The organism is Amycolatopsis sp. NPDC043889 (assembly GCF_056435645.1).
Genome location: NZ_JBWKEC010000041.1, coordinates 1 through 56769, shown reverse-complemented (window position 1 = coordinate 56769; position 56769 = coordinate 1). Strand labels below are relative to the sequence as shown.

The 56769-nt window shown below is 68.8% G+C and carries 53 protein-coding genes, 1 tRNA gene and 2 pseudogenes (1 of these 56 only partly in view); 31 read left to right on the top strand and 25 right to left on the bottom strand.

Going from position 1 to position 56769, the window contains the following annotated elements:
• Together aspA and AC0685_RS39790 are read left to right on the top strand one after the other, a co-directional pair.
• Positions 1–752 carry the 3' portion of an aspartate ammonia-lyase gene (aspA, locus tag AC0685_RS39795; protein ID WP_478230225.1) on the top strand. The gene continues 637 nt to the left of window position 1, outside the view, so only the last 752 of its 1389 coding nucleotides appear in the window; its start codon lies beyond the left edge, outside the window; it ends in the stop codon at positions 750–752.
• Between the two features lie 145 nt (positions 753–897).
• Positions 898–2522: pseudogene (locus tag AC0685_RS39790) on the top strand (CocE/NonD family hydrolase).
• 78 nt (positions 2523–2600) lie between these two features.
• On the opposite strand, the gene AC0685_RS39785 reads toward AC0685_RS39790, so the two are convergent.
• Together AC0685_RS39785 and AC0685_RS39780 are read right to left on the bottom strand one after the other, a co-directional pair.
• Positions 2601–3362 carry a metallophosphoesterase gene (locus AC0685_RS39785; RefSeq protein WP_478230224.1) on the bottom strand — a complete coding sequence of 254 codons (762 nt, stop codon included), beginning with the start codon at positions 3360–3362 and terminating at the stop codon, positions 2601–2603.
• 4 nt (positions 3363–3366) lie between these two features.
• The gene (locus tag AC0685_RS39780; RefSeq protein ID WP_478230223.1) at positions 3367–3996 is read right to left on the bottom strand and encodes a GntR family transcriptional regulator; all 630 of its coding nucleotides are present in this window, start codon (positions 3994–3996) and stop codon (positions 3367–3369) included.
• Between the two features lie 46 nt (positions 3997–4042).
• Between AC0685_RS39780 and AC0685_RS39775 the strand changes: the two genes are divergently transcribed.
• Positions 4043–5221: an aminotransferase class V-fold PLP-dependent enzyme gene (locus AC0685_RS39775; protein ID WP_478230222.1), complete on the top strand. Its 1179-nt coding sequence runs from the start codon at positions 4043–4045 to the stop codon at positions 5219–5221.
• Here AC0685_RS39775 and AC0685_RS39770 read toward each other — a convergent pair.
• Positions 5218–5709 (bottom strand): DUF1453 domain-containing protein, encoded by a 492-nt coding sequence (locus AC0685_RS39770; RefSeq protein ID WP_478230221.1) that lies wholly within the window; start codon positions 5707–5709, stop codon positions 5218–5220. The two genes, AC0685_RS39775 and AC0685_RS39770, sit on opposite strands and share 4 nt — an antisense overlap.
• Before the next feature lie 63 nt (positions 5710–5772).
• Between AC0685_RS39770 and AC0685_RS39765 the strand changes: the two genes are divergently transcribed.
• Genes AC0685_RS39765 through AC0685_RS39755 form a run of 3 tightly spaced genes read left to right on the top strand, consistent with a single transcriptional unit; the run spans position 5773 to position 8347 of the window.
• The gene (locus AC0685_RS39765) at positions 5773–6393 is read left to right on the top strand and encodes a TetR/AcrR family transcriptional regulator (protein WP_478230220.1); all 621 of its coding nucleotides are present in this window, start codon (positions 5773–5775) and stop codon (positions 6391–6393) included.
• Positions 6390–7886, top strand: coding sequence for an AMP-binding protein (locus tag AC0685_RS39760; RefSeq protein ID WP_478230219.1), 1497 nt, complete (start codon positions 6390–6392; stop codon positions 7884–7886). The genes AC0685_RS39765 and AC0685_RS39760 overlap by 4 nt, the downstream gene beginning before the upstream one ends.
• 41 nt (positions 7887–7927) lie before the next feature.
• Complete coding sequence (locus tag AC0685_RS39755; protein WP_478230218.1) at positions 7928–8347, top strand: cupin domain-containing protein; 420 nt, start codon at positions 7928–7930, stop codon at positions 8345–8347.
• Here AC0685_RS39755 and AC0685_RS39750 read toward each other — a convergent pair.
• Positions 8344–8862 carry a MarR family winged helix-turn-helix transcriptional regulator gene (locus tag AC0685_RS39750; protein WP_478230217.1) on the bottom strand — a complete coding sequence of 173 codons (519 nt, stop codon included), beginning with the start codon at positions 8860–8862 and terminating at the stop codon, positions 8344–8346. The two genes, AC0685_RS39755 and AC0685_RS39750, sit on opposite strands and share 4 nt — an antisense overlap.
• A gap of 15 nt (positions 8863–8877) precedes the next feature.
• On the opposite strand from AC0685_RS39750, the gene AC0685_RS39745 reads away from it, so the two are divergent.
• Positions 8878–9381, top strand: coding sequence for a carboxymuconolactone decarboxylase family protein (locus AC0685_RS39745; RefSeq protein WP_478230216.1), 504 nt, complete (start codon positions 8878–8880; stop codon positions 9379–9381).
• Between the two features lie 669 nt (positions 9382–10050).
• Here AC0685_RS39745 and AC0685_RS39740 read toward each other — a convergent pair.
• Complete coding sequence (locus AC0685_RS39740) at positions 10051–10569, bottom strand: GNAT family N-acetyltransferase (protein WP_478230215.1); 519 nt, start codon at positions 10567–10569, stop codon at positions 10051–10053.
• 252 nt (positions 10570–10821) lie between these two features.
• Between AC0685_RS39740 and AC0685_RS39735 the strand changes: the two genes are divergently transcribed.
• The gene (locus AC0685_RS39735; RefSeq protein WP_478230214.1) at positions 10822–10950 is read left to right on the top strand and encodes a hypothetical protein; all 129 of its coding nucleotides are present in this window, start codon (positions 10822–10824) and stop codon (positions 10948–10950) included.
• A gap of 46 nt (positions 10951–10996) precedes the next feature.
• Here the strand turns inward: AC0685_RS39735 and AC0685_RS39730 are convergent.
• The 3 genes from AC0685_RS39730 to AC0685_RS39720 form a co-directional block, all read right to left on the bottom strand.
• Positions 10997–11068, bottom strand: a tRNA-Val gene (locus AC0685_RS39730).
• Between the two features lie 39 nt (positions 11069–11107).
• On the bottom strand, positions 11108–11569 hold the full coding sequence (locus AC0685_RS39725) for a peroxiredoxin (protein WP_016336116.1): 462 nt from the start codon (positions 11567–11569) through the stop codon (positions 11108–11110).
• 76 nt (positions 11570–11645) lie between these two features.
• Positions 11646–12077: a DUF3052 domain-containing protein gene (locus tag AC0685_RS39720; RefSeq protein ID WP_034311133.1), complete on the bottom strand. Its 432-nt coding sequence runs from the start codon at positions 12075–12077 to the stop codon at positions 11646–11648.
• Positions 12078–12479: 402 nt separating this feature from the next.
• Here AC0685_RS39720 and aceE point away from each other — a divergent pair, with 402 nt between their 5' ends.
• Complete coding sequence (gene aceE / locus AC0685_RS39715; protein ID WP_478230213.1) at positions 12480–15275, top strand: pyruvate dehydrogenase (acetyl-transferring), homodimeric type; 2796 nt, start codon at positions 12480–12482, stop codon at positions 15273–15275.
• 123 nt (positions 15276–15398) lie between these two features.
• On the top strand, positions 15399–16610 hold the full coding sequence (locus AC0685_RS39710) for an alpha-hydroxy acid oxidase (RefSeq protein ID WP_478230212.1): 1212 nt from the start codon (positions 15399–15401) through the stop codon (positions 16608–16610).
• Positions 16611–16683: 73 nt separating this feature from the next.
• On the opposite strand, the gene AC0685_RS39705 is transcribed toward AC0685_RS39710, so the two are convergent.
• From AC0685_RS39705 to AC0685_RS39695, 3 genes and pseudogenes are all read right to left on the bottom strand, one after another.
• Positions 16684–17325 carry a nicotinamide mononucleotide transporter family protein gene (locus tag AC0685_RS39705; RefSeq protein WP_478230211.1) on the bottom strand — a complete coding sequence of 214 codons (642 nt, stop codon included), beginning with the start codon at positions 17323–17325 and terminating at the stop codon, positions 16684–16686.
• Between the two features lie 216 nt (positions 17326–17541).
• A complete protein-coding gene (locus AC0685_RS39700; protein WP_478230210.1) occupies positions 17542–18279 on the bottom strand; it encodes a mechanosensitive ion channel family protein in 738 nt (245 codons plus the stop codon).
• A gap of 337 nt (positions 18280–18616) precedes the next feature.
• Positions 18617–19494, bottom strand: a pseudogene (locus AC0685_RS39695) (IS5 family transposase).
• A 146-nt stretch (positions 19495–19640) separates the two neighbouring features.
• On the opposite strand from AC0685_RS39695, the gene AC0685_RS39690 reads away from it, so the two are divergent.
• The 5 genes from AC0685_RS39690 to AC0685_RS39670 all read left to right on the top strand — a co-directional run bounded on the left by AC0685_RS39690 (position 19641) and on the right by AC0685_RS39670 (position 24883).
• A complete protein-coding gene (locus tag AC0685_RS39690; RefSeq protein ID WP_005164946.1) occupies positions 19641–20855 on the top strand; it encodes a PucR family transcriptional regulator in 1215 nt (404 codons plus the stop codon).
• Positions 20856–21371: 516 nt separating this feature from the next.
• Complete coding sequence (locus AC0685_RS39685) at positions 21372–22298, top strand: ACP S-malonyltransferase (RefSeq protein ID WP_478230209.1); 927 nt, start codon at positions 21372–21374, stop codon at positions 22296–22298.
• Complete coding sequence (locus AC0685_RS39680; protein WP_125673101.1) at positions 22295–23278, top strand: beta-ketoacyl-ACP synthase III; 984 nt, start codon at positions 22295–22297, stop codon at positions 23276–23278. The genes AC0685_RS39685 and AC0685_RS39680 overlap by 4 nt, the downstream gene beginning before the upstream one ends.
• A 68-nt stretch (positions 23279–23346) precedes the next feature.
• Positions 23347–23592 (top strand): acyl carrier protein, encoded by a 246-nt coding sequence (locus AC0685_RS39675; RefSeq protein ID WP_004559006.1) that lies wholly within the window; start codon positions 23347–23349, stop codon positions 23590–23592.
• Positions 23593–23632: 40 nt separating this feature from the next.
• A complete protein-coding gene (locus AC0685_RS39670) occupies positions 23633–24883 on the top strand; it encodes a beta-ketoacyl-[acyl-carrier-protein] synthase family protein (RefSeq protein ID WP_478230208.1) in 1251 nt (416 codons plus the stop codon).
• 164 nt (positions 24884–25047) lie between these two features.
• Here AC0685_RS39670 and AC0685_RS39665 read toward each other — a convergent pair whose 3' ends face one another.
• The 4 genes from AC0685_RS39665 to AC0685_RS39650 form a co-directional block, all read right to left on the bottom strand.
• Positions 25048–27408, bottom strand: a complete 2361-nt coding sequence (locus AC0685_RS39665) for a cation-translocating P-type ATPase (protein WP_478230207.1) — start codon at positions 27406–27408, stop codon at positions 25048–25050.
• Between the two features lie 65 nt (positions 27409–27473).
• Positions 27474–28067, bottom strand: a complete 594-nt coding sequence (locus AC0685_RS39660; RefSeq protein WP_340687459.1) for a hypothetical protein — start codon at positions 28065–28067, stop codon at positions 27474–27476.
• A 42-nt stretch (positions 28068–28109) separates the two neighbouring features.
• A complete protein-coding gene (locus AC0685_RS39655; RefSeq protein WP_091599164.1) occupies positions 28110–28613 on the bottom strand; it encodes a DUF3145 domain-containing protein in 504 nt (167 codons plus the stop codon).
• A gap of 826 nt (positions 28614–29439) precedes the next feature.
• A complete protein-coding gene (locus tag AC0685_RS39650; RefSeq protein WP_478230206.1) occupies positions 29440–30912 on the bottom strand; it encodes a S8 family serine peptidase in 1473 nt (490 codons plus the stop codon).
• A 246-nt stretch (positions 30913–31158) separates the two neighbouring features.
• Here AC0685_RS39650 and AC0685_RS39645 point away from each other — a divergent pair, with 246 nt between their 5' ends.
• Positions 31159–32592 carry a hypothetical protein gene (locus AC0685_RS39645; RefSeq protein WP_478230204.1) on the top strand — a complete coding sequence of 478 codons (1434 nt, stop codon included), beginning with the start codon at positions 31159–31161 and terminating at the stop codon, positions 32590–32592.
• Here the strand turns inward: AC0685_RS39645 and AC0685_RS39640 are convergent.
• On the bottom strand, positions 32589–33962 hold the full coding sequence (locus tag AC0685_RS39640) for a dihydrolipoyl dehydrogenase family protein (protein ID WP_478230203.1): 1374 nt from the start codon (positions 33960–33962) through the stop codon (positions 32589–32591). The genes AC0685_RS39645 and AC0685_RS39640 overlap by 4 nt on opposite strands.
• Before the next feature lie 155 nt (positions 33963–34117).
• On the opposite strand from AC0685_RS39640, the gene AC0685_RS39635 reads away from it, so the two are divergent.
• Entirely contained in the window at positions 34118–34846 is a 729-nt protein-coding gene (locus AC0685_RS39635) for an Lsr2 dimerization domain-containing protein (protein WP_478230202.1), read from the top strand.
• A 101-nt stretch (positions 34847–34947) separates the two neighbouring features.
• On the opposite strand, the gene AC0685_RS39630 is transcribed toward AC0685_RS39635, so the two are convergent.
• The 5 genes from AC0685_RS39630 to AC0685_RS39610 form a co-directional block, all read right to left on the bottom strand.
• A complete protein-coding gene (locus tag AC0685_RS39630; RefSeq protein ID WP_478230201.1) occupies positions 34948–35682 on the bottom strand; it encodes a lipoate--protein ligase family protein in 735 nt (244 codons plus the stop codon).
• On the bottom strand, positions 35679–37064 hold the full coding sequence (locus tag AC0685_RS39625) for an NAD(P)(+) transhydrogenase (Re/Si-specific) subunit beta (protein ID WP_340687420.1): 1386 nt from the start codon (positions 37062–37064) through the stop codon (positions 35679–35681). The genes AC0685_RS39630 and AC0685_RS39625 overlap by 4 nt, the downstream gene beginning before the upstream one ends.
• On the bottom strand, positions 37061–37360 hold the full coding sequence (locus AC0685_RS39620) for an NAD(P) transhydrogenase subunit alpha part 2 (protein ID WP_007032801.1): 300 nt from the start codon (positions 37358–37360) through the stop codon (positions 37061–37063). Before AC0685_RS39620 ends, AC0685_RS39625 begins: the two co-directional genes overlap by 4 nt.
• Positions 37360–38466 (bottom strand): Re/Si-specific NAD(P)(+) transhydrogenase subunit alpha, encoded by a 1107-nt coding sequence (locus tag AC0685_RS39615; RefSeq protein WP_478230200.1) that lies wholly within the window; start codon positions 38464–38466, stop codon positions 37360–37362. The genes AC0685_RS39620 and AC0685_RS39615 overlap by 1 nt, the downstream gene beginning before the upstream one ends.
• Before the next feature lie 180 nt (positions 38467–38646).
• Positions 38647–39303: a TetR family transcriptional regulator gene (locus AC0685_RS39610; protein WP_478230199.1), complete on the bottom strand. Its 657-nt coding sequence runs from the start codon at positions 39301–39303 to the stop codon at positions 38647–38649.
• A gap of 89 nt (positions 39304–39392) precedes the next feature.
• On the opposite strand from AC0685_RS39610, the gene AC0685_RS39605 reads away from it, so the two are divergent.
• The 5 genes from AC0685_RS39605 (at position 39393) to AC0685_RS39585 (ending at position 43925) form a co-directional block, all read left to right on the top strand.
• On the top strand, positions 39393–40484 hold the full coding sequence (locus tag AC0685_RS39605) for a ferredoxin reductase (RefSeq protein ID WP_478230198.1): 1092 nt from the start codon (positions 39393–39395) through the stop codon (positions 40482–40484).
• Between the two features lie 13 nt (positions 40485–40497).
• Positions 40498–41613 (top strand): fatty acid desaturase family protein, encoded by a 1116-nt coding sequence (locus tag AC0685_RS39600; RefSeq protein ID WP_478230197.1) that lies wholly within the window; start codon positions 40498–40500, stop codon positions 41611–41613.
• Positions 41614–41623: 10 nt separating this feature from the next.
• The gene (locus AC0685_RS39595) at positions 41624–41824 is read left to right on the top strand and encodes a hypothetical protein (protein ID WP_340687415.1); all 201 of its coding nucleotides are present in this window, start codon (positions 41624–41626) and stop codon (positions 41822–41824) included.
• Between the two features lie 185 nt (positions 41825–42009).
• Entirely contained in the window at positions 42010–43272 is a 1263-nt protein-coding gene (locus AC0685_RS39590; RefSeq protein ID WP_478230196.1) for a sensor histidine kinase, read from the top strand.
• An 8-nt stretch (positions 43273–43280) separates the two neighbouring features.
• A complete protein-coding gene (locus AC0685_RS39585; RefSeq protein WP_125673115.1) occupies positions 43281–43925 on the top strand; it encodes a response regulator transcription factor in 645 nt (214 codons plus the stop codon).
• A 319-nt stretch (positions 43926–44244) separates the two neighbouring features.
• On the opposite strand, the gene AC0685_RS39580 is transcribed toward AC0685_RS39585, so the two are convergent.
• Positions 44245–44775, bottom strand: a complete 531-nt coding sequence (locus AC0685_RS39580; RefSeq protein ID WP_478230234.1) for an N-acetyltransferase family protein — start codon at positions 44773–44775, stop codon at positions 44245–44247.
• Between the two features lie 31 nt (positions 44776–44806).
• Here AC0685_RS39580 and AC0685_RS39575 point away from each other — a divergent pair, with 31 nt between their 5' ends.
• The 3 genes from AC0685_RS39575 to AC0685_RS39565 are packed head-to-tail and all read left to right on the top strand — an operon-like array spanning position 44807 to position 46486.
• A complete protein-coding gene (locus AC0685_RS39575; protein WP_478230195.1) occupies positions 44807–45370 on the top strand; it encodes a helix-turn-helix domain-containing protein in 564 nt (187 codons plus the stop codon).
• A 10-nt stretch (positions 45371–45380) separates the two neighbouring features.
• Positions 45381–46070, top strand: coding sequence for a DUF3626 domain-containing protein (locus AC0685_RS39570; RefSeq protein WP_478230194.1), 690 nt, complete (start codon positions 45381–45383; stop codon positions 46068–46070).
• Between the two features lie 5 nt (positions 46071–46075).
• Positions 46076–46486 carry a secondary thiamine-phosphate synthase enzyme YjbQ gene (locus tag AC0685_RS39565; protein WP_478230193.1) on the top strand — a complete coding sequence of 137 codons (411 nt, stop codon included), beginning with the start codon at positions 46076–46078 and terminating at the stop codon, positions 46484–46486.
• Here AC0685_RS39565 and AC0685_RS39560 read toward each other — a convergent pair.
• Positions 46424–47422 carry a YhgE/Pip domain-containing protein gene (locus AC0685_RS39560; RefSeq protein WP_478230192.1) on the bottom strand — a complete coding sequence of 333 codons (999 nt, stop codon included), beginning with the start codon at positions 47420–47422 and terminating at the stop codon, positions 46424–46426. The genes AC0685_RS39565 and AC0685_RS39560 overlap by 63 nt on opposite strands.
• Positions 47423–47549: 127 nt before the next feature.
• Here AC0685_RS39560 and AC0685_RS39555 point away from each other — a divergent pair, with 127 nt between their 5' ends.
• The 4 genes from AC0685_RS39555 to AC0685_RS39540 all read left to right on the top strand — a co-directional run bounded on the left by AC0685_RS39555 (position 47550) and on the right by AC0685_RS39540 (position 52290).
• On the top strand, positions 47550–48236 hold the full coding sequence (locus AC0685_RS39555; RefSeq protein ID WP_478230233.1) for an HAD hydrolase-like protein: 687 nt from the start codon (positions 47550–47552) through the stop codon (positions 48234–48236).
• A 9-nt stretch (positions 48237–48245) separates the two neighbouring features.
• Positions 48246–49157, top strand: a complete 912-nt coding sequence (locus AC0685_RS39550) for a DUF8017 domain-containing protein (protein ID WP_478230191.1) — start codon at positions 48246–48248, stop codon at positions 49155–49157.
• Complete coding sequence (locus AC0685_RS39545; RefSeq protein ID WP_478230190.1) at positions 49154–50005, top strand: DUF8017 domain-containing protein; 852 nt, start codon at positions 49154–49156, stop codon at positions 50003–50005. The genes AC0685_RS39550 and AC0685_RS39545 overlap by 4 nt, the downstream gene beginning before the upstream one ends.
• A gap of 71 nt (positions 50006–50076) precedes the next feature.
• Entirely contained in the window at positions 50077–52290 is a 2214-nt protein-coding gene (locus AC0685_RS39540; protein ID WP_478230189.1) for a bifunctional lysylphosphatidylglycerol flippase/synthetase MprF, read from the top strand.
• Between the two features lie 32 nt (positions 52291–52322).
• On the opposite strand, the gene AC0685_RS39535 is transcribed toward AC0685_RS39540, so the two are convergent.
• A complete protein-coding gene (locus tag AC0685_RS39535) occupies positions 52323–53249 on the bottom strand; it encodes a DUF8017 domain-containing protein (protein ID WP_478230188.1) in 927 nt (308 codons plus the stop codon).
• A complete protein-coding gene (locus tag AC0685_RS39530) occupies positions 53249–54997 on the bottom strand; it encodes a proline--tRNA ligase (RefSeq protein WP_478230187.1) in 1749 nt (582 codons plus the stop codon). The genes AC0685_RS39535 and AC0685_RS39530 overlap by 1 nt, the downstream gene beginning before the upstream one ends.
• A gap of 126 nt (positions 54998–55123) precedes the next feature.
• Here AC0685_RS39530 and AC0685_RS39525 point away from each other — a divergent pair, with 126 nt between their 5' ends.
• Positions 55124–55480: a VOC family protein gene (locus AC0685_RS39525; protein ID WP_478230186.1), complete on the top strand. Its 357-nt coding sequence runs from the start codon at positions 55124–55126 to the stop codon at positions 55478–55480.
• A 28-nt stretch (positions 55481–55508) separates the two neighbouring features.
• The gene (locus AC0685_RS39520; protein WP_478230185.1) at positions 55509–56414 is read left to right on the top strand and encodes a 2-hydroxyacid dehydrogenase; all 906 of its coding nucleotides are present in this window, start codon (positions 55509–55511) and stop codon (positions 56412–56414) included.
• Positions 56415–56769: the final 355 nt, after the last annotated feature.

Sequence of the window (56769 nt, the reverse complement as noted above, 5' to 3'; positions counted from 1 at the left end):
GGCTCACCGAAGCGGTGACGCTGCTGCACGAGATCAACCTCGGCGCGACCGCGATCGGCACCGGGCTCAACGCCGCGCCCGGATACGCCGAGGCCGCCGTCGCGCATCTGCGCGAGATCACCGGCCTGCCCGTCGTGTCCGCGGCGGACCTCGTCGAGGCGACACAGGACTGCGGCGCGTTCGTGCACCTTTCCGGCGTGCTCAAGCGGATCGCGGTGAAACTTTCCAAAAGCTGCAACGATCTGCGGTTGCTCTCGTCCGGGCCGCGGGCGGGGCTCAACGAGATCAACCTGCCGCCGGTGCAGGCCGGGTCGTCGATCATGCCCGGCAAGATCAACCCGGTGATCCCCGAGGTGGTCAACCAGGTCGCGTTCGAGGTCATCGGCAACGACGTCGCCGTCACGATGGCGGCCGAGGCCGGGCAGCTGCAGCTCAACGCTTTCGAGCCGCTGATCCTGCATTCGCTTTCGGAGAGCATCACGCATCTGCGGTCGGCGTGCCTAGTGCTGGCGGAACGATGCGTCTCCGGGATCACCGCGAACGCGGACGTGTTGCGGGGCTACGTCGAGAATTCGATCGGGCTGGTGACCGCGCTGAACCCGAAGATCGGGTACGCGGCGGCGACCGAGATCGCCAAAGAGGCGCTCCAGACCGGGCGCGGGGTGGCGGAACTCGTCGTCGAGAAGGGGCTTCTGCCCGCCGAAGAGCTGGCGAAGCTGCTGAAGCCGGAGACGCTCGCCCGGCTTTCCTGAGACCCGCGGGGCGGTACCGGGCGGTCCGCCCCGCGCCAGTGTCAGGAAAGTGGCTTTCAGGACATTTTCGTCCTGAAAGCCACATTCCTGACATGCGGGTACGGTCGTAAGCGGAAGGTGATCCTCCGCGCGAAAGGCGGCCAGTGTGCTCGACCGACTCCTCGACCGGTACCTCGGCCTCCCACCCGCCGAAGGCCCCGCCCCTCGGTGACCAAGGCGATCCCCGTCCCGATGCCCGACGGTGTCCGGCTGCTGGCGGATCGCTACGCCGTCCCAGGCGACGAGCCGCGACCGGTGGTGCTGATCCGCACGCCGTACGGCCGCAAGGGCCTGATGGGCAAGATCTTCGGCGAGACGTTCGCGCGGCACGGGTTGCAGACGGTCCTCCAGAGCACTCGCGGGACCTTCGGCTCAGGCGGCGAATTCCGGCCCTTCCACCTGGAGAAGGAGGACGGCCTCGCCACCGTCGCGTGGCTGCGCGAGCAGCCATGGTGTGACGGCCGGGTCGCGATGGCCGGCGCGAGCTACCTCGGCCACACGCAGTGGGCCGTCGCGCCGTATCTCGGCGAGCCGCTCGAAGCGCTGTGTCTCGGCGTCACCGCTTCGGAGTTCGTGTCGACCTTTTATCCAGGCGGAATCCTCGCTGTCGACAACATGGTCTCGTGGTCGGCGCTGATCGGCCGCCAGGAAGGCCGGTTCGCCGGCCTGCCGAATCCCTGGCAGACGAAGAAGACCCGCCGCGCCATGGCATATCTGCCGGTTTCCGGCGCCGACGTCGCGGCCATCGGCAAGCAGGTGCGGTTCCTGCAGGACGTCTCCGCGCACGCCGAACCCGGCGACGACTTCTGGGCGCCGTCGGATCACAGCGCCGAGGTCGCCGCGCTGACGACCCCGGTGTCCATGGTGACCGGCTGGTACGACCTGTTCATCTCCGCCCAGCTGCGCGACTTCAAGGAACTCGCCGCGGCCGGACGCGCACCGCGGATCACCATCGGCCCGTGGGCGCACGGCGAGCCCGCGAGCCTGAAAACCCTGATCACCGACCAGATCGGCTTCCTCTCCGCCCACCTCCTGGGTGATCGCGCACCGCTCAGGCAGTCACCCGTGCGCCTGTATCTCCAGGGTTCTGGGCGGTGGCTCGACTTCGCAAGCTGGCCACCGGAGTCCGACACCACCTCGTACTTCCTGCGTCCCGGCAGGCTTTCCCTCGATGCGCCGGTGGAGTCGAAACCGGGCAAGTTCACCTTCGATCCGGCCGACCCGACGCCGACGGTCGGCGGCCCGCTTCTGTCGGGCGTGCAGAAACAGCAGGACAACAAGGAAATCGAGGCCCGGCCGGACGTACTGCTGTTCACCGGTGACGTGCTGGAGCGCGATCTCGACGTCATCGGCGAGATCTCCGCGCTGGTGCACGTCCGGACCGACGTCGGGCACGGCGACGTGTTCGTCCGGCTGTGCGATGTGGACCGTCGCGGTGTCTCCCGCAACGTCACCGACGGGATCCTCCGCCTGCGACCCGGCGACCCGGAGTCCGGTGTGGACGGTGTGGTCGCCGCCGAGATCCTGCTCGATCCGACGGCGTACCGGTTCCGGCGCGGGCACCGCCTGCGGGTGCAGGTCGCGGGCGGCGCGTTCCCGCGCTTCGCCCGCAACCACGGCACCGGCGAGCCGGTTTTCAGCGCGGTGGACGGGAAACCCGCGCGGTTCGAGATCTTCCACGACCCCGCGCACCCGTCGCGGATCACGCTGCCGGTGTTCGGCGGCCAGTGAGGGTGGAGAGCACAGGAGCGTGTCGCGAGAGTGGCTTTCGCGACACCTCGCGACGGCGCCGCCTCGCCTGACTCCTCGTCAGGCCGGGACGACCCGCTGGTGCGTGGTCAGCCTGCCGTCGTCGTGCAGCACGTGGAACAGCAGCGACGGCGGCAGGTCGTAGTCGATCGGTCCGCCTTCACTCCAGGACCGCAGTCCGTTCCGTTCCCACGGGAACAGGATGCTCGACCCGACCGACGGCGCCGACCGCAGCGGCACTCCCGCGAACGTCGTCGACGCCGCGGCGTGGACGTGCCCGCAGAGCAGGGCGACCACGCGCGGGTGACGCGCGAGCACCTCGGCCAGCTTTTCCTCACCGTACTGGCGCATCGCGTCCACCAGCGGCAGCCCGAGCGCGACCGGTGGGTGGTGGAAGGCGATGAAGGCGGGGCCATCGCCGTCGCCGAGTACGTCGTCCAGCCAGGCCATGGTCTCGTCGTCGAACTGCCCGTCGGGTTTGCCGGGGATGGTCGAATCGGCCATGACGAACGTGACGTCGCCGACCGTGTGCGCCGCGTTGACCGGGGCGTCACCCGGCGCCTGGCCGAGCAGCCCTTCGCGGAACGGGCCGCGCTTGTCGTGGTTGCCGGGGCAGACGAACAGCGGGACGCCGGTCTTGAAGAGCTCGGCCGCGCGCCGGTATTCCTCCAGGGTGCCGTGGTCGGTTATGTCTCCGGTCACCAGGATCGCGTCGACCGGTGTCGCCAGGCCTTCCAGGTACCGCATGACCCGTTCGGTGCGTTCGTCGGCGCGCTCCCCGCCGTCGAGATGGTTGTCGCTCAGATGTGCCGTCACGAACATCGTGTCACCCCATGTCTTCCAGATATGCCAACGTTTTCACCCAGTTCCGCACGAGCAGCTCCATCGCCGTCGCGAGGTCGGAGACGCGGATCGCCTCGACGATCCGGTGGTGCTCATCGATACTCTCCCTGGCGCATTCGACGCCACCGAAATAGCGCGCGTCATAGCGTTTCAGCAGCGGCTTCGTCTGCTCGAGCAGGCGCAGCAGATGCGGATTCGTGCACCGCGAGACGAGCAACGCGTGCCAACGGTCGTCCAAACTGGACAGATCGCCCTGCCGGGCGAGTTCCGCGGCCATCTCGGCGGTGATCCGGTCCAGTCCGCCGGTGAGCCCGGCGAGGTCCTGCGGCGAACTCCAGCGCAACGCGAGCGATTCGAGCTCGGCGACGAGCGGGTACAGCTGCCGGGCCTCGTCCGGGTCGAACGGCGGCACGAGGAAACCCCGGTTCGGCGCCGAGACGAGCAGGCCGCGGTCGGCCAGCCCGATCAGCGCCTCGCGCAACGGGGTCCGGCTGACGCCCAGTTCGCGGGCGAGGTGCACCTCGTTGATGCGGCTGTCCGCGGCGATGCGGCCGTCGAGCACGCGGGCGGTGATCTCCTCCGTGAGGTCGCGCCGGAGCAGGTTCCTCGTCATCGGTGCAGTATTGCATGCACTTCGGTCGTACTGTATTCAGTTAGGCATGACGGACTTCGATGTGCACCGCGCCCGCGCCGAGACACCGGGCTGCGCGGAAGTGGTCCACCTCAACAACGCCGGATCGTCCCTGCCACCCGCCCGGGTGACCGACACCGTCGTCGGCTACCTGCGGGAAGAAGCCCTGATCGGCGGGTACGAGCAGGCCGCGGCGACCGTGGAGCGGATGAACGGCGTCTACGCCTCGGCCGCGCGCCTCGTCGGCGCCGGCCCCGAAGACATCGCCCTGACCGACAACGCGACCCGGTCGTGGCAGGCGATCTTCTACGCGCTGCCGTTCGCCGCGGGAGACCGGATCCTGACGGCGAAATCCGAGTACGCGAGCAACGTCATCTCCTTCTTGCAGATCGCGAAGCGCACCGGCGCCGTCGTCGAGGTGGTCGACAACGACGAGTCCGGGCAACTGGACGTCGAGGACCTCAAGCGCCGCGTCGACGGCGACGTCAAACTGATCGCCGTCTCCCACGTACCCACTCAGGGCGGACTGGTGAACCCCGCCAAAGAGATCGGCGCGGTCGCGCGCGAGGCCGGGATCCCGTTCCTGCTGGACGCGTGCCAGAGCGCCGGCCAGATCGACCTCGACGTCGCGCGCCTGAACTGCGATGCCCTCAGCGTCACCGGCCGCAAGTACCTGCGCGGTCCGCGGGGCACCGGATTCCTGTACGCGCACCCGCGGCTGCGCGAGCGCGTCGAGCCCGCGATGCTCGACCTTCACTCGGCAGCGTGGACCGCGCCCGAAACCTACGAAGTCGATCCGACGGCGAAGATGTTCGAGGTCTGGGAACGCGATCACGCCGCCCTGCACGGCCTCGGCGCGGCGATCGACTACGCCCTCGAATGGGGCATGCCCGCCATCGAAGCTCGCGTCGCCGCCCTCGCGGCGAAACTACGCGACGCGCTCCGCGAGATACCCGGTGTCCGCGTCCACGACCAAGGCGCGCGACAGTGCGGGATCGTCACGTTCAGCGTGGCGAAAACACCGTCGCAGGAAGTGAAACAGCGCCTGGCCGCGGCGAAGATCAACGTCAGTGTCACTGAAGCGACGTCCGCCCAGTTCGATTTCGTCGAGCGTGGATTGCCGCCACTGGTCCGGTCTTCGGTGCACTACTTCAATACCGAAGACGACATCGCCCTCCTCGTCGGCGAAGTCGGAAAACTGGCCTAGCGACGGGAAAGCACCGACTCGGACGGCGGGGCGTACGGCAGCCCCGTCGTCTTCGCGCGCATACCGAGCACCAACGCCTCTCCCAGCAGGCTGACACCTATCGACAGCGTCACCGGCCGCGCGTCGGGATGTGCCCCGGCCATCGTGGCCAGGAAGCCGACCCCGAAGTTCACCAGCATCGACAGCACCCAGACGCCGAACGTCCAGCCGGTGTAGCGCAGCCACAGCACGCCGTCGCGCTCGAACAGCTTCGTGGTGGCGGCGCGCACCGCGCCGAGGCCGCATCCGACGACGGAACCCAGCACGAGCCAGGCGCCGTCCGTGAAGGTGAAGCTTTCCAGCTTGGTCAGGCCGTAGCCCGCGATCGCGAGCAGGACCACCGGCGCCCCGAACACCTCGCGGGCGACCAGCGGCTCCCCGCGCAGCCTGCGCACGACGATCACGATCACCACGGCGACGACCAGCGCGATCAGCAACCAGGTCCGCATGGACTCCCCCTTTGTGGCATGTCTGTGCTAAATAAAATAGCAAGGTCGTGCTATAAAGGCAACATGCCCAAGATCGTCGACCCCGATGCCCGGCGCCTTGAGATAGCCGAAGCCGTCTTCCGGGTGATCCAGCGGGACGGCCTCGCGCAGGCGTCGCTCCGAAGCGTGGCCGAGGAGGCCGGCCTCGCGATCGGCTCGGTGCGGCACTACTTCCGCGGCCACGACGAGCTGATCGTGTTCGCCATGCGGTCGCTCGGTGACCGGCTCGAGGCGAGGCTGCTGGGGCATCTCCCCGACCTGCTCGACCCCGCGACACCGCGCTCACGTCGGCAGGAGATCACCGAAGCACTGCTCAGCGAACTGCTCCCGCTCACCGAGGAGACCCGGGCCGAAACCGACGTTTGGCTGGCGTTTTCGGCCGCCGCGAAGAACCGCCCGGACCTCGCCGAGGAGGCCGCCCGCATGTACGACGGGGTCCGCGCCCTCGTCCGGCGCGTGCTCGACGGAGCGAACGAAGCGGGGGGTCTCCTCGAAGACCTCGACCTGACCGTGGAGACCGAACGGCTGGCCGCACTGCTGGACGGGCTCGCGTTGTCGACGGGCCGGACTTCGCCGGAGCTGATGCGCACGGTGCTCCGGCGGCACCTGGAGAGCCTGCGGCGCCCCGAATCGGAGGCGAAATGAGCACCTTCTACGAAGTCGCGGAGCGGGATCCAGGCCGCGTCGCGGTGATAGACGTCGACGGGCGCGAGACCACCTTCGGCGAGCTGTCGGCGCGTGCGAATCAGCTGACCCACGCCTTGCGGGCACTCGGCATCGGCGAGGGCGACGGCATCGTCGCGATCATCCACAATGGACTCGCCTATTACGAGCTCCTGCTGGCGACCTTGCAGGCGGGGATGTACTTCACGCCGGTCAACCATCGGTCCTCACCGGGCGAGATCGCCTACATCGCGGCGAACAGCGGCGCCAAGGTCGCCGTCGCGGACGCGGACATCGCCGTCACGTGCACCACGGAATTGCAGGGCCTGCACCGGTTTTCGCGCGGAGAGACGCCCGGCTGGGCGGACTACGCGGCGTGGGGCGCGGGCCGGCCCACCACCACGCCCGAGCAGCGGACCGCGGGCCAGACGATGCTCTACACCTCCGGGACCACGGGGCGCCCCAAAGGCGTCCGGCGCGCCCTGTCCGGGCGGCCGCCCGCGCTGCACCCGATCCACGCGAACGTCCTCGATCGCCTGGACGTCCGGCCGGGGCACGGCGTGCACCTCGTCGCCTGCCCGCTCTACCACGCGGCGCCGGGCATGTTCTCGACCGCGATCCTGCATCTCGGGCACACGCTCGTGCTGATGGACCGGTTCGACGCCGAGGAAACGCTGCGGCTCACCGAAAGGCACCGCGTGACGAGCACGCATCTGGTGCCGACGATGTTCCACCGCATGCTCCGGCTGCCCGAGGACGTCCGCGCGCGGTACGACCTGTCGAGCCTGACGTCGGTCATCCACGGTGCCGCGCCGTGCCCGAAGGAGGTCAAGGAGCGGATGCTCGCCTGGCTCGGACCGGTGGTCCACGAGTACTACGGCGCGTCCGAGGGCCTGATCGCGGCCGTGCACGCGCGCGATTGGCTCGCCGCGCCGGGCACGGTCGGCACACCGCTGGACGGCGTGCGGGTCGAGGTGCTCGACGACGACGGCCGCGAACTCCCCGCCGTCGAGACCGGGACGCTCTACTTCAGTTCCGCGCACACGAAATTCGACTACCACGACGATCCGGACAAGACGGCCGCCGCGCGTTCCGGGGAGTTCGTCACCGTCGGGGACGTCGGCTATCTCGACACCGCGGGGCGGGTGTTCCTGTGCGACCGGCGGACGGATCTCATCCTTTCCGGTGGCGTGAACATCTACCCGGCCGAGATCGAGGCGCGGCTGCTGAGCCATCCCGACGTCGCCGACGTCGCGGTGATCGGGGAACCGGATCCCGAGTGGGGACAACGGGTCGTCGCGGTCGTCCAACCGGTCGAGGGGACGGCCGGGGACTCCGCGCTGGCGAAGCGGCTTGAAGAGCACTGCCGAGCCGAGCTCGCCGGGTTCAAGACGCCGCGCCGGTTCGACTTCCGCGAGCGGCTGCCGCGGACCGAGAGCGGCAAGATGCCACGGCGGACACTTCGGGCGGACTGAACGGCCCTTTCGGGCAGTGCCGGTCGCGGTACGGTTCGTTCATGCGCCTGCGGTCCGTGACCACACTGCTCGCCACCCTCGTTCTCGCGCTGGCCGTCCCCGCGACGGCCGACGCGACGCCCGGCTCCGGCGTGACCGGGACGATCTTCCACCAGCAGACGGTCGGGAACACCGATTACGTGCTGCGCGAGGTCGTCATCCAGCCCGGCGGCTACACCGGCTGGCACTACCACGACGGCACGCTGCACGCGTACGTCAAGGCAGGCACGCTGACGCACAACTCGGCCGACTGCGGGCTCGACGGCTTGTACCGCAAGGGTGCCGTCTTCACCGAACCGAGCGACACCGTCCACATCGGACGGAATCTCGGGGCGACGCCGGTGGTGCTGGAGGTGCTCTACGTGCTGCCGCACGGAAGCCCGCTGTCGCAGGACGCGCCGAACCCCGGTTGCCCTTTCTAGGCCCCGAACCAGCCCGCCACGTCGAGACGGAAGCCGTCCGCGGGCGCCATCGTGCGAAGGTCCGTTTCGAGCGCGCGGACCCTTTCGACGCCCAGCGTGGCGGCCCACTCCTTGCGCAGCTCCTCGAAGATCGCCGCCGTCCGGCCGAGTGAGTCGAACCCGCGGCCGGTGAGCCGCACGACCTTGCGCCGGGCGTCGGCCGGGTCGTCGACACGCGCGACGTAGCCGAGCTGCTCCAGCTTGTCGACGGTCTTGCCCGCCGCCTGCTTGCTCACGCCGAGCCGCCGCCCGATCTCGCTCGCCGTCGCGCCCTCGCGGCCGATCGCCTGCATGGCGAAGCCGTACGCCGGGCGGACGTCGGGATGCCCCTGCTCGGCCAGCTCGGCGTGCATCCGGTCGATGATCGAGCGGAAGCCCGCGAACAGCAGGAGAGGCAGCTCGAAGCCGGGCGGATCGGAATCGCGCTTGCCTGAATCGACAACTTGGTTTACCTTTTCGTCAACCACGTTGACCATCTTAAAGGGGAAGCCTTGTTCACCGATCACACCGTCGAAACCGCGCCCGAAGCCTCGCGTCGCTCGATGGAAGCGACCATCCGGAAGTTCGGCCACCTCCCCACCGCCGTCGCCCGGCAGGCGTCGTCACCCGAACTGCTCGATGGATTCCTGAAACTCAGCGCGAGCTTCGAGCGGACAACGCTCGAACCCCTCGCGCGGGAGACCGTCGTGATGACCGTGGCGACCCGCAACGGCTGCGCAGTGTGCATCGAGATCCACACCGGCAAGTTGAAGGGTCTCCACGCGGACGACGACCTCATCGCGGCGCTTCGCTCCCAGGAGCCGGTGCCCGACGAGCGGCTGGAAGCCATCCGGCAGTTCACACTCGCGGTACTCGAAACCGCCGGCGGCGTCGACGACGAGACCCTGCGGACCTTCTTCGGGCACGGATACACCGAACGGAACGCCCTCGAAGTCGTCATGGGCATCGGGGCCTACACGATGTCGACCTTGGCGAACCGGCTCATTCGCGCCTAGGTGTGTCCTGCGAGTCTGTTCGATGGGCTTCGTGATCCAGGTGATCCCTGACGGCACGGGCGGATCGGCCCCGTACCGGGTCGTACTCGGCCGAGCCCGCCTGTGCCGTCAGGGAGCACCTGGGCGCGAAGACCTCGAACATGACTTGCAGGACACGGCCTCGTCGCTCTGCGTGATCGCCGCTCGTGGCCCGGATCACTCCAATGGACGCCGATCTTGACGTATCTGGGCAGCCCCGCCCGCCTCTTCTCTTGTGTAGCCGAAAGTTCGCCACCCGCGGCGCGGCGCACACCGGCGGTCTGGCCTGCCGAGGGGGCAGACCAGACCGCCGAAGCCGAAAACGTTCCACAGGTGTTGGGGGTGCGTGAAGGCCCCCTTCCCTCGGCTCAGTCGAGGGAAGGGGGCCTTCACGTGTCTTGAGCGCATTTAGTCGACTAAATGCGGAGGGCGGGTGGCCGAGTCCGGATCGCGGTGGTCCGTGAAGGCCTCCTTGCCTACCCTGAGGGTAGTGAAGGAGGCCTTCACTACCCTCAGGATTGCCACGTGGCCCCCACCTGCAACAGCAACCACAGCGGTCACAGCGGCCGCGCGTGAAGGACCCTTCTCTCGGCTCAGCCTTCATGTACTGCAGTGCCGGTCTGATGCTCACCGAACGCTTCGTGAGTGACGTCAGGCTTCGAGCGCCCAGCGCACGTAGCGCATCGTCGGCACGAAGCCCGCCTTCTCGAAGACCCCGAACGCGCCCGAAGGATCCGCCGAGTCCACGTTCAAACTCGCGCGGTCGTACCCCTGGTCAGCGACGGCCCGCAACGCGTGTCCCATCAGCGCTCCGGCGACACCTCGCCGCCGGTGCTCCCGAAGCGTTCCGATCACCATGAAGTGCGCGTCGCGGACGCCGGTGGCCTCCGTGTCCGCGTCCCAGCACAGGGTCACCAGCATCCCGACCGCACCGCCCGCCTCGCGAAGCAGGAAGCTGACCTCAGGCCGGAAAGTCTGGTTGGTGATCTTGTTCCGCCAGAGCTCGACTGGCATCGGCACCGCGCCCCAGCAGTCGCGGTAGGCCTCGTTCCTGACCGTCCGGAAGTCCTCGTCGTTCCGCTCCGACCACGGCTCGACCCGGAACCCTCGGGGGATCACAGGACCGTTCAAGGCGCCGAGCGAGTGCTCCATCCGCTGGAAGTAGCGCACCGGCACGAACCCCCCGGGAGCGGACGAGTTCGGCCAGGCCCGCGATGCGCTCGGGCCGGTTGACGTCCACCACGAGTTTCGAGTCGGGGTGGTGCAGCGCGGCTCGTTCTACGGCGACTTGGCCCCTTTGGATGCCTTCGATCTCGTGGTGCACATCCCGCGGCTCACTCCCGCCGAGCCGGACGACAGCGCCCTCGGGCACTCTTCCGCCGAAGTCCGGGAAGCATTCGCGCGGTGGCAAAGGACCAGCCGATGACCGCACGAGGACAGGAGGGCGACCGGGCGGGAACTGCCGCGATGATCGGATTCCCGAGGATCGCCGCGGCGCGGGCCTGGCGGGATGTGCCGGTGCGCCGGCACATCATCGAGAGCCTGGCTTGAGATCGACGGGGCCCTCGATGATCTCCGGGGGCCCCAAATCCGTTCGTGGGCGCAGTAGGGATCGAACCTACGACCGCTCGGGTGTAAACCGAGTGCTCTCCCGCTGAGCTATGCGCCCGGGAGGTGGCACCCGAGCACGGGTGCCACCGGTGAAGACTCAGGCCAGCGAGGCCACGGCCTTCTTCCACGCCTGCTGGTCGCGCGCCTCGCCGGGCTGGTTGACCTCGGCGAACCGCACGACGCCGTCCTTGTCGATCAGGAAGGTTCCACGGGTGGCCAGGCCGGCCGCCTCGTTGAAGACGCCGTAGGCCTTCGCGACCTCGCCGTGCGGCCAGAAGTCCGAAAGCAGCGGGAACTGGTAACCCTCCTGCTCGGCCCACGCCTTGAGCGAGAACGGGGTGTCCACGGACACACCGATGACCTGGACGCCCTGGCCGTCGTAGTCCGCGAACTCGTCGCGGAGCTGGCACAGCTCGCCGGTGCAGATGCCACTGAACGCGAACGGGTAGAACACGAGCAGAACCGGCTTGTCACCCTTGAAGGATGACAGCGTCACGGACTGCTTGTTGTAGTCGTTGAGCGTGAAGTCCGGGGCTTGCGATCCGACCTCGACGGCCATACCGGCGGTTTCCTCTCAAGAGCGAACAGGGGCCTGCGACGACAACCCTATCGTGTCGATCGCGCGCCCGGAGAGGTCACCGCTTGGTCTTGGACGACTTCGGCGAAACCAGCCGGGTGCCCGCCCACTTGGGGCCGGCGCTGATGTTGGCCGTCTGCGCCAGCCCGACCTGCGGCACCGCTTCGGCGATCTCACTCGGCTCGACATGCCCGGGCTGGCCCGTCTTCGGGGTCAGCACCCAGATCACGCCGTTCTCGTTCAGGGGAGTCCGGACCTCGATCAGCGTGTCACCGAGATCACCGTCGTCTTCGCGCCACCACAGCAGCACCACGTCGATGACCTCGTCGGCGTCCTCGTCGAGGATGTCGCCGCCGATCTGTTCCTCGATCGCCGCACGAAGGTCGTCGTCGACGTCCTCGTCCCAGCCGATCTCCTGGACCACCATGTCCGGCTTGATCCCGAGCCTTTCGGCGACGCTGCTCTGATCAGCGTCTCCCGCGGCGACCACTGCTGTCACTCCTCCAACTACGACGGAGCATGGTGTCGCGTCGGCCTGATCGGCCGGGCGGGCACCACACTCGGGTACACGATGCCCGTTAGCGAACACTGGTGAAGCGATCCGCGCAACCGTCCACACCGGATCTTGAACAACTCGTGTCGCGGCGTACGGACATTCAGCCCACTCTCACGGGGTCAATTCGGGCGCGCCTGGGCACCTCCGAACGCCCTGCTTTAGGGTGAGAGAGAAAACGCGCGCGCGAGTACAGGCGCGTGCGAGGCGTGTCGCAATCGGGTCCGCGAACGTTACCGATCAGTAGCGGTGACGGGAACGGAACCGGAGGACGACGATGGAAGGCGAACACGCCCGCGTACGAGCACAACCAGCTACCACCTTTCGCAAGGAGACCCCTTGGCCCCGCAGAACGACGGCGCCTCCGGCAAGGAGACCCCGGCACGCGTCCGCGTCATCCGTGACGGATTGGCGGCGCACCTGCCCGACATCGACCCGGAGGAGACCGCCGAATGGCTGGACTCCTTCGACGAGGCGCTGGCCAGGGGTGGTCAGCAGCGCGCCCGGTACCTGATGCTGCGCATCCTCGAGCGGGCCAGGGAACGCCACGTCGGCGTCCCGGCGCTGACGTCGACGGACTACGTCAACACCATCCCCACGGAGAACGAACCCTGGTTCCCCGGTGACGAGGAGATCGAGCGCCGCTACCGCGCCTACATCCGGTGGAACGCCGCGATCATGGTGCACCGCGCGCAGCGTCCCGGCGTCGGCGTCGGCGGACACATCTCGACCTACGGCTCGTCCGCGGCGCTGTACGAAGTGGGCTTCAACCACTTCTTCCGCGGCAAGGACCACTCGGGCGGCGGCGACCAGATCTTCATCCAGGGGCACGCCTCCCCCGGCATCTACGCCCGCGCGTTCCTCGAGGGCAGGCTGACCGAGAACCAGCTGGACGGCTTCCGCCAGGAGTTCTCGCACGCCGGCGAGGGCGGCGGCCTGCCGTCGTACCCGCACCCGCGGCTGATGCCGGAGTTCTGGGAGAACCCGACCGTGTCCATGGGCCTCGGCCCGATGAACGCGATCTACCAGGCGCGGTTCAACCGCTACCTGCGCGATCGCGGCATCAAGGACACCAGCGACCAGCACGTCTGGGCGTTCCTCGGCGACGGCGAGATGGACGAGCCGGAATCGCGCGGCCTCATCCACGTGGCCGCCGGCGAAGGCCTCGACAACCTGACCTTCGTGATCAACTGCAACCTGCAGCGGCTCGACGGTCCGGTGCGCGGCAACGGCAAGATCATCCAGGAGCTGGAGTCGTACTTCCGCGGCGCCGGCTGGAACGTCATCAAGGTCATCTGGGGCCGCGAGTGGGACTCGCTGCTGCACGCGGACCGTGACGGCGCGCTGGTCAACCTGATGAACACCACGCCGGACGGCGACTTCCAGACCTACAAGGCCAACGACGGCGCCTTCGTCCGCGAGCACTTCTTCGGCCGCGACCCGCGGACCAAGGAGCTGGTCAAGGACCTCACCGACGCCGACGTCTGGAACCTCAAGCGCGGCGGGCACGACTACCGCAAGGTCTACGCGGCCTACAAGTCGTCGCTGGAGCACCACGGCCAGCCGACGGTGATCCTGGCCCACACCATCAAGGGTTACGGCCTCGGACCGTCCTTCGAGGGCCGCAACGCCACGCACCAGATGAAGAAGCTCACCCTCGACGACCTCAAGCTGTTCCGGGACGCCCAGCGCATCCCGATCAGCGACGAGGAGCTCGAGCGCGACCCGAAGCTGCCGCCGTACTACCACCCCGGCAAGGAATCGCCGGAGATCGAGTACATGATCGGCCGCCGGAAGGCGCTCGGCGGGTTCTTGCCGGAGCGGCGCCCGAAGGCCTCGAAGGCGCTCGTGCTGCCCGGCGACAAGGTCTATGAAGGCCTCCGTAAGGGCTCGGGCAAGCAGGAGGTCGCCACCACGATGGCGTTCGTCCGGCTCGTCCGCGAGCTGGCGAAGGACTCCGAGATCGGCAAGCGGATCGTCCCGATCATCCCGGACGAGGCGCGCACCTTCGGTCTCGACTCGATGTTCCCGACGGCCAAGATCTACAACCCGCACGGCCAGACGTACACGTCGGTCGACGCGAGCCTGATGCTGGCCTACAAGGAGTCCGAAAAGGGCGCCATCCTGCACGAGGGCATCAACGAAGCGGGTTCGACCTCGTCGTTCACCGCCGTCGGCACCTCGTACGCCACGCACGGCGAGCCGATGATCCCGGTCTACATCTTCTACTCGATGTTCGGGTTCCAGCGGACCGGTGACGGCCTCTACGCGGCGGCCGACCAGATGGCCCGTGGGTTCGTGCTCGGCGCCACCGCCGGCCGCACCACGCTGACCGGTGAGGGCCTGCAGCACGCCGACGGGCACTCGCTGCTGCTGGCGGCGACCAACCCGGCCGTCGTGGCCTACGACGCGGCGTGGTCGTTCGAGATCGCCCACATCGTGCGGGACGGTCTTCGCCGGATGTACGGCGAGACCGGGCCGGACGGCAACGGCGAGAACGTCTTCTACTACATGACGATCTACAACGAGCCCTACCAGCAGCCCGCCGAGCCCGAGAACCTCGACGTCGACGGCCTGCTCAAGGGTCTCTACAAGTACGCCGACGCGCCGTCGGGCGAGGGCCCGGAGGCGCAGATCCTGGTCTCCGGCGTCACCATGCCGGACGCGCTCCGCGCCCAGCAGATGCTGGCCGAGGAGTGGGGCGTCCGCGCGGCCGTGTGGTCGGCCACGTCGTGGACCGAGCTGCGGCGCGAGGCCGTCGAGGCCGACCACGACAACCTGCTCCACCCGGGCGACTCCCCGCGTGTGCCGTACATCACGCAGAAGCTGTCCGGCGCGAACGGGCCGGTCGTCGCGGTTTCGGACTGGATGCGCGCCGTGCCGGACCTCATCCGCCCGTGGGTGCCGAACGACATGCTGACGCTGGGCACCGACGGGTTCGGGTTCTCCGACACCCGCCCGGCCGCCCGGCGGAAGTTCCTGGTCGACGCCCAGTCGATCGTGGTCGGCACGCTGAGCGCGCTCGCCAAGCGCGGCGAATTCGACCGGGCGAAGGTGGCCGAGGCGGCGCGGAAGTACCGCCTCGACGACATCGCCGCCGCGGGTCCGCAGCTGTCGGACTCCGGTAGCGCCTGACGCTGAGATGAAGGGACCTTTCCTTGCGAATTTCGCAAGGAAAGGTCCCTTCATTGCATCCGGCGGCGAAGCAGCTAGGGTGAGACATCGGATGTTTGCGGAAGCAGGGAAGGGTGAGCGAGTGTGACCAAGCGTCGACTGCCGAAGCCGAGTGAGCTCAAGCAGATCCTGCGGCCGAAGCCGATCGTGCTCAACCCGACCGACCGGCGGCTGGCTGGCGCGCACACGATCGCCGACCTGCGGATGCTCGCCCGTAAGCGCACGCCGCGGGCGGCGTTCGACTACACGGACGGCGCCGCGGAGCTGGAGGACAGCCTCCGCCGCGCCCGGCAGGTCTTCCGCAGCATCGAATTCCACCCGAACGTCCTACGCGGAGTGTCCGATGTGGACACCGGCAAGGAGATCCTCGGCAAGCGTTCGGAGCTGCCGTTCGCGTTCGCGCCGACCGGGTTCACCCGTATGATGAACCACGAGGGCGAGTCCGCGGTGGCCCGTGTCGCGCAGCGCAACGGCATCCCGATGGGCCTGTCGACGATGGCGACGACGTCGATCGAAGATCTCGCGGCGGCTGCCCCCGAGGCCCGCAAGTGGTTCCAGCTCTATGTCTGGCGCGACCACAAGGCGGGCGAAGATCTGATGAATCGCGCCTGGGCCGCCGGGTTCGACACGCTCATGCTGACGGTGGACACCCCGGTCGCGGGCGCGCGGCTGCGCGACGTTCGCAACGGGCTGACCATCCCGCCCGCGCTCACCCTCAAGACCTTCGTCGACGGCGCGATGCATCCGGCGTGGTGGTTCAACCTGCTGACCACCGAGCCGCTGACCTTCGCGTCGCTGAGCCAGTTCGACGGCACGGTCGCCGAACTGCTCAACCAGCTCTTCGACCCGACCCTGAACTTCGACGACCTCGACTGGGTCCGCCAGACCTGGCCGGGCAAGCTCGTGGTCAAGGGCATCCAGAACGTCGACGACGCGCGGGACGTGGTCAAACACGGCGCCGACGCGGTGCTGCTGTCCAACCATGGCGGCCGTCAGCTCGACCGCGCGCCGACACCGATCGAACTGCTCCCGGCGGTTCTCGACGAGATCCAGGGCGATGCGGAGGTGTGGGTCGACACCGGCATCCTCTCCGGTGGCGACATCGTGGCCGCGATCGCGCGCGGCGCGGACGCGGTGCTCATCGGGCGCGCGTTCCTCTACGGCCTGATGGCCGGGGGCGAGCGCGGCGTTCAGCGGTGCGTGGACATCCTGCGCGCCGAGATGGTCCGGACGATGCAGCTGCTGGGCGTCCGCACGCTCGCCGACCTCAAGCCGTCGCACGCCACCATGCGCTGACCCGCACGCATTTCGTCCTCTGGATGCGGTAGTTCGTATCGGCAACTACCGCATCCAGAGGACGAAACGCGGGTCAGGCAGAGGCCGTGGTGACACCGGCCGGCGCCGTCCGGACCTGCTTGGCGGTGCGGTTCCAGCTCCACCAGCCGTGCACGACCAGCCCGGCGAACACGATGTAGACCGCCGCGGAGAAGTACAGGCCCGAAGAGAGCTGAAGCGGCACGCCGATCGCGTCGACGACCAGCCACACCAGCCAGAACTCGACGAGACCCGCGCCCTGCGCGGCGAAGGCGACCAGCGTGCCGACGAAGATCGCGGCGTCCGGCCATGGCGCCCACGAGGCGTTCAGCGCGTCGAGGACCAGCGCCATCGCGGTGGTGCCGATCGCGAACGCGCCGATCATCGCCAGGCGCTCGCCGAGCCTGCCCTTGCGGACGACCACGCCGTAGACCGGGTCGCTGCGGCGGGACCAGGCCCACCAGCCGTAGATCGAGATGGCGAGTATCGCGATCTGCCTGGTCGCGAGCCCGCCGAGATGCGCGGAGAGGTAGACCGAGAACAACAGCACGGTGGCGCCGACCTGGACCGGCCACGTCCACAACGTGCGACGTTGCGCCAGGAAGACCACGGCCAGCGCGAAGATCTGGCCCGCCAGCTCGGCGAACGAGATCCATTGTCCGAGCACCGTGACACCGTTGTGCAGCAGGAAGTCCACGTCCGCACCCCTCTCCGTCTACCGCTCCAACATGCTCCGTTCCGGCCCCATTCCCTAGGGAGTGTGAGGTGCGGAACAGGCGGGCGACTCGAGGGACGCTGAGGAGATCTCACAGGGTGCGAAAAAGGGCCCTCCACCGCGTGTTCCGCGGCGATGGGCCCTTTCGACTCCACGCGGGCCCGGTGCCTTCCTCGATCACCGGGCCCGCGCGGATGCTCAGGAATCTACGCGACCGATGCCCACGGGCGAAGTCGGCGGCTCCGAACGGACCTCCTGCTTGCCGTCCCCGGCCTCCAGCTGGCCCTGCAGGTTGGCCAGCCAGCCCTGCCAGCGGTCCTGCGCCGGCTTGATCAGTCCGCCGCCGAAGCCGACGACGATCACGCCGCCGATGGTGGCGAGGACAGTGATCAGGACCGGCCCGGTGATCGCGGTCGCGATGTTCACCTGGCCGAGTGCGGCGATGATGCCGAACGCCATGATCATCCAGTAGGCGATCGTGCCGAGCAGCCGTCCCGCGGGCCGGGTGGACAGCGCTCCGGTCACCAGGTCGCGGACGACCTTCGCGACGGCGGCCGCGACGATCACCAGCACCAGTGCCACCAGGATCCGCGGCAGGAAGGCGATGATGTCGTTGAGCAGCGCGCTGACCGGATTGCTCTCACCGAATACGCCGAACGCGAGCTGCAGCGCGATCAGGAGAATGAAGTAGTACACGAGTTTGACGAGGATCCCGCCCGCGTCGACATTCGCCTGTTTGAGCGTTCCGGTGAGTCCGGTCTTCTCGATGAGCTTGCCGAAACCGATCTTCGACAGAACCAGTCCCAATGCCTTCGACACGGCTTTCGCGATCAGCCAGCCGATCAACAGGATGATCAGGAAACCGATCAATTTCGGCACGAAGGTGGCGACAAGGTTCCATGCTTGTCCCAGACCGTCTTTCAGCTGCTCGCCCACGGCGAACTCCCTCCTCTGCGCATCCGCGACCTACCCGGTGCGGCTTGCGAGGGATCGTTGATCACCAGCCCCGCACCGGCAACTCGGCGCCCCACGATCGAGTGAGTGAGCTAGCGGGAAAAGATCGACAAGTCCCATACTTGTTCCACCGGTGGGGACCGGGGAGACGAGGCCGTCCGGCGCAGCGAAAAACGCTAGCGCCGGGCGGCCTCGAGTTTTTATGCGAACACCTTTCACCATTCATCGCCGATGACCGTCGACTTCGGACACGGACGGCGAAAGGTCGCAGGAAGAAGGCGCCCTTTGCCCGGCGGACTAGGGCGTGTCCTGGGGATCTTCATCGGAGGTGCAGGACGATGCAGGCGAGGATGATCTCGGCGCGGTGGTAGGCGGCTCGTTTGGCGAACCGTGTTGCCAGGCCACGGAATTGTTTGAGCCTGTTGAAGCATCGCTCGACCACGTTGCGGAGCTTGTAGAGGTCGGGGTCGAAGGCCGGTGGTCTGCCACCGGACTTGCCTTTGGCCTTCCGGCGGGCGATCTGGTCCGCGCGTTCGGGAATGGTGGCCTTGATCCTGCGCTCCCGCAGCGCTTTCCGGGTGCTCGGGTGGGTGTAGGCCTTGTCGGCCAGCACTCGCCCGACCCGCACTTTCCGCCCGTCCACCTCGATGTCACGGATCTCGTCCAGCAGGGGCAGCAGTTGCGGGTTGTCCCCGGCCTGCCCTGGCGTGAGGATCACCGCCAACGGCAGACCGGCGGCGTCGACAGCCAAGTGGATCTTGCTTGTCAGTCCGCCTCGGGAACGCCCGAGGCACTCGCCCTCGACGGCGAGCTCTTCGATCCAGTCCGCACAGCCCCCTTTTTCCGGGCACCGGCCGCGTGCTGATGCGCCCGGACACTCGTGGAATCGACACTGATCACAAACTCGATGTTGTCCTCGAGTGTCCCGAGGGAGTCGTCCTTGACGATCACGTGCTCCAGGATCCGGTCCCACGTCCCGTCCGCGGTCCACTTCCGTAATCGCTCATGAGCGGTCTTCCACGGCCCATACCGGTCAGGAAGATCACGCCACGGCGCACCCGTGCGTTCATGCCACAGAATCGCGTTGATCACCTGACGGTGACTACGCCACCGCCCACCCCTGCGACCTGTCTCCACAGGCAGCAGCGGCGCGATCGTTGCCCACGCCTTATCCGTCAACTCCCCACGACCAACCACGATCCATCATCTGCACACGATCATGAAAAAGATCCGCAGGACACGCCCTAGGCGGTGTCCGGTAAGTCTGTTCGATGGGCTTCGTGATCCAGGGACCACCTGGGCGCGAAGACCACTTGCCGGACACGGCCTAGGATCGGCTGACCATGGCTGATGCGACCTCCGGACGGCGTGTGCCCAAGCACCACGGGCTGTCCGCCAAGACCCTCCGGCGGCTCGAACACGCCTCCGGCCGGCTCGCGAGCGCGAGCGTAGCGGTGATGGAAGAGCGGCTGAGCTGGTTCGCCCGGCTTCCCGCCGACCAGCGCGCGAGCGTCCTGCTCATCACCCAAGCGGGTGCCGCCGGCTTCGTCGACTGGCTTCGCGACGCGAAGGAGGCCCTCTCCCTCACCACGGAAGCCTTCCGCGAAGCACCCGCCGAGCTTTCCCGGTGGGTGAGCCTGCGGCAGGCGGTCGGCATGGTCCGGCTGGCGATCGAGGTGTTCGAGGAGCAGCTGCCCGAGTTCGCCGCGAACGAAGCGGAACGCGCCGCGCTGATCGAGGGGATCCTGCGCTACGGCAGGGAGATCGCGTTCGCCGCCGCCAACTCCTACGCGGCCGCGGCCGAGGCGCGAGGCGCCTGGGACGCGCGACTGGAAGCGCTGGTCGTCGACGGCATCGTCCGCGGCGACGCCGAGGAAGCGGTGCTCTCCCGCGCCGCCGCGCTCGGCTGGGATCCGGCCGCTCCCGCCACCGCGCTGGTCGGCACCCCGACGTCGGACGACCCGCCCGCCGTCGTGTTCGAAGTGCGCAGCCGCGCCGCGCGGGTCGGGCGCCCGGTCTTGCTCTCGGTGCAGGGCTCCCGGCTGGTCGTGGTCGTCGCCGGGCCCACCGACGGCAGCGTCAAGGACCGCGAGATCCTCACCAAGCTTTCGGTCGCCTTCGCCGAGGGCCCGGTCGTCGCCGGGCCGACGGTGCCCACGCTCGCCGAAGCACACCACAGCGCGACAGAGGCGCTTTCCGGTCTGCGTGCCGTCGTCGGCTGGCCGGGCGCGCCGCGGCCCGCGAGATCGATCGACCTGCTGCCGGAACGCGCCTTGTCCGGCGACCCCGAGGCCGAGCGCCTGCTCGTCGAGCAGATCGCGCGACCACTGGAGGAAGCGGGCCCGGCACTGCTGCGGACGGTGGAGACCTACCTCGACAGCGGCGGCGTCCTGGAGACCTGCGCGCGGACGCTGTTCGTGCATCCGAACACCGTCCGGTACCGGCTGCGGAAGGCGGCCGAACTCACCGGCCGCCACGCCGCCGAATCGCGGGACGCCTGGGTGCTGAAGGTGGCGCTGACGGTCGGGCGGCTGGCCCGTGCCCGCGGCCTCTGGTGACGCGCCCGGTGGATCGTGAGTGGAACCGCAGTGCCGAGAAGGCCTCCTTGCGGGCCCCAGAGTCCCTCGATGTTCCCCTCACCCCTCCCGGAGCACCAACTTGAACCCCAGCAGCACCACCGATCACAAGGGCGGCATGTCCGGCGCCCAGATGAGGGTTTCGTGGCCGCGGGCATGCCCTGAAAGCCCCCTTTGAGACGCAGGATGTCTTCAAGGGACCCTTCAGGACATGGCGTTCGCCACTGAGCACCGAACCAGCCCCGCCACGCCACCTTCGAGCCCCCTTCGGCCATAACGACCCAACACACTCACAAAGGCGCACCTTGCCCATCAACCCGGCTTGGTAACTCTGCGCAGTGACGGAGTTCATAGGGAAAGCTGGTTGAACCCGACAAGGCTTTTGGGTTAAGCGCGGAGATCAGGAAGGCGCTTTTGGAGGGTTCCGACAATTACGTCGGCCGGACTTGGTGAGCGTCGGCATCACGACCATGGTGGCCGAGAGTGTTCTCTAATGGGGTGACAGTTGCAGTCCTCGCCCCCGGTCAGGGTTCCCAAGCCCCAGGCATGCTCTCCCCTTGGCTCGAGCTCGACGGCGCCCGCGCGCGCGTCGAAGCCTGGTCCGAGCGTGCCGGTCTCGACCTCGTCCGCCTCGGTACCGAAGCGGACGCCGAAGAGATCCAGGACACCGCGATCACGCAGCCGCTGATCGTGGCGCTGTCACTGCTGGCGTTCGAGCACCTTCAGCGTGAGGCCCCGGTCGCCGCGGACGCGCCGGTCGCCGGCCACTCCGTCGGCGAGCTGGCGGCCGCCGCCGCCGCCGGGGTGCTGAGCCCCGAAGACGCCGTCGCGCTGGCCGCCGTCCGCGGCGCGGAAATGGCGAAGGCGTGCGCGCTGGAGCCCACGAGCATGGCCGCGGTCATGCTCGGCGACCCCGAGCAGGTCGTCGCGTGGCTCGAGGGGCATGGCCTCGCCGCGGCGAACCGCAACGGCGCCGGCCAGATCGTCGCCTCCGGCGCCGCCGACGCGATCGAGAAGATCGTGGCCGAGCCGCTGGAGGGCACGAAGGTCCGCGCGCTCAAGGTCGCGGGCGCGTTCCACACCTCCTACATGGCACCCGCGCGTGAAGCGCTGGCGGCCCACGCTGCGAAGATCACCCCGGCGGACCCGACGCGTCCGCTGCTGTCGAACGCCGACGGCCAGGTCGTCACCAGCGGGGCCGAGTACCTCGACCGGCTGGTCAAGCAGGTCACGAGCCCGGTGCGCTGGGACCTGACCATGGACGGTCTGGTCGCCGCGGGTGTCACCTCGACGCTCGAACTCCCGCCGGCGGGCACGCTGACCGGGCTGGTCAAGCGGCAGCTCAAGGGAACCGTGACCACCACGATCGCTCTGAAGACGCCGGCCGAGCTGGCGAAGCTTCAGGGGCAGGAGGACGCTTCGTGACCGACCGATCCACTTTGCGGCAGGCACCGGGCGCCGCCGGGACCCGCATCCTCGGTGTCGGGAGCTTCCAGCCCGAGAAGATCGTGACCAACGACGATCTCTCGAAGATCATGGACACCAACGACCAGTGGATCCGCGAGCGGGTCGGCATCGTCGAGCGCCGGTTCGCCGAGAAGGACGAGTCGCTGGTCGACATGGCGGTCAAGGCGGGAACCGCCGCGCTGGCGGACGCCGGCGTGGATCCGTCCGAAGTGGACACGGTCATCCTGCCGAACTGCACGATGCCCACCCAGATCCCGAACGCCGCCGCACAGGTGGCCGACCGGATCGGCATCACGCATCCGGCCGCGTTCGACCTCAACGCCGCCTGCGCCGGGTTCTGCTACGGCATCGGCGTCGCCTCGGACCTGATCCGCGCGGGCAGCGCGAAGAAGGCGCTCGTCATCGGCGCCGAGAAGCTCACCGACCACGTCGACCCGGTCGACCGCGCGAACGCGATCATCTTCGCCGACGGCGCCGGCGCGGCGGTGGTCGGCGCTGCCGACACCGCGCAGATCGGCCCGGTCGCGTGGGGCAGCGCGGGCGAGCACGTCGACCTGATCTACATGCGCGACGACAAGTGGATCTACCAGGAGGGCCAGTCGGTCTTCCGCTGGGCGACCACGCAGATCGCGCCGATCGCCATGCAGGCGCTGGAACTCGCCGGGCTCGAACCGTCCGATGTGGACGTGCTGATCCCGCACCAGGCCAACCTGCGTATCGTCGAGGCCATCGCCAAGAAGCTGCGCGCCAAGGGCGCCCGCGAGGACATGGTCGTCGCCGACGACATCAGGTACTCGGGCAACACCTCGTCCGCGTCGATTCCGCTGGCGCTGGACCATATGCGCAAGGCCGGGACCGCCAAACCGGGCGACGTCGTGCTCGCCGTGGGCTTCGGTGCCGGACTCTCCTACGCGGGCCAGGCCTTCGTCTGCCCGTGATGAATACTTCCCCTGTGGACACCGTGTCCGCGGGGCAGCCGAAAGCATCACCGAGAAGGGAACAACCAGTGGCAGACAACGCAGAGATCCTCGCCGGCCTCGCCGAGATCGTCGAAGAGGTCGCCGGTGTGGCGCAGGACGACGTGACCGCCGAGAAGTCCTTCGTGGACGACCTCGACATCGACTCGCTGTCCATGGTGGAGATCGCTGTCCAGGCCGAGGACAAGTTCGGCGTCAAGATCCCGGACGACGAGCTGGCGAACCTGAAGACCGTTGGCGACGCGGTGAACTACGTGTCGGCCAACTCCAAGTAAGTCCGACTTCTTGATTGGCGCCGACCTTGGGGAGACTCCAATGAGCAACATCGACGTCGTGATCACCGGGATGGGCGCGACCACGCCACTCGGCGGGGACGTCGCGTCCACGTGGGACGGCCTGCTCGCCGGGGCGAGCGGGATCCGCCGTATCGAAGCCGACTGGGTCGACGAACTCGAACTGCCGGTGAAGATCGGCGCCATGCTCGCCGTCGACCCGTCCGAAGTCCTGCCGCGGGTCCAGGCCCGGCGGCTGGACCGCTGTGAGCAGGTGGCGCTCATCGCCGCCCGGCAGGCTTGGGCGGACGCGGGCTTCGAGCAGCCGACCGACGAGCATCAGGATGTGGAACCCGAGCGCCTCGGGGTGACCATCGGTACCGGTGTCGGCGGTCCGGTCACCCTGATCTCCCAGAACGACCTTCTGCACAAGCAGGGACTCCGCAAGGTCTCCCCGCTGACCGTGCCGATGCTGATGCCGAACGGCCCCGCCGCTCACGTCGGGATCGACCTGAAGGCGCGTGCCGGCGTGCACTCGCCCGCGTCGGCCTGCGCGTCGGGCGCGGAAGGCATCGCCGCCGGTTACGAGATGATCCGCTCGGGCCGTGCCGACGTCGTGGTCGCCGGTGGTGCCGAATCGTGCATCCACCCGATCACCCTCGCCGGTTTCGCCCAGGCGCGGACGGTGTCCACCCGCAACGACGACCCGGCGAAGGCTTCCAGGCCGTTCGACGTGAACCGTGACGGTTTCGTCCTCGGCGAGGGCTCCGGCGTCGTGATCCTCGAGCGGGCGGACCGCGCCAAGGCCCGCAACGCGCGGATCTACGCGCAGCTGAGCGGGTACGGGATCACTTCGGACGCGTACCACATCACGGGCAACCACCCGGAGGGCGTCGGCCAGATCGCCGCCATGCGGCAGGCGATGACGATGGCCGGGGTCTCCCCTGCCGACGTCGGCCACGTCAACGCGCACGCGACCTCGACGGTCGTCGGCGACGTCGGCGAGGCGGCGGCGATCCGCAACGCCGTCGGCGAGCACGTCGTGGTGACCGCTCCCAAGGGCGCGCTCGGCCACCTGGTCGGCGGTGCGGGCGCGGTCGAGGCCATCGCCACGATCCTGGCGATCTACCACGGGCTCATCCCGGCGACACTGAACCTCGAAGACCTGGACCCGAAGGTGCAGCTCGACGTTGTCTCCGGTGAGGCGCGCAAGGTCGAGCTGGGCGCGGCGATCAGCAACTCGTTCGGCTTCGGCGGGCACAACACGGCGCTGCTGTTCACCCCGGCGGCCTGATTTCAGTACGTGAAGGCCCCCTTCACCGCGTCTAGCGCGGTGAAGGGGGCCTTCACGTACTTCGAGGCGCGCTGCGGCAGGTGCCCCGCGCGCTATGAAAGGTCCTTTCCTTGCAAATTTTGCAAGGAAAGGACCTTTCATAGCGCGCAGAGGGGGCGAAGCGGTCAGGCTTCCTGACGCTTGACCAGATGCCGCCCGGCCCACCAGGCGATCTCCACCAGCACGATCCCCACTCCGGCACAGGCGAACGCCGACAGCGTGTACGCGCTCACGCTCGGGTCCAGCGCGAAGAACTTCTGCGTGAACGGGATCAGGAACAACGCGAGCGTCAGCACGACCATCCCGCCGATCAGCAGGATCTTCCACCACCGGTACGGCCGCGCGACGATCCCGAGCACCCACAGCGCGATCGTGATGAGCGTGATCAGCGCGGTCGTCCCAGCCTGGATCTTGTCCAGTTCGGACTGTCCGGCTCCCTTGTACACCAGCAGGTAGCTCACGAACGTCGCGGTGGCGATGACCAGCCCGGCCGGGACGGCCATCCGCATCACCCGCCCGACGAAGCCGGTGCGGGCGCGTTCGTTGTTCGGCGCCAGCGAGAGCACGAAGGCGGGCAGGCCGATCGTGAACCACGCGGTGATCGTGATGTGCCGCGGCAGGAACGGGAACGGCACCTGCGCGATGCCGACCATCAGCGCCAGCAGTACCGAGTAGACCGTCTTGGTGAGGAACAGGTTCGAGACGCGCTCGATGTTGCCGATCACCCGCCGCCCCTCGGCGACGACGTGCGGCAGGGTGGCGAACTTGTCGTCCAGCAGCACGATCTGCGCGACCGCGCGGGTGGCCGGGCTGCCGGCGCCCATGGCGACGCCGATGTCCGCGTCCTTCAGCGCGAGGACGTCGTTCACGCCGTCGCCGGTCATCGCGACGGTGTGCCCCTTCGACTGCAGGGCACCGACCATCGCGCGTTTCTGCAACGGGGTCACGCGGCCGAAGACGGCGCGATCCTCGACGGTGTCGGCCAGCTTCTCCGCGTCGTCCGGCAGCTTCCGCGCGTCGACGGGCTTGTCCGCGCCCGGCAGGTCCAGGGTGCTCGCGACGGCGCCCACCGAAATGGCGTTGTCGCCGGAGATGACCTTGACCGCGACGTCCTGGTGCGCGAAGAAGTCCAGCGTGTCCTTCGCGTCCGGGCGGACCTTCTGTTCCAGCACCACGAGCGCGACCGGTTCGATCTCGCCGGGGCCTTCGGCCGTGTCGACGGCCCGCTCGGCACGGCCCAGCAGCAGGACCCGCAGACCGCGGGAACCGATCTTCTCGGCCTCCGCCCGATGCTCGCCCTCGGGCAGCAGGACGTCGGCCGCGCCGAGCACCCAGTCGCCGTCGGGGCCGAACGAAGCACCACTCCATTTGCGCGCCGAGGAGAACGGCATGGTCGTGGAGACCCGCCAGCCCGGATCTGCCCGGTGCGCCTCCGCGATCGCCTGAAGGCTCGCGTTCGGGCGCGGATCGGCGGCGGCGAGCGCGGCGAGCACGTCGTCCACCGGATGGCCCGGCGTGATCTCCCGGACCTCGGAGAGCCGCATCGCGTTCTCGGTGAGCGTGCCGGTCTTGTCCGCGCACACCACGTCGACCCTGGCGAGTCCCTCGATCGCCGGGAGTTCCTGCACCAGGCACTGGCGCTTGCCCAGCCGGATGACCCCGACCGCGAGCGCGACACTGGTCATCAGCACCAGGCCCTCGGGCACCATCGGCACGAGCGCCGCGACCATGCCGCGCAGCGCGTCCGGCCACGCCTGGTCGCCCGCGAGCTGGTTGTAGATCGTCAGCGCGCCCGCCGGGATGAGCAGGTACGTGATGAACTTGAGGATCTTGTCGATGCCCTGGCGCAGTTCCGACTTCACCAGGGTGAACTTGCTGGCCTCCGCGGCCAGCTTCGCCGCGTAGGACTCGTCGCCGATGATGTCCGCGCGGAAGGTGCCGCTGCCCGCGACGACGAAACTGCCGGACAGCACCTTGTCGCCGGGCTGCTTGACCACCGGATCGGATTCACCGGTCAGCAGCGATTCGTCGACCTCCAGCGCTTCGGCCGTCAGCGTCGGGCCGTCGACGACGATCTTGTCGCCGGGCCCCAGTTCGACGAGGTCCCCGAGCACGACGTCTTCCGGCGCGATCTCGGTGCTCTGACCGTCACGGCGGACCGTCGGTTTCGCCTGCCCGACGATCGCGAGCCGTTCCAGTGTCCGTTTCGCCCGGAGTTCCTGGATGATGCCGACCGCGCTGTTGACGATGATCAGCCCGCCGAACAACCCGTCGATGAAGTATCCCGTCGACAGGATGAGCACGAACAGCACGCCGTAGATCGCGTTGATCCGGGTGAAGACGTTCGCCCGGATGATTTCGCCGGTCGTCCGGCTGGTCTTCGTCGAGACCGTGTTGGTCTGGCCCGCCGCCACCCGCTGGGCGACTTCTTCGCTGGTGAGCCCCCTTGAGGCGTCGGTCAGCAGGGCCGGCTGATCAATTGCCATGCCCGCGACTCTATTCCGCCCGGCCCCCCCTCGCGTCAGCCTCGGGGACCATGTCGCCCCTTACTTCAGCATCTTTCGTGTTCGGGGTTGGTGCCGCCGTCGGTGGTGTCGACGCGCCATGATCCGCTCTCCAGCCGCAGCGGCAGCACCAGCCGCCAGCGGATGCACCCCTCCGGCAGGTACAGCGGCGCGTCCTCGACGTCCTGCGTACTGGTGAACGCGACGAGCACCCGGAGCATGGTCGGCGTGCTCGGCTCGACGCGGTAGACGAGAATGCTGCCGTCCCGAGTGGACTGATAGTCCTTCTTCCACTCCGCCGCGGTCTTGGTCTTGGCCCGTTCACGGGTGACCACTGATGTCCACTTCGGATAGTCGCGGTCGTTGATGGAGTCGAAATACCCCTGCAGCACCTGCCGGACGCTCTGGTACTGCGGATGCGCGAAGACGTCCGGAGTCACCTCGACGACGGGCGAGCCGGGCTGCTGCTCCGGGGCGACAGACGTCGGCGACTCGCTCACGACCGGCTCGGTGGGCGCGGCCTCCGGGCGGGTGTAGAGATCACGTGCCAGCAACCCCACGCCGACGGTCAAGGAGATCACGACCACGAGAACGGGGATCAGCCACCGCTGGCGAGAGAGGGGGCGAGGCTGGGCGGTCACCCTGAAAGGTTAGCCGCCCGCCTCTTCCGTCATCACCGGCGTCTACCCGACTTGGTGCAGCCAGGTGACCGGGGCGCCGTCACCGGCGTGCCGGTACGGTTCGAGCGCTTCGTCCCAGTTGGCGGCAAGGAGCTCGTCGAGCTTGTGCGCCAGCGATTCGCCGGTGCGGACCTTGCTCACCAAGGCACGCAACTGGTCCTCGCCCACGACGATGTCGCCGTTGGCACTGGTCCTGCCGTGCCACAGGCCGAGGCCCGGAGCGAAACAGAACCTCTCCCCGTCGACCCCCGCACTGGGCTCTTCGGTGACTTCGAACCGGATCATCGGCCACGCCTTGAGCGCGGACGCCAGCTTTCCGCCGGTGCCCGAAGGCGCACGCCAACCACATTCGGCGCGGAGCTGTCCTGGACTGGCGGGCTGCGCCGTCCACTTCAACTCGACTCGGGCACCCAGGGTGCCCGAAATGGCCCACTCGACGTGCGGACACACCGCAGACGGCGACGAGTGGACGTACACCACGCCACGGGTGTTGCCACGGGTGCTCACTGCTGACCTCCGCTACTCGACGAGGGGCGTCTTCCCCTACGACCTCGCGAGCTGCGCTGGTCTGGTGGCTCGTGCCGCCTCCCGGTACGCGTGAGCACATTGTGCACCCCAACTGTGCTGTTTGGCCACATGAACACCACAAGTCGCACCTGATTGGGACGCAGGACTCGCTTGAAGGCCGCTGCCCCTCATCCGCAGGCACGTGCCGGCGGCGCCCGAAGGGATCCCTCACGCGGGTGGTCGAGTCAGCAGTGGGGAGCGGGGTCGTGAGTGGCGATGAGCGTTCTAACCCAATGCCACGTAGCTTAAGTTGATCTTGAATGAGGTCTTGATCGTAAGCGGCGAGGATTGCCGCAGGTCACGCGCTCGGTGGCCCTGGCCGACAGGAGCCGACCGCGCCCCTGAGTGTCCACCAAGGACACTTTTCGCTGACTCAATGTCCGACTGATGCCCGGAGAGCGATTGCACGAGGGGGTCGTGAGTGGCGTTTCGGGTTAGAACCCGAAACGCCACTCACGACCAACCCGACCCACGACCAGCCCTTCGTCGCATCAGACGCAGCGAAGGAAGCCTTAACCCCACCTGTCACCCTCGCCCAAGATCAACTTAGGTACGTGGCAATGAACGTTCTAACCCTCATTGCCACTCACGACCTCCGCGCCAAAACGCATACACGGAGTCAATCGGACATTTCGCCACCCAAAACTGTCCCTTGTGGACATTCAAGACGTGACCGGCTCTCGTAGCCGGTCCAGATCCGCGCCGTGAAGGCCTCCTTGACGAACCCAGAGTCCCTCAAGGAGGCCTTCACGCACTGGCGTCCGGCTCAGCCCTGGGCGCCGAGGGATTTCGCCGCGGCGAAGGTGTCCACCAGGCCGGTGCCCTTGTCGAAGCTCGACGTGTACGGCCCGGCGGCCACGTACGGCGAGCCATTCGCGAACTTGTACGCCGTGCCCTTGATCGCGGCCTCGATGTCACCCGGGCTCGCGTTCGGCGCGACCTGGAACAACTGCGCGACGATCCCGGTGATCTGCGGCGCCGCCATCGAGGTCCCGCTGATCACGTTGTAGGTGCCGAGATCCAGGAGTCCCGGGCCGTTCTTGGGCTGGAGGCCCTGCGTGCAGATCGGCTGCGTCGGACGGCACGCCGAGAGGATGTTCTCCCCCGGCGCGGAAACGTCGGGCCAGCTCGCCTGGTCGGTCTTGAGGCCGCGCGAGGAGAAGTCGGACACCGTGCCGTCGCGGGTGCCGGTGCCCTGGTCGTTGAACGACGCCGCGGAAAGCACGCCCGGCGTCTGGTCCTGCCCCGGCGGGTTGGAGAGGTTCGCCGAACCGTCGCCGCCGTCGTTCCCGTTCGCCCACACCGTGACGACGCCTTCCGCGGCGAGAGCGCGCTGCAGCTTCACCGTCGCCGAGTTCGGGTCGAAGGTGCCGCCGCCGCTCGGGCCGTAGGAGTTGTTGGTCACCTTGATCGGCGGGCACACCGACGCCGCGACGCCCGCGCCACAAGGCGCCTTGTGGTTCTCCAGCACCCAGTTCAGCGCCGCGTCCGTGCCGAGCACGAGCAGTGCGGCCCCGGTCGAGACCGAAACGATCTTCGAGCCTGGCGCGGAGCCGCCGACCTTGGTGCCGTCGGCCAGCGTCAGCCGGTTCCCGGCGGCGATGCCGGTGACATGCGTGCCGTGGCCGCCCAGGGCGAGGGTGTCGGTGTCGACGGAGGTCGGGACGTCGACGATGCAGTTCGTGGTGGTGCCGTCCAAGCAGAGGCTCTTGAGGTTGCGCACCACCCGTGTCTTGCCGTCGGCGCCCTTGAAGGCCGGATGCGTCGGGTCGACGCCGGTGTCGATGATCGCGACCGAGACGCCCCTGCCGTCCACGGGAGCGCCACCGGCGTCCTTGAGCTGCGTCTGGGTCTGGAGGCTTCGCGTCGCCGTGGTGCCGGCGCTGCCGTGTGCCTTGAGCTTCTCGTTGCCTTCGACGTAGGTGACCCCGGCGGCCCCGCGGACCGCGCGCACCTGGTCCGCCGTGCCCCGGACGGCGACGACGCCGACCTTCGCGAACGAGGTGATCTTCTTGAGCCCGGCCGCGCGGGCGGCGCGTTCGGCGGTGGCGATGTCCTCGGCGTGCACGAGCGCGGTCACTCCCGTGGCGCCGGTGGCGGTCGAGAGCAGCCGGGAGAGTCCGGGGGCGACGGGTGCGAGCGGTCCCGCGGCCTGCGCGGGGGCCATCCCCGCGGCCGGGACGGCTAGCAGGGCGACGACGAGTGCTGCACGTCGACGCCAGTGGCGAAATGCGGCCATGTGTTTCTCCTGGTGACAAGGGGCAGGGAACTGTCACCTACCAACGAGTACCACCCGGACGGGTGACGGTACTCACGCGCATTACAACTTTTCGGAGCAATATCACCTCGCCTACCTGCGACGTGTCTTCCCCGGAATCGGTACAGCGGCGCGAAGCGCCACCTTTGAGGGTGGTGGCGGGGGCATGGATGGACGGATGGAGGCGCTAGTTTGTGCACCGAGACCGACGAGATGGGGAGGGGTTCGGTGCGACTCGTTCGCCTCGCTCAGCAGCCGTCCCGGGTGGCCGAGGACGTCCGCGCCGCGCTGGCATCACTCGGCCGGGGCAGCAACGTCGTCGGCGGGGTCGCCCTGATCGGCGCCAGCCCGGTCGACGGCAGGCCCGTCGAAGCCGTCGTGGTCATGCCGAAGGGTGTCCTCATCGTCATCGGCGTCGACCTGCCGGATCCGGCGCTGAAACTCGAAGCCCCGCTCGGCGGGCCGTGGAAGGCCGACGGCTGGCCGCTGGTCCACGGCGACACCTCGATCAACCCGGCCACGGACGCGCTCTCACTGTCCGCCGCGTGCACCCACAAGATCGCGGACGTCGCCCCTGGCGCCGGGCCGATCGGCACGATCATCGCCGTCGGGCCGTATGTGGAGACGGTCGACCAGCCCGCCGCGGATCTCGCCGGCTCGGTCCGCGTCCTCTACCCGACGGCGACGACGATGCTCGCTGCGACGGTCTCCCTGGCCACCGCCCCGCGCCCCCGCTCGGTCCAGCAGGCGCGGGAGCTGATCGCCGCGCTCGCCCCGGACGCGCCGCCGATGCCCGAGGAGATGTTGCTCGGGGAAGGGTTCAGCGCCTACTCCGACGACGAGCCGACGGTGATCCGTGAGAACCCGCTCGTCGCGATCGCCCAGACGGTTCCGGTGCAGCATCCGGGGAAGAGACCCACGAAATCGGCCGTCCCTCCCGCTCCGCCCGCCAAGCCGGTGCAAGCCACTCCGCCGGTTCAGCAGGCCGTCGCCGTGCAACCCGCCAGGCAGGCCCCGTCACCGGAGGCCGTCCCCGCCGAGCCCCGCCCGAAGACGTCGCACCAGTCCAAGACGGTGAAATGGCTCCCGATCGCCGCGATCGGCTTGCTGATCGTGCTGCTGGTCGCGGCCATCAGCGTCGCTTCCGGCGGTGACGACACCGCGTCCACGCAGACTCCCCCGCCGCCGACCCCGGCCACCAGTCCGCCGCCGAGCAGCAGCGCGGTGGAGAACATCCAGTTCACGTCGCGGGCGTCCGCCGCGGACCAGAAGTGCGCGTCGCACGCGTACGGCGACGTCCAGGCGAGCCTTCAGCAGACGAGTTGCTCCGCGGTGAAACGGGCCAGCTTCGCCAGCTCCATCGACGGCCGGGCCGCCGCGGTGACGATCGCCGTCGTGGAATTCCCGAGCACGGACCAGGCGACCGCGTTCAAGGCCACCGCCGACACCCCCGGCGGGGGCGGCATCCTCGACCTCGCCACCGAGACCAACCAGTGGCAGGGCGAAGTCCCGGTGTTCGAGGGCGCCGCCTACCAGAGCAGCCTGGACGGGAAGTCGGTCCGGTTGGTCCAGGTGGTGTGGGTGCCGGGACCGTCCACTCCGGACGACCCCGGCCTCGTTCGCGGCGCGAAGGCCGCGCTCGAACTGCCCGTGAACGGCTAGAGCCCGTAAGCCTCCAGCAGACGCAGCCACACCTCGCTGATCGTCGGGAACGACGGGACCGCGTGCCACAGCCTCGACAGCGGGACCTCGCCGACGATCGCGATCGTCGCCGCGTGCAGCAGTTCCGCCACGTCCTGCCCGACGAAGGTCGCGCCGAGCAGGACGCCGCGTTCGGTGTCGACGACGATCCGCGCCTTACCCGCGTAACCGTCCGCGTGCAGTGACGAACCGGCCACCGCGATGTCGATGTCGACGACGCGGTGCGGCTTGCCCTCCTCCGGCCCGGCGAGCCCGACCGAAGCGACCTCCGGGTCGGTGAACACGACCTGCGGGATGGCGTAGTGATCGGCCGTGGCGCTGTGCGCGCTCCACGCGGCGGAGTCGACGGGCTTGCCCGCGGCCTGCGCCGCAACCGCGTCGCCCGCGGCCCTGGCCGCGTATTTGCCCTGATGGGTCAGGGGCGCCCGGCCGGTGACGTCGCCGACGGCGAACAGCCAGCCACCGTCCACGGCGGACACCCGGCCGTTGTCGTCCGTGGTGAGCGGCGCGCCCGCTTCGAGCCCCAGCGTCTCGACGCCGAGTCCGTCGGTCGCCGGGCGCCGCCCGGTGGCGACGAGCAACTCGTCGACGGCCAACCGCTCACCACCTTTCAAGGCCAATTCCTTACTGTCGTCCACAGCGGACACGGAGTCGAGACCGGAGCCCGTGTGCACGGTGACCCCGGCTTCACGGAGACCCGCGACGACGGCGTCTCCCGCGAACTCCGGCAGCCGAGGCAAAGGACGTTCACCCGAGATGATCAGGTGGACTTCGGCGCCGAGCGTGGCGAAGGCCTGTGCCATTTCGACACCGACTACACCGCCGCCCAGTACGCCGAGGCGACCCGGAACCTTCTCCGCCGAAGTCGCCTCTCGCGAACCCCACGGGGAAACGGTGTCCAGCCCGGGGATCGCCGGCGTCCGCGGGACGCTGCCCGTGGCGACGATCACGGCGTGCCGCGCGGTCAGCACGTCACCGCCGTCGACCGTGATCTCCCGCTCACCGGTGATCCGCCCGTGGCCGCGGATCGGGACGATCCCGACGCCTTCCGCCCACTTGACCTGTCCGGTGTCGTCTCCCTTGCCGGTGAACCAGTCCCGGCGCGCGAACACCTCGGCCGGGTCGACCATGTCGCCAACGGGGACGCCGGGAACCCGTTTGGCGGCGGCGAGGAGGTTCCCCGGCCGCAGCAGTGCCTTGCTCGGAATGCAGGCCCAGTAAGAACATTCGCCGCCGAAGCGTTCGTGTTCGACGAGCGCGACCCGCAGGCCGCCCCGCGCGGCCCGTTCGGCGGCCACCTCGCCGACCGGGCCGCCTCCGATCACGATCACGTCAAATTCCTGTGCTGACATGCATTCAGCGCACACCACCGCGCAGCTTCGCGCAACCTGCCGCTATCCTCGTGTCGCTGCGTGAGTCATCAGCCGCGGGTCAGGTTTCGCCGTGCCGGTTACGCAGTAGAACGATCGAGCGCGGGAGGTTTTTCATGGCCAGGAACACTGCTGTGCATTTGCTGGATGATCTGACCGGCGAGGCGGCCGAAGAAACGGTCGCTTTCGGTTTGGACGGAATCGCTTACGACATCGACCTTTCGGCCGACAACGCCACCGCACTCCGGGAAATCCTGCGTGCCTATGTGGAGAACGGCCGCCGGATCGGCGGACGCAAGCTGCGGCCGCGGGTCGTGCAGCGGCCCAAGGGCGCGCGCGTGGCCAAGTCGACCCCGAAGACCGCGGCCACCGCCGCGAAGGCCGAGGCGAAGACGGCCGCGAAGCCGGGCCGCAAGCCCGCCTCGAAGGGGGTCGCGGGCCGCAAGCCCGCCGCCGCCAAGGCCGCTCCCAAGACCGCCGCCGCGAAGACCACCGCCGCCAAGGCGGAGGCCAAGGCTCCTGCCAAGACCACGGCGAAAGCCACTGCCGCCAAGGCGAAGTCGGCCCGCGGCACGGCGGTGAAGGCCACCTCGGCCAAGGCTCCGGCCAGTCGCGCGAAGACCGCCGCCGCGACCAAGACCACGGCCAAGGCGGCGCCGAAGGTCACGGCCAAGACGACAGCCGCGAAGGCCGCTCCGAAGGCAGCTGCCGCGAAGACGACGGCTGCCAAGGCCGCACCGAAGGCCGCCGCCAAGGCTCCGGTGAAGAAGGCCGCGGAGCCGAAGAAGACCACGCGCGCCGCCCGCAAGGTGCCCGCCGTGACTTTCTCGGCCACGGAAAAATAGTTCCCGAAATACCGATCGGGCCCTCTCGCGCAATTCTGTGAAGAGGGCCCGATTGCATGGGGCTCGTGAGTGGTAAGGACGGTTCTAACCGTCATTACCACTCACGAGCCCGGACGCTGAGCGCCCTTGGCATGCCATTCCTGGTAGTGATACCGCGTGTGCTGGAGCGAGCGGTGCCGCTCCAGCTCCTCGGCCGAGGGCTTCCGGATGGTGAGTTCACCCAGTCGCGCGGCCGCCGCCACGCGGACCGCGGCCGTGACTTCGGCAACACCTTTGCGCAGGCCATGCTCGGCGAGCGACGCGACCGGGCTCCGATGGGAGTCGAGCGGCCGGGGATCCGAGGGTGCCGAAGTGAGATACCGGCCGACCCGTTCCGCCGCGGTAGAGACGAGCAGCGTGGAGTGCGCGAGCAAGCCCGTTCTCGTCCGGAACACGGCGAAACCGCACAGCTTCGCGTCACCGACGAACAGGCCGCGATCACCGAGCCGCGACGGCAGCCCGAGTTCGGCCACCGTCGCGGTCATCAGTTCCCCGAGTGCTTCCAGCGGTCTGTCCGACGGTCCCGGCAGGACGAGCGTGATGTTGAGATTGCCGGGATCGTGGAACACGGTGCCGCCGCCGCTGGCCCGGCGCAGCACCGGGACGCCGTCGCTCGCACAGACGTCGGCCTTGACCTCGCGTTCGATCTTCTGCCCCCGCCCCACGACCACACAGTCGGTGTTGCGCCAGATCCACAGGACCGGCGCCTCCGGTGCGGCACGCAGGAGGGCTTCGTCGAACGCGAGGTTGTCGGCCGGGTCGTCGAACGAGGCGACGACTTCCGAGGGACCGATCACAGTGCTTTGAGTTCCTCCACGATCTCGCCCACCGACGATTTGGCGTCGCCGAAGAGCATGCTGGTCTTCGCATCGTAGAAGAGCTCGTTGTCGATGCCGGCGAAGCCCGAGCTCATCGAGCGTTTGAGCACGATCACCGACCGGCTGTGGTTCACCTTGAGGATCGGCATCCCGTAGATGGGCGAGCCCGGATCGGTCTCCGCGGCCGGGTTCGTGACGTCGTTCGCGCCGATCACCAGCGCGACGTCGGTCTGGGCGAACTCGGAGTTGATCTCGTCCATCTCCTTGAGCTGCTCGTACGGGACGTCGGCCTCGGCGAGGAGCACGTTCATATGCCCCGGCATCCGGCCCGCCACCGGGTGGATGGCGTACGCGACCGTGATCCCCTTGGCCTCCAGCAGTTTCGCCATCTCGCGGACCACGTGCTGCGCCTGCGCGACGGCCATGCCGTAGCCGGGCACGACCACGACCTTGTTGGCGTACGCCATCTGGATCGCGGTGTCGGACGCGCTGGTGCTGCGGACCGGCCGGACCTCGCCGGATCCACCGCTCGCGACCGCCGTGCCGCCGCCGAACCCGCCGGCGACGATAGCCGGGATCGACCGGTTCATCGCCTTCGCCATCAGGTTCGTCAGGATCGAACCCGAAGCGCCGACGATCATGCCCGCCACGATCAGCGCGGTGTTGTCGAGCGCGAGCCCCATGGCCGCGGCCGACAATCCGGTGAGCGCGTTCAGCAACGAGATGACGACCGGCATGTCCGCGCCGCCGATCGGCAGCACGACCACCACGCCGAGCACGCCCGCCGCGACCAGCAGGCCGATCATCAGCAGTTCGGCGTCACCGCCGCTCGCGATGACGACCGCGAGCACGATCGCGGCGATCAGCACCAGGGCGTTCACCGGCTGCTGCAGTTTGCCCAGCGTGATCGGGCGGCCGGAGATGAGTTCCTGCAGTTTCCCGAACGCGATGTTCGAGCCCCAGAAGGACACCGAACCGACGATCGCGGCGAACAACGACGCGATCGCGACGTACGCGGGCTCGTGCGCGTAGCCCTCGGTGGTGCGGAACTCGACCCACGCGATGAGCGCGACCGCTCCGCCGCCGACGCCGTTGAACAGCGCCACCATCTGCGGCATCGCGGTCATCTTCACCTTGCGCGCGGACGGCACGCCGACGACGACCCCGATCGCGACGCCGAGCGCGATGAGCAGCCAGTTGCCCATGCCCGGCGTCAGCAGTGTCGCGATCACCGCGATGCCCATGCCGACCGCGGCGATCCAGTTGCCGCGCACCGCGGTGCGCGGACCGGTCAGGCCCATGAGGCCGTAGATGAACAGCGCGAAGGAAATGATGTAGAGGACGGCGATGAAGGTCGTCACTTGTCACCACCGTCTTCCGGCTTCTTCGCCTTGAACATCGAGAGCATCCGGTCGGTGACGAGGAAGCCGCCGACCACGTTGATCGTGCCGAAGGCGATCGCGATCACCAGCAGGATCTTGTTCAGTACGCCGTCGACCCCGAGGCCGAGCACGATCAGCCCGCCGAGCAGGACGATGCCGTGGATCGCGTTGGTGCCCGACATGAGCGGGGTGTGCAACGTGTTGGGCACCTTGGAGATGACCGTGAAGCCCACGAATCCGGCGAGTACGAGGATCGCCAAACTGCCTACGAGCATCACTCGCCTCCTTCTTCTTTTCCGGCCACGCAGGCCCCGGCGACGATCTCGTCGGAGAAGTCGAGCGCGAGCTTGCCTTCCTTGTCGACGAGCAGTTCGAGCAACTCAGTGACGTTGCGCGCGTAGAGCTCGCTGGAATGCGCGGGCATCTCCGCGGCGAGGTTGAGCGGCGAGCAGATGGTGACGTCGTGCTCGACGACCTCCTCACCCGGTTTCGTCAGTTCGCAGTTGCCGCCGGACTCTCCGGCGAGGTCGACCACGACACCGCCGGCGGGCATCCCCTTCACCGCGTCGGCGGTGACGAGGACCGGCGCCCGGCGGCCGGGGACGAGCGCGGTGGTGATCACGACGTCGAACCTCGTGATCGCCTCGGTGAGCCTGCGTTGCTGCTCGGCCTTTTCCTCGTCGGTCAGCTCGCGGGCGTACCCGCCTTCACCGACCGCCTCGATGCCGAGGTCGAGGAATTTCGCGCCGAGCGACTTCACCTGCTCGCCGACCTCGGGCCGGACGTCGTACCCGGTGGTCTGCGCGCCGAGCCGTTTCGCCGTCGCCAAGGCCTGCAACCCGGCGACACCGGCGCCGAGCACGAGCACCTTCGCCGGTGGCACCGTCCCGGCGGCGGTGGTGAGCATCGGGAAGAAGCGGGTGAGCTTCTCCGCGGCCAGCAAGACCGCGCGATAGCCCGCGACGCTGCTCTGCGACGACAACGCGTCCATCGCCTGCGCGCGGGAGATCCGCGGGATCGCCTCGACGGCGAAGGCGCGCACGCCCGCCGATTCGAGCGCCGCTATCCCGCCGGGATCACCCCTCGGATTCAGGAAGCCGATGAGAATGGTGCCCTGTTTGAGCTTCGCGACTTCGGCCGCGCTCGGAGGCGCCACCTTCACCACGATGTCGGCATCCCACGGATCGCCGATCACCGCTCCCGCCTGCTCGAAGGTCTCGTCGGCGAGCAGCGCGCCGGCGCCCGCGCCGGGCTCGACCACCACCCGCAGTCCGCGTCCGGAAACGCGCTCGATGAGTTTCGGTACCAGCGCGATACGGCGTTCGCCTTGTCCGGTTTCCCGGACCACACCGACCGTGAGCTGCTCGTTCTCTGCCGCCACAGGCGACCTCCTCGCTGGAGAGGACCACACGAACCCGCACTTCTTACCACGCCCAGCCGACAACTCTCCTGGCTGAACGTATCCGGACGGCATCTTTCCGTGACATCGATCATCACGATCGATCCAGCCATCGATCCAGGTGCGCGACGTCATAAGGGGCTTATGGCAGCGCTTTCCGCATCACGGAACGCTGCGCCAGTTCGGCACGCCCAGAAAGATCAGCCGCAGCCGCCGTTCGGCCGTGCGCACGATCTCGTCGTCACGCGAAGGTGTTTCGAGCAGCTCCAGCACCGTCGTGAGCATGGTCGTCACGATCAGGTCGGCGAGCAGGTGGAGGTCTTCGGTGCTCCATTCGCGGAGATCGTCGAACCGCGCGAGGTCGACGGCGAGCTCGCTGACGAAGAGCTTGAGTTCGAACGCGATCGCCTGCCGGACCGGTCCCGTGCCGCCGTAACGCTCCCTGGTCAGGAAATGGAAGTGGTCCTCGTGCGCGCGTACGTGCTCGCGCAGGATGCGCACGGACGTCCTGATCATGTCGTTGTACGCGGTCGGTTTGGTGCGTGCCGACCGGATCATCGTGCGCAGCGTGCGCATCGACTCCTCGACGAGCGCCACGCCCAGTTCGTCCATCGACGCGAAATGGCGGTAGAACGCCGTCGGCACGATCCCGGCCTGCTTCGCCACCTCGCGCAGGCTGAGCCCGGAGAACCCTCGTTCCGCCACCAGATCCAGGGCAGCGTCCAGCAGCGCCTGCCGCGTGCGCTGCTTGCGCTCCTGCCGGGAAACGGGCTCCGTTGTCACGACGGACAGCGTAATCGCCTCGGCGGTATCACTCACGTCACATCGCCCTCCTCTCGCGTTGACAAGCGCGACCATCGCCACTTCACTATTGAGTGTACAAGCGTTCACTGAATTTGGGAGAAGTGATGACGGCACTGGTACCGCGCAGGGCCAGGCGGCTGGCCTCGCTGGCCGAGGCCCTGCTCACGCCCCATGGCATGGACCGCTACCTCGAACTCGTCGATCCGATGCTGGTCCGCCGTGAGATCCGCGGCCTGGTCACCGACGTCCGGCGGCAGACGCCCGACACGGTCACGCTGACCATCCGGCCGAGCCGCGCCTGGCGCGGACATGTCGCGGGCCAGTACGTGCGGGTGACCGTCGAGATCGACGGCGTCCGCCGGACCCGCTGCTACTCGCCCGCCGGTTCGGAGCACGACGGATCACTGGAACTGACCATCAAGGCCGACCCGCGGGGACTCGTCTCGCGGCACCTGAACCGCACGGTCACCATCGGTTCGGTGCTCGGACTGTCCACTCCGGACGGCGAGTTCACCCTGCCATCGCCGAGGCCCCGGCGGATCCTGCTGCTGAGCGGCGGAAGCGGGATCACTCCCGTCCTGTCGATGCTGCGCACGCTGGCGGACGAGAAACACGAGGGCGATCTCGCCTTCCTGCACTACTCCAACGGCGCCGAAGACGCGCTCTACCGCGCCGAGCTCGCCGACCTCGCGCGCCGCCTGCCGGGACTGCGGGTGGTACACGCGTTCACTCACGCCAAGACCGGCGGGGACCTGCACGGGTTCTTCTCGAAGGAACACCTCGCCGAGACCGCGCCGTGGTACCCCGACGCCGAAACCTTCCTGTGCGGTCCGAAGCCACTGATGGATTCGGTCCGCGAAGTCTTCGAGGCCGATGGCCTGGGTGCACATCTGCACACCGAGGAGTTCACGCCGCCGGCGCTCACCTTCGATACCGAAAACGCGGAAGGGCAGGTGCGGTTCGCGCGCAGCGGCCGCGAGTTCGCCAACTCCGGGAAACCGTTGCTGGAGCAGGCCGAAGAGGCGGGGCTCAGCCCGGAACACGGCTGCCGGATGGGCATCTGCTTCTCCTGCACGCAGATCAAGACCTCCGGCTGCGTGCGCAACGCCAAGACCGGCGAGACCTCCAGCGAAGAGAACGAAGAGATCCAGCTCTGCATCTCCGTCCCGGTCGGGGACGTCGAGATCAACGCTTAGAAAGGAGCCCGTGATGACCGGCTTGCAGGACAAGCTCACCCCCGCCCAGGTCGAGGAGTTCGGCCGCGAACTGGACGAGATCCGGCGGCGGATCGTCGCCGATCTCGGCCAGGCCGACGTCGACTACATCCACAACGTCATCAAGACCCAGCGCGCGCTCGAGGTCGCCGGCCGCGGGCTGCTGTTCGCCGGGTTCTTCCCGCCGGCGTGGGTCGCCGGGGTGACCGCGCTCTCGGTGGCGAAGATCCTCGACAACATGGAGATCGGCCACAACGTCATGCACGGCCAGTACGACTGGACGCGCGACCCGGCACTGAGCTCGCAGAAGTTCGAATGGGACACCGTCGCGCCGTCGGAGAACTGGCGACACTCCCACAACTACATCCACCACACGTACACGAACATCCTCGACAAGGACCGCGACATCGGTTACGGCGTCCTGCGGATGGACCCGGCACAGAAGTGGAACCCGTACTACCTGGGCAACCCGGTGTACGCGACGCTGCTCGCGCTGTTCTTCCAGTGGGGCGTCATGCTGCACGACCTCGAGTTCGACCGCGTCGTCAAGGGCGAGCGCAAGTGGTCGGACAACAAGGAGGTCGGCCTGAAGATGCTCAAGAAGGCAGGCCGCCAGGTCGGCAAGGACTACGTGCTGTTCCCGCTGCTGACCGGTCCGCTCGCGCCGCTGACCTTCCTGGGCAACGCCACCGCGAACCTGACCCGCAACCTGTGGGCGTTCTCGATCATCTTCTGCGGGCACTTCCCCGCCGACGTCGAGAGCTTCACCGAGGAGGAGACCGAGAACGAGTCGCGGGGCCAGTGGTACCTGCGGCAGATCCTCGGCTCGGCGAACATCACCGGCGGCAAGCTCTTCCACATCATGACCGGGAACCTCTCGCACCAGATCGAGCACCACCTGTTCCCGGACATCCCGGCGCGCCGCTACCCGGAGATCGCGGGCGAGGTGCGGGCGATCTGCGAGAAGTACGGCCTGCCGTACAACACCGGCCCCCTGCACAAGCAGCTGTTCTCGGTGGCGAAGAAGATCGTGAAACTGGCCCTTCCGTGGAACGATGAGCCCCGCACTCCGGCTACCGTGGAGAGCGACAAGACCCTCCGAGCGGCTTAAGGTGTCTGACATGGTCGGTCAGTTCGAAAGCACCAAGGACGTGGTCCAAGAGGTCACCGAGTCCGCGGCCACCCACATCGGCAACATCGCGACGATCATCACCGGCGCGATCCGGGACATCGCCCGCGAGACCGGCGACTGGCTGACGGACGTCATCGAGATGCGCGAGGCGTCCCAGCGGGCGCAGGCGGACGAGAGCCGCGAAGACTAGCGGAGTCGCGCCCGGCTGAGGTCGGCTATGCGGGGCTGTGTGGATTTCGGGACGTTGGATGACCCGAAATCCACACAGTCGTGATCACTGTCGGGTGACGGCACGAGCGCGCCGGAGTGAGTTCTAGACGAAGATTACGGAAAACCGGATGGGCACGAGCCGGGTGGCCACGGCAGGCTGAAGCCGTGATCACCCACCTCGCCCTGACTCGACGCGTCCTCAGCGCACAGCTGAGCCGCGCGTACTGGGCCGAGCTGGCATGGGTGATCATCGGTGCGCCGCTGACGCTGGCGTTCGTGGTGCTCGTCGTCGTCGGGCTGCTCCTCGGCTTCGGCCTGAGCCTGCTCACCATCGGGCTGCCGGTGCTCATCGGCGTCCTGGCGGGCGCGCGGCTGATCGGCATCGCCCACGTCGGCCTGGCGCGTGCCCTGCTCGGGACGACGGTCACCCCGCCTGCCCGGCCCGAACCGCGGCCAGGCCTCTGGAACGGCGTGAAAGGGCGGCTCGGGGATCCTCTCGGCTGGCGGTCGATCGCCTATCTGATGATCCGGCTGCCGCTGTCGTTGATCGAGTTGTTCCTGGTCGCGACCCTCTTCGTGTACGCCGTGAGCACGCTGAGCTATCCGCTGTTCTGGTTCACCCTGAACGGCGAGGCCATGCCGACGTTCGACCTCCGCGTCGACACCTGGCCCCTCACCCTGCCGCTCGCCGTCACCGGGCTGGCCGTCCTCCTGGCGATGCCGTGGGTGGTCCACGGTCTCACCGAATTCGACCGCCTGCTGGTGCGCGGAGTCCTCGGCGCCGAGGACCTCTCCCAACGCGTCCGCGACCTCGAACGCAGCCGCGCGACCGCGGTCGACGACGCGGCGCGGCGGCTGCGCCGGATCGAACGCGACCTGCACGACGGCGCGCAGGCCCAGCTGGTCGCGCTGGCGATGAAACTCGGCATCGCGAAGGACGAGCTGGCAGGCGGCGGCGACATCGAGCAGGTCACCGCCCTGGTCACAGCCGCGCACGCCAACGCGAAACAAGCCCTGGTCGAGCTGCGCGACCTCGCCCGAGGAATCCATCCCGCCGCGCTCGACGCGGGCCTCGACGTCGCTCTGTCCACTTTGGCCGCGGGCTCGGGCATCGACGCGCGGATCACCGTGGACCTGCCGGACCGGCCTTCGCCGTCGATCGAGACCATCGCCTACTTCACCGTGGCCGAGCTGCTGACGAATGCCGCCAAACACACTTCCTCCGCGATCGAGGTCGACGTGGGTATCGTCGGCGAAGACCTGCGGCTCGTGGTGCGCGACGCCGGCGAAGGCGGGGCCCGGCCGGTACGCGGCGGAGGGCTCGCCGGGATCGCCGAGCGGCTCGCGACGGTGGACGGCGGGCTCGACATCGACAGCCCTCCGGGAGGGCCTACGGTGATCAGCGCGGAAATACCGATACGGAAATAGGGGGCGGCGTGCGCGTCGTGATCGCGGAGGATTCGGCCATCCTCCGGGCGGGGCTCGTCGAACTGCTGAACCTTCGGGGGCACGAGGTCGTCGCGGCCGTCGCCGACGGGGACAGCCTGTGCGCGGCGGTGCGTGAACACCGCCCCGATGTGTCCATTGTGGATATCCGGATGCCGCCGACGCACACCGACGAGGGGCTGCGTGCGTCCATCGCGCTGCGCGCTGAACTGCCGGGATGCGCGATTCTGCTGTTCTCGCAGTACGTCGAGACGCAGTACGCGACGGAACTCCTGGCGGACCGCGCGGGCGGTGTCGGCTACCTGCTGAAGGACCGCGTCGCGGAGGTGTCGGATTTCCTCGACGCGCTCCGGCGGGTGGCCGACGGCGAGACCGTGCTCGACCCGGAAGTGGTCAGCCAGCTGTTCACCGCCACCCGGAAGACGGACGCGCTCGCCGGTCTGACGCCGCGGGAGCGTGAAGTGCTGGGCTTGATGGCCGAAGGGCGGTCGAACTCGGCCATCGCGGCGGCGCTGTTCCTTTCGGCGGGCTCGGTGGAGAAGTACGTATCGAGCATCTTCGGGAAGCTGGCGCTGCCCCAGTCCGAAGGGGACAACCGACGGGTTCTCGCCGTGCTGCGGTATCTGGAGTCCTAAGAAAAGGGCCGAAGGGGACCTTCCCGCATCTCGTGCGATGAAGGGCGCTTTCGCTGCATCGCACGAGCCTGTTGGCGCATTCGTGGCTGCGCGGAGGATCCCGGTCGTCGCGTGATCTTAAGGCGATCACGCGTGACAGGAGGGCGATCTCGCGTGATCGGACACGGAACTCACGGCGGATCCGGCCATGGGCGAGTTCCGCCTCCAGCCACGCGAGATCGGTGTCCGATCACGGATGATGTCCGTCGACGTGAACCGCCAGGCCACGAATTCGCCAACAGCGTCATCGCATGCGGGGAAAGTCCCCTTCGGCCCCGGCTTATCGAGGTTCCACCGGAACCCCCTCCGGCTGCGGCAGGCACAGCTGCACCCACGCGACATCGCGCCATGCCCCGTGTTTGTACCCGATCCGCCGGTACGTCCCCACCGGCTCGAAGCCCAGCGCGCGGTGCAGCCCGGCGCTCGCGTCGTTCGGGAGCACCATTCCCGCGCAGAAGTTCCGGAAACCGCGCGACGCCAGCCTGTCCAGCAGCGCCTGATAAAGCGCGCGTCCGCCGCCTGTCCTCCGGCGGCCGAGCTCCAGATAGATGCTGACCTCACACGACCACCGATAAGAAGGGCGGCCGCTGAAGGGGCCTCCGTAGGCGTAGCCGGCGACACGGCCTTCGTCGTCTTCGAGCACAAGCCATGCGTGTGAGCGCTGTGCCTTGGTGATGCGCTCGGCCATCTCGTCCGGCTTGGGCGGCTCGGTCTCGAACGAGATCACCGTGTCGGTGACATACGGCGCGTAGATCTCCGCGCACGCCGTCGCGTCGGCTTCCGTCGCATCCCTGATCACCATGGAGACCATAGTAACCGAGACTGCCACTATAGTGAGCAGCATGTCCGATCCCTTGTCCGCGTCGCTCGCCGCGACGCTCCAGTCCGCGAGACTCGACCAGAACCTTTCGGCCAACGCCCTCGCCGAGATGTCGGGCGTGTCCAGGGCGATGATCGGCAAGATCGAACGGGGCGAGGCGCAGCCGACGGCGGTCCTGCTCAGCAGGCTTTCCGCCGCGCTCGGGATGACGTTGTCCGAGCTGATCGCCCGCGCCGAACACGGCGACCGGCGCGTCGTGCGCGCCGCCGATCAGCCGACTTGGACCGACCCCGACACCGGGTACGTGCGCCGCGCGGTGTCGCCCACGCTCAGCGGGCCGCTGGAACTGGTCGAGGTCGTGCTGCCCGCGGGCGCCGAGGTCGCCTTCCCCGCCCACACCTATGCGCTGACCCATCACCAGATCTGGGTGCTCGACGGGCATCTGCGCTTCCGCGAGGGCGACGTCGAGCACGAACTCGACGCCGGCGACTGCCTTCAGCTCGGCACCCCCAAACCGTGCGCCTACGTCAACCCGACCGGCGAACCGGTCCGATATCTGGTCGCCCTCGCCCGGCGGCACGCCTGATACTCGGCTGATGAACCAGTGGGCACTTGCGTACGTCGCGGCGAAAGCACGCGGTGGGCACGAGGCCGGGCTGCCGGTGACGCTGCACTTCCATCCAGACAGGTCCACAATGGACGGACTTCCGCTGCTGGCGGCGATGGCCGAGGACGGGTTCTACCGCAACCAGTTCGAAACCGGGACGAGCAACGGAGGACTCACCGCACATCCCGGCGGAGATCGCCGGCACTGGGAGAGCCGGATGTTCGGCGGCGCCTACGACGACGCGCCCGCCGCCGAACGGCCGAAGCTGAACCCGGCGGATTTCGGCTGCGGCACCAGGGTTTCCGCACTGATCGCGCTGGCGGAGCAGGACGACTCCGATCTTCTCGACGACTACATCGAGGCACACGTCCACGGTCCGGTCGATCTCACGAAGGACGTCGAAGCCCTCGTTCTCGACCCGAGCCACCGCGGCACCGACGTCGAAAAGGCCGCGTCGAGGCTCGGCTGCCCGGTCGAATGGCATCCCGGTTTCCGCCTGTCCACCGAAGAGCTCGAACGGCATCCCGGATACCGTGGTCCCGAATTCGTCGAACTCGGCCTGGCACTGGCCGAAGACGGCTACCTCGACCCTTGGGTCCCCGGCGAAGCCCGCGACGTCGACCAGCAGGCCCTCAAACGCGTCTGGCACTACGTGGCGCGCTTCGGGGCACTACCGTGAAGAGCATGTATTCCACGGAGATCGAGGTGCGCACCGGCAGCGTGGCCGTGGTGCACGACCTGACCAAGGACGCCGAGGCCTTCCTGCGCGACGCGGACGCCGAGGACGGGATCCTGCACGTCTTCGTCCCGCACGCGACGTCCGGGCTGGCGATCCTCGAGACCGGCGCCGGCAGCGACGAAGACCTGCTCACGGCGCTCGACGAACTGCTCCCCCGCGACGGCCGCTGGCGGCACCAGCACGGCAGTCCCGGTCACGGCCGTGACCACGTCCTGCCCGCGCTGCTGCCGCCGTTCGCGACGATCCCGGTGCTCGGCGGGGCGATGACGCTGGGCACCTGGCAGTCGGTCTGCCTAGTGGACACCAACCTGGACAACCCGGTCCGGCGTGTCCGCTTCAGCCTTCTGGAGGGCTGACCGGCCCGGCCACAGCGCGAGCACCAGCCCCGCCGCGAGCAGTCCGCCGAGCACCCACACCCCGGTCGTTACGTCCGGCGCGCCGGGCACGCCCTGCAGCAGGCTCCGGAGCCCTTCCGCGGCGAACCGGAACGGCGTCCAGGACCACAGCACCGCGCGGTACGCGGGGTTCAGCAGCTCCGGTACCTGACCCGCGACGGCGGGCGCGACCAGGTACAGCGGGCCGAGGATCGCCATCGCCCGTACGCCGAGCAGTCGCAGCAGGCCGGTCTGCAGGGCCGCGAACGCGGTCGAGGACAGGAAAAGAAAGCCCAGGACGTCCCAGCCGAGCGGGAGCGCGGAGTCCCACAGCTTCAGGAATCCGGCCAGCACACCGGTGACCAGCACGCCCGCCGAAACGATCTGTGTGAAGCGTGCGGCGACTCCCGCATCCCTGCCGATCCGTCGTCCGGCCAGGATCAGCACGGCGCCCGCGGCCAGGCAGCCGACCCAAGCGAGCGCACTCAACGCGAGCGGCGCGACCCGGCCCGCCGCACTCGCGGGATATAGCGTTTCGACCTTCGGCGTCCCGCCGAGTGCCTGCGCGGCGCCGGTCAGTACCTGCTGCGCGATCTGCGTTCCGGACGGATTCACCGCGCCGGAGACCACGACCGTCGACGGCAGTTCGAGAATGCCGTAGACCTCCTTGTCCGCCAACAGTTTCCGTCCCTCCTCGGGTGAGGTCACCCGCCACGAGACCTGGCCGCCGCCACGGGAGGCGATCCCCTGCGCGGCCGCCTCGAGCGGACCCGGGGGTGCGGCAACGGCGATGGGCAGCCCGTCGGGCGCGACGGTGGCCTGCGCGCCGAAGGTGAGAAAGCCGAGCACGACGGCGACCAGCGCACCGGCCGCCGCGGCGAGTAAGGCGAAGGCCCCAGCGGGGCGACGGTTCGACATGACCGTCCTCCATTTATTCTTCATCTGTTGAATTAGCTGTCAAGGTAGGCCTCTCGCCCACGGAAGTCAACAGACGTTGAATAAGCTCACCGGTACCGTCGACCGCGTGACTACTCCGCACCGGCTCGTGCTGTGGGACATCGACCAGACCCTCGTGGACCTGCGCGGCATCGGCGCCGCCTGGTACACGACCGCGCTCGCCGAGGTCGCCGGCGTCGAGCTGCGGGCGTTGCCGAATTTCGGTGGCCGCACCGAACGCGCCATCAGCGCGGACATCCTGACCTCGCACGGCGTCGAGCCCACCGAGGAGAACGTGCGCAAGCTCTGGCTCGCGCTGATCGCGGTCTCCGAGAGCCACGCCCCGACACTGGCTTCGAGCGGCCGGGCGCTCCCGGGCGCGAAGGACGCGCTGAACGCCTTCGCGACGCATGGCGGCGTCGTCCAGACACTGGTCACCGGGAACCTGCCGGAGATCTCCGTGCACAAGCTGACCGCGTTCGACCTGCACGAGCACGTGGACTTCGAGATCGGCGGTTACGGCTCGCTCTCGGCGCACCGCCCCGATCTGGTGCCCGCCGCCGTCGGCCACGCTTCGGCGAAGCACGGCACCGATTTCGCGCCGGCGTCGGTCGTCGTCATCGGCGACACCCCGGACGACGTGCGGGCCGCGCTCGACAACGGCGCCGTCGCGGTGGCCGTGGCGACCGGGCAGTTCAGCGCGGAGGAACTGGCCGACGCGGGCGCGCACACCGTGCTCGGAGACCTGTCCGACCTGGCAGCGGTACGTGCGGCCGTGCTCGGGGACGTTAACTAAGCTCGCTTCATGGCATACCCAGGCGGCAACGGCTGGCCGGAGCAGCAACCGCAACAGCCCTACCAGCAGCAACCCCCGCAGCAGGGCTATCCGCCCCAGTACGCCCAGCAGCAGTACCAGGGTTACCAGCAGTTCCCGCAGCAGACGTACCAGGGGTTCGCGCCGGAGCCGCCGAAGAAGGGCAACAAGGGGCTGTGGATCGGCCTCGGCGCGCTGGTCCTGGTGATCGCCGTGGGCGCCACACTTTTCTTCGTCCTGCGAGACGGCGAAGAGCCGCAGCCCCAGGCCGGGCCGCCGCCTTCCTCCGCGCCGGTGCCGCCGTCGTCTTCGGCGTCGAAGCCGCCGTCCTCGAGCAGTGGTGCCCCGAAGGACAACAAAGTGCCCTCGACGACGCCTGGCTGGCAGGGGATCCTGTCAGTGAAGGACAAAACCGCCTACGACCTGCCCCCGTCGGGCTGGGAGACCAAGCCGGGCCAGATCGTCGGCTACAACGAGGGCGAGTTCAAGATGGTCATCCACGAGGCGTCGACGTACAAACTCGGCGCCTGCCCGGATGCCCGCGGCTCGAACCGCGGTGTCGTCGGCTTCGCCACCGCGGACCGGATCCCGGTCGAGAACGCCGCCAGGGGCGCCGTCCGGCTCTGGATCCAGTCCGCCACCGGCAAGCCCGACGTCCCGATGCCCGCCATCACGCAGGTGCCGATCGCGAGCGGGTCGATCCAGGCGGTCAGCTCGACCGGGACGTTCACCCCTGCCGAAACCGAGGACTGCCGGGCGCCGAGCGTGAAGGTCACTTCGGCCGCGTTCAAGTCCGGCGACCAGACCATCTGCTTCGTCATGGCCATCGACCAGGGCACGCCGGACGCGCTGCCCGAGGCGGACGCCCAGAAGATCCTCGCGAGTTTGAGGCCGCAGCAGTGACCGGCCCCGGTGGGCGGATCGACGAACCTCGGCCGTGGTTCGTCGATCCGCTCACCGGGCAGCCACTCGAAACCGAAGCCGAGCAGACGAGGCCGCTCCCGGTCGTCCGGGACGCCGTCCCGCCGCGCCGTCGCTTCCGCATCAGGCCGACGCTGGGTGTCCTCGGGCTGGCCGTCGTCCTCGCCGTCGGCACGACGGCCACCTACCAGGCCAAGACCGCGCCTCCACCGCCGTCCGCCCACGATCTCGTCCTGTCCGACCCGGCGCCCGCCACGCGGATCCGGCCCGTGATCGCGGGCTGGCAACCGGTGGTGTCCGACGATCATCCGTTCGTCTACGACGTCCCGCCCGGCTGGAAGATCGAAGAGCCCGACGTCGCCATCGGCTACGAGACTCCGGCCGGGGACCTCGTCACCCTGCAGGGGGTCGCGCGGTTCCGCCGCGCCTTCTGCCCCAGCACCGATCTCTCGGCACGCGCGACGGCGGGATTCACCACCATCGACGAGGGTGAAGTCGGCGGCCTCGCCCAAGCCGCCGAGGAAACGACGCTGCGCTGGGCCGAAGCGGCGTACGGACGCTCCCCGAAAGCGGAGATCGGCGAAACCGGTCCGGTACCGCTCCTGGACGGCGGGACGACCGCCACCGCCGTGACCACCACCGTCGTCCCGGCCCCGGACGGCCCGTGCCCCGCCCCGTCGGTCGCGATCACCGCGATCGCCCTCCCCCTGCGCGCGCTGCCCGGATCAGGCCGCTACCACGTCCTCCTGGTACTGGCGGACCAGGAGATCCCCGGCGCGATAGCCAGGGGTGTCGTCCTCAAGATGGGTGAGAGCATCCGTCGCGAGTAGCACTCCCCTAAGGGAAAAATGGGTCCCGTGCCGGATGTGTCCGAGCCCCTCCCGGACCTAATTTGAGTTCCATGCCAAAAGGGGGAAGCGGGACGGCCGCGCCGGGCCGGACGCACAAGATCGCCACGGTGCTGAGGCACCGGCTGCCTTTCACCAGCCTCGTCACGCTGACCATGCTCGCGCTCGCCTTGGCCACGGGCGCGCTCTGGTCGGCCGCCGAGGACCGCGCGGTGTACCCGTACATCGCGTATGGGCTGCCGTCGCTCGAATCAGGCCGGTGGTGGACCTTGTTCACCGGACCGCTGTTCGCGGTCGTCCCGCTGTACTACCTGCCGATGGTGCTCAGCTTCGCGTTGTTCGCCGGGTTCGCGGAATGGCGGCTCGGCACCCGGCGGGCGATGGCCGTCGCCATCGGCGGCCAGTTCGTCAGTGTGCTCGTGGCGGTCCAGTTCCTGGCGCTGAGCCGCAACTCCGGCTGGGAATGGGCGGAACGGGTCGCGGGCAGCCTCGACGTCGGGTTCTCCGGCGGCGCGCTCGCCGCGGTCGCGGTCGCCAGCGCCACCCTGCGCCCGCCGTGGCGCCTGCGGTTGCGTGCCGGCCTGTGCGTCTACGCCGGGGTCGCGATCATCTTCGTCGGCACGCTCGCCGACCTCGTGCACTTCTTCGCCCTCGTCCTCGCCCTGCCGTTCGGCCGGAAGCTGCTCGGTGCCAAGGATTCCTCGCGTGAACGGCGGCCGAGCCTGCGCGAGTGGCGGTTCTACGTCGTGGCCGGTCTGCTGGTGCTGACGGTCGCCGAACTGGTGATGTCCTTCGTACCGGGCAACGGCCCCTTCGGTTCGTCCGAAGAGCTTTCGCTGTCCACCTGGGAAGTCGTCGTCCTGTGCCTGATCGTGGTGCCGATCATGAACGGCCTGCGCAAGGGCAGCCAGGTCGCCTGGTGGTGCGCGATGATCCTGACCTCGTTCGTCATCCTGCAGGTGATGGTCTACGGCGGGGTGCTCACGCTGGCGGAGATCTTCGGTGAGGACGCCGGCGTGGTGGATCCGCCGCTGTTCTTCGTGGACAACCTGCTCTGGACGGTCGAATTCGCGCTGCTGGTCTCTTCGCGTGGCGCCTTCCGGGTGCCGTCGCGCCGGAAGTGCCGCCGTCTCGGCCGGATGGGCAACCCCGCGCTGGCCCGCACGCTGCTCAGCCGCCACGGCGGGAGCACGCTTTCGTGGATGACGACCTGGCCGCAGAACTCGTACTTCGTGGCCGCGGACGGCAAGTCCTACCTCGCCTACCGGCGGCACGCCGGGGTCGCCATCGCCCTCGGCGACCCGATCGCCCCGGACGGCGCCGCCGACCGGACGATCGCCGAGTTCATCACGATGTGCGAGAACACCGGTCTCGTGCCGTGCCTGTTCTCCGCCACCGGCGACATCACCGCCAAGACCGAAGAGCTCGGCTGGAAGCAGGTCCAGGTCGCCGAGGACACCCTGATCGAACTGGAAACGCTGGAGTTCCGCGGCAAGCGCTGGCAAGACGTGCGGACCGCGCTCAACCGGGCCAAGAAGGACGGCATCGAGTTCCGGCTCGTCCGGCTCGCCGACCAGCCACGCGCGGTGATCTCGCAGGTCCGCGCGATCTCCGAGGAGTGGATCAGCGACAAGGGCATGCCGGAAATGGGCTTCACCCTCGGCGGGGTCGACGAGGCGATGGATCCCGAGACCCGCGTGGGTCTCGCGGTGGACGCCGACGGCGTGGTCCACGGCGTGACATCGTGGCTGCCGGTCCACACCGGCGCGGGCGCGATCGGCGGCTGGACACTCGACGTCATGCGCAAACGCGCCGACGGATTCCGCCCGTCGATGGAGTTCCTGATCGCGTCGTCGTGCCTGGCCTTCCGCGAGGAAGGCGCGAAGTTCGTCTCGCTGTCCGGCGCCCCGCTGGCGAGCTCCGGCGAACCCGCGCACGCCGTCGAGCGGGTACTGGACGCGCTCGGCACGATGATGGAGCCGTTCTACGGCTTCCGTTCGCTGCACGCGTTCAAGGCGAAGTTCCAGCCGCGCCACGTGCCGCTGTACCTCGCGTTCCGCGACGAGGCGGACCTGCCGCGGATCGGGATCGCGCTCGGCCGGGCGTATCTGCCGAACACCGGGCTGCTGCGGCTGGCGAAGCTCGCGCGGTCGGGCAAGAAACCTCAGCGCCTATCGGTGGACCCGCGTCCACGAGCGACGTCGGCGGGGCGCGGGCTGGTAACCCACGTCGCGGTGGGCGAACAGGGCGCCCTGCCACCGCGATAGTGGGGCCTACGGCCGGTGCGGGTTCGTCAGCCTCAGCGCAGGGTCGAAGGCGGCGGCGTGATGGTCTTGCGGTCGGCCTCCGGGACACCCCGGTAGGTCTTGAGGATCTTCAGGATCAGCTCGCGGTCCGCACCGCCCGGCGCGTCCTGGCCCGAATAGACGGCCAGGGCCGCCGAGGCTTCGCCCAGTTCCGGCGCGATCACTCCGACCAGGGCGCGCTGGACGCCACACGGTCCCAGCGGGGTGACGACCTCCGCGAGAACGATGCTCGCGGGGACTTTCTTGCCGGTACCGAGGGTGAACTCGGTCGTCTGGGGCGGTTCCGGGGTGATCTTGGCGGTCAGCGGGCCGTTCTCCGGGTTGTAGGCGCTGACCGCGAGATCGTCGACCGCCTTCTTCGCCGCGGCGGCTGGATCGGCGAGCTTGATGTTGGCCACGCCGGCGCCGCCGATCCTGCTTCGCTTCTCCTGCGGGCAGTAACCCTCGCCGACGAAGGCGCTGGCGACCATGGTGATGCCCGGGACCTGGGTGCCCTTCTCCCAGCCGTGGATCGTGCCGGGTTTCGGCGTCCAGTTCGGCGGGACGTCGTAGGCGTAGACGCCGTCCTTCCCGGCCACCGACTGCCAGCCTTCGGTCACCGGCGGCGCGACGACCCGAGGCGAAGGCGTGTAGACGACCGGGGCCCGGGTGGTCGGCGCGCTGCTGTCCGACGACCTGTCACTGTTGTTCGCGAGCGCGGCGACCGCGATGACACCGATCGTCGCGAAGAAGCCGTACATGGCCCTTCGCCCGCTCCGCGACATCGGCTGCTTCGCGGGCTTCTCCGGCTCTGGTTCAGGAGCCGGGGTCTCGGGAGCGGGCGTGTAGCCGGACGAGTCCGAGGGCTGATAGCCCCCGAACCCGTCCAGCGCCGCGTTGTCCTCGTAGCCTGGGGAATCCCGGCGCTTCTTGCCGAACATTACGAACGGACGAGCTTGACCAGGTGCTCCACGACGGCGTCGACGGCGATCTCCTCGCGGTCGCCGGTGCGGCGGTCCTTGACCTCGACGACGCCGTTCGCCAGGCCGCGCCCGACGACGAGGATCGTCGGCACACCGACGAGTTCGGCGTCCGCGAACTTCACGCCGGGCGTGGCCTTGCGGTCGTCGAGGACGACCTCGATGCCGGCGGCGTCCAGTTCGGCGGCGAGCTTCTCGGCGCCCGCGGCGACCGTCTCGTCCTTGCCCGCGATGACGACGTGCACGTCGAACGGCGAGACCTCGCGCGGCCAGACGATGCCGAGGTCGTCGTGGTTCTGCTCGGCGAGCACGCCGACCAGCCGCGAGACGCCGACGCCGTACGAACCCATGGTGATGCGGATGGGCTTGGAGTCCGGGCCCAGCGCGTCGAGTTCGAACGCGTCCGCGTACTTGCGGCCCAGCTGGAAGATGTGCCCGATCTCGATACCGCGCGCGGCGACCAGGGTGCCCTTGCCGTCGGGCGACGCGTCGCCCTCGCGGACCTCGGCGGCCTCGATCGTGCCGTCACCGGTGAAGTCGCGGCCCGCGACCAGGTCGACCACGTGGTGGTCGCGCTCGTCGGCGCCGGTGACCCAAGCGGTGCCGTCGACGACGCGCGGGTCGAGCAGGTAGCGGACGCCGTTGTCCTTCAGCGCCTTCGGGCCGATGTAGCCCTTGACGAGGAAGGGGTTCTTGGCGAAGTCGGCCTCTTCGAGCAGCTCGAACTCGGCGGGCTCGAGCGAGGCTTCGAGACGCTTCGTGTCGACCTCGCGGTCGCCGGGGAGGCCGATGGCCAGCAGCTCCCACTCCTTCGCGCCCGGCTGGCGGGTCTTCACCAGGACGTTCTTGAGAGTGTCCGCGGCGGTGAAGGTGCGGCCGAGGTCTGCGTTGTTGAGGAACGTGACCAGCGACTCGATGGTCGGGGTGTCCGGCGTGTGATGGACCTTCGCCTCGGGCAGGCCCTCGATCGGCTTCGCCTCGGGAGCGGGCGTGGTGACCGCTTCGACGTTGGCCGCGTACCCCGATTCGGTGCTGCGGACGTAGGTGTCCTCGCCCGTCTCGGCGACGGCGAGGAACTCTTCGGAGGCCGAGCCGCCCATCGCGCCGGAGGTCGCCTTCACGACGACGTACTCGATGCCGAGGCGGTCGAACAGCTTCGTGTACGCCTGGCGGTGCAGCTCGTACGACTTCGTCAAGCCCTCGTCGTCGAGGTCGAAGGAGTAGGAGTCCTTCATGACGAACTCGCGGCCGCGCAGGATGCCGGCGCGGGGGCGTGCCTCGTCGCGGTACTTCGTCTGGATTTGGTACAGGACGACCGGGTAATCCTTGTACGAGCTGTATTCACCCTTCACGGTGAGCGCGAAGAGCTCTTCGTGCGTCGGGCCGAGGAGGTAGTCGGCGCCCTTGCGGTCCTTGAGGCGGAACAACGCGTCGCCGTACTCGGTCCAACGGCCGGTGGCCTCGTAAGGCTCCTTCGGCAGCAGCGCGGGGAACTGGATCTCCTGCGCGCCGATGGCGTTCATCTCTTCGCGGACGACGTTCTCGATACGGCGCAGCACCCGCAGGCCCAGCGGCAGCCAGGAGTAGCCGCCCGGGGCCACCCGGCGGACGTAGCCGGCGCGTACCAGGAGCCGGTGGCTCGGTACCTCGGCGTCCGCCGGATCCTCACGCAGGGTGCGAAGGAACAACGACGACATCCTGGTGATCACTTCTGGGCTCCTCGCTGGAATTACGTGCTGAGACGTTCTGCGCAGCGTAGTCACCCCGCCCGGGGACGGTTCAACCGGTTATCGCGGGCGCCCGGTTCTGTCGGTGGGCGCCGCTAACGTGCCGCCATGGGTATCGAACTGGGCATGGTCACGATCGACTGCGCGGATCCGCGCGGGCTCGCGGAGTTCTGGACGAAGGCGCTCGGGGTCGAAGTGGATCAGGACCACGACGGCGAGTTCCTGATCCTGCACGCCAAGAAGGAGAACGGGCCGGTGTTCGCCTTCCAGCGCGTGCCGGAGGAGCGGGCGGGCAAGAACCGGGTCCACATGGACTTCGGTACCGACGACATGGAGAAGGAGGTGGAGCGTCTGGTCGGGCTGGGCGCGAAGAAGCTGGACAGGCACGAGATGCCGGGCTTCGCCTGGACGGTGCTGGCCGATCCCGTCGGCAACGAGTTCTGCGTCGCGGCCCACGGAGGGTGACGCCGGTCGCGACGGTCAGAATGGCGGCATGACGGAGCGAGCCATCCTGCCCTGGTCCGACATCGAGCTGCCCGAGGGGCTGAGCGCGCGGCTCTACGACGGCAGGGGTCCGCTGCCGGACGAGGGCCTCGATGACGTCGAGGTCTACGTGCTGCCGTACGACACCGGTGCCGAGCCGATGAAGCTGCTCTCCCGGCTTCCGTCGCTGAAGCTCGTGCAGTCGTTGTCGGCCGGGGTCGAGAAGCTGATCCCGCTGGTGCCGGCGGGGGTACGGCTGGCCAACGGCCGCGGCCTGCACGACCTCAGCGTGGCCGAACACGCGCTGGCGCTGATCCACGCGTCGCAGCGGGATCTGCCGCGCTGGTTCGCGCAGCAGGCGACGGCGTCGTGGGAGCGCGAGCACACGCGTTCGCTGGCCGACAGCCGGGTGCTGCTGGTCGGCCACGGCTCGATCGGCCAGGCCATCGAGCGGCAACTGGTCGCCGCCGAAGCGATCGTGACCAGGGTGGCGAGCACGGCCCGGCCCGCGGAACGCGTGCACGGTGTCGCCGAACTGCCGGAACTGCTGCCGTCCGCCGACATCGTGGTCCTGATCCTGCCCGAAACGCCCGCGACCATGGGCCTGTTCGGTGCCGCGGAACTCGCCGCGCTGCCGGACGGCGCCCTGGTGGTGAACGTCGGGCGGGGCTCGGCGATCGACACCGCGGCGCTCACGGCCGAGGCCGTCTCCGGGCGTCTTCGTGCCGCGCTGGACGTCGTCGATCCGGAACCGCTGCCCGCCGGGCATCCACTGTGGACCGCGCCGGGAGTGATCATCACGCCGCATATCGCGGGCGGGTCGGCGTCGTTCTACCCGCGCGCGAAGCGGCTGGTCGCCGAGCAGTTGCGCCGGTACGCCGCCGGCGAGGAGCCGCTGAACCTCGTGAGTGGCTAGGACGGTTAGAACCGTCCTAGCCACTCACGAGCCCTGTCTCCGAGCCGAGGTGTCGCTCCCCCGCCGGAGGCGTCACTGTGGCTTTCGCATCGCGCCTCGACCTCGGCGCGCCAAGGAGCAAGCCGGCTCCGCGTACCCCACGCACGTGAAGCACAGGCCCTCCACAAGCCTTGTGGCCAGGTGAGCGCTACGGGCACCGCAGCGTGGCCGGTCCGGGTGGTCGTGGGGGGGGGGGTGGGGGGGGGAAAAAAACCCCCCCCCCCCCCCCCCCCCCCCCCCCCCCCTTTCCTGGCAACCCCCCCTGCGGGGGGAGAAGGGACCCCCCCACCCCCCTCCCTCTTTCTCCAGAGGGAGG

What these genes read in the sequence shown, in the direction of transcription:
- AC0685_RS39780 (WP_478230223.1), bottom strand. Translation starts at nt 3,996, where the DNA reads ATGACGAGGAACCTGCTCCGGCGCGACCTCACGGAGGAGATCACCGCC.
- AC0685_RS39725 (WP_016336116.1), bottom strand. Translation starts at nt 11,569, where the DNA reads ATGGCCGTCGAGGTCGGATCGCAAGCCCCGGACTTCACGCTCAACGAC.
- AC0685_RS39690 (WP_005164946.1), top strand. Translation starts at nt 19,641, where the DNA reads ATGGCTGATGCGACCTCCGGACGGCGTGTGCCCAAGCACCACGGGCTG.
- AC0685_RS39605 (WP_478230198.1), top strand. Translation starts at nt 39,393, where the DNA reads ATGACGGCACTGGTACCGCGCAGGGCCAGGCGGCTGGCCTCGCTGGCC.
- AC0685_RS39560 (WP_478230192.1), bottom strand. Translation starts at nt 47,422, where the DNA reads ATGTCGAACCGTCGCCCCGCTGGGGCCTTCGCCTTACTCGCCGCGGCG.
- AC0685_RS39540 (WP_478230189.1), top strand. Translation starts at nt 50,077, where the DNA reads ATGCCAAAAGGGGGAAGCGGGACGGCCGCGCCGGGCCGGACGCACAAG.
- AC0685_RS39570 (WP_478230194.1), top strand. Translation starts at nt 45,381, where the DNA reads ATGAACCAGTGGGCACTTGCGTACGTCGCGGCGAAAGCACGCGGTGGG.
- AC0685_RS39775 (WP_478230222.1), top strand. Translation starts at nt 4,043, where the DNA reads ATGACGGACTTCGATGTGCACCGCGCCCGCGCCGAGACACCGGGCTGC.
- AC0685_RS39635 (WP_478230202.1), top strand. Translation starts at nt 34,118, where the DNA reads ATGGCCAGGAACACTGCTGTGCATTTGCTGGATGATCTGACCGGCGAG.
- AC0685_RS39535 (WP_478230188.1), bottom strand. Translation starts at nt 53,249, where the DNA reads ATGTTCGGCAAGAAGCGCCGGGATTCCCCAGGCTACGAGGACAACGCG.
- AC0685_RS39575 (WP_478230195.1), top strand. Translation starts at nt 44,807, where the DNA reads ATGTCCGATCCCTTGTCCGCGTCGCTCGCCGCGACGCTCCAGTCCGCG.
- AC0685_RS39580 (WP_478230234.1), bottom strand. Translation starts at nt 44,775, where the DNA reads ATGGTCTCCATGGTGATCAGGGATGCGACGGAAGCCGACGCGACGGCG.
- AC0685_RS39600 (WP_478230197.1), top strand. Translation starts at nt 40,498, where the DNA reads ATGACCGGCTTGCAGGACAAGCTCACCCCCGCCCAGGTCGAGGAGTTC.
- AC0685_RS39755 (WP_478230218.1), top strand. Translation starts at nt 7,928, where the DNA reads ATGCGCCTGCGGTCCGTGACCACACTGCTCGCCACCCTCGTTCTCGCG.
- AC0685_RS39670 (WP_478230208.1), top strand. Translation starts at nt 23,633, where the DNA reads ATGAGCAACATCGACGTCGTGATCACCGGGATGGGCGCGACCACGCCA.
- AC0685_RS39750 (WP_478230217.1), bottom strand. Translation starts at nt 8,862, where the DNA reads ATGGTCAACGTGGTTGACGAAAAGGTAAACCAAGTTGTCGATTCAGGC.
- AC0685_RS39765 (WP_478230220.1), top strand. Translation starts at nt 5,773, where the DNA reads ATGCCCAAGATCGTCGACCCCGATGCCCGGCGCCTTGAGATAGCCGAA.
- AC0685_RS39785 (WP_478230224.1), bottom strand. Translation starts at nt 3,362, where the DNA reads ATGTTCGTGACGGCACATCTGAGCGACAACCATCTCGACGGCGGGGAG.
- AC0685_RS39520 (WP_478230185.1), top strand. Translation starts at nt 55,509, where the DNA reads ATGACGGAGCGAGCCATCCTGCCCTGGTCCGACATCGAGCTGCCCGAG.
- AC0685_RS39735 (WP_478230214.1), top strand. Translation starts at nt 10,822, where the DNA reads ATGACCGCACGAGGACAGGAGGGCGACCGGGCGGGAACTGCCGCGATG.
- AC0685_RS39650 (WP_478230206.1), bottom strand. Translation starts at nt 30,912, where the DNA reads ATGGCCGCATTTCGCCACTGGCGTCGACGTGCAGCACTCGTCGTCGCC.
- AC0685_RS39665 (WP_478230207.1), bottom strand. Translation starts at nt 27,408, where the DNA reads ATGGCAATTGATCAGCCGGCCCTGCTGACCGACGCCTCAAGGGGGCTC.
- AC0685_RS39595 (WP_340687415.1), top strand. Translation starts at nt 41,624, where the DNA reads ATGGTCGGTCAGTTCGAAAGCACCAAGGACGTGGTCCAAGAGGTCACC.
- AC0685_RS39550 (WP_478230191.1), top strand. Translation starts at nt 48,246, where the DNA reads ATGGCATACCCAGGCGGCAACGGCTGGCCGGAGCAGCAACCGCAACAG.
- AC0685_RS39760 (WP_478230219.1), top strand. Translation starts at nt 6,390, where the DNA reads ATGAGCACCTTCTACGAAGTCGCGGAGCGGGATCCAGGCCGCGTCGCG.
- AC0685_RS39620 (WP_007032801.1), bottom strand. Translation starts at nt 37,360, where the DNA reads ATGCTCGTAGGCAGTTTGGCGATCCTCGTACTCGCCGGATTCGTGGGC.
- AC0685_RS39525 (WP_478230186.1), top strand. Translation starts at nt 55,124, where the DNA reads ATGGGTATCGAACTGGGCATGGTCACGATCGACTGCGCGGATCCGCGC.
- AC0685_RS39565 (WP_478230193.1), top strand. Translation starts at nt 46,076, where the DNA reads ATGTATTCCACGGAGATCGAGGTGCGCACCGGCAGCGTGGCCGTGGTG.
- AC0685_RS39770 (WP_478230221.1), bottom strand. Translation starts at nt 5,709, where the DNA reads ATGCGGACCTGGTTGCTGATCGCGCTGGTCGTCGCCGTGGTGATCGTG.